Source organism: Tenacibaculum sp. FZY0031 (assembly GCF_036350695.1).
Lineage (GTDB): Bacteria > Bacteroidota > Bacteroidia > Flavobacteriales > Flavobacteriaceae > Polaribacter.
Window position 1 is genome coordinate 1 of record NZ_JAZDVY010000014.1, and the last position, 48800, is coordinate 48800.

Sequence of the window (48800 nt, forward strand, 5' to 3'; positions counted from 1 at the left end):
GCCTTAGAAGGCAAATAAAAGTGGAACCTACTAATATATTTATACTTTTTAATCGTTGTTATACGTCCCTTACATAGCTAAATGGTTTAAGAAGCATTTGCGTAAATAAGATTTGTAGATTGAAATTTGTTTTTTAATCTTTACGTTTTATATAAGCAAAAATGAGTTTAGGTAAGGCAGTTTTATTTTTCATATGTTCTTTGGGGGTTTTTAATGGTTTTCTGGTCAGTATGTATTTTTTATTGATAGAAAGAGTTAAAAGAGTCCCTAATTTTTTATTTGGATTGCTAGTTTTCTTTTTAACAGTTAGAATAGGGAAATCTGTCTACACAATATTCACACCAAGAGAAGAAAGAAGCTTACTGATTATTCAAATAGGTTTATCAGCCTGTTTTTTAATAGGAGTCTCACTGTATTTTTACCTCAAATCGTCTGTAAGAAAAACGAAGAAAATTCCATTGAGTTGGAAACTTCATTTCTTCTTCTTCTTCTTTATAATAATCATTGTTGGCATTATAAAGCCTTATGCAACAGATGCTCTTTTTTGGAACACTTATTTTGTAAAGTTTATTTATGTCGTTTGGGGTATTTACATACTTTTATCTGCTTTTATTTTAAAAAATACTTTTAAGAAATTGTTTTCAAAGAAAGATACTTGTAGTACTCCCGAAGTTTGGATAATGGCTGTTTATCTAAGTAATCTACTCATTTATCTAGCTTATATTATTGGTTACTTCTATTTTTATTTTGTGGGAACTGTTACTTTCTCTATTGTATTTTATGCATTAATACTACTATTTCTTTCTAAGAAAAATAGAGAGTCTATTTTCAAAGATTTGCCAGAAAAGTACTCCGCTAAGAAGATAGTGAACGAAGAAGCTGATTTGTTAAACAGACAATTAGATTTTTTAATGAAAGAAGAAGAACTATATAAAGCAACAGATATAAAATTGTCCGATGTTTCGTCTAAAATAGAAATATCTTCGCATAAATTATCGCAATTTTTAAACGATAACTTAGGAAAAAGCTTTGCAAGTTTTTTAAATGAATACAGAATAGAAGAAGCAAAGAAGTTGTTGCGAGAAAATCATAAAATTACTTTAGAAAGCATCGGTTTTGAAGCTGGTTTTTCTTCAAAATCAAATTTTTATGCTACGTTTAAGAAAATTGTGGGGTTAACACCAGCGCAGTACCAAAAACAGTTTTTAGAAGACTAACGAGTACACAATTATAATTTAGGACGCCTAAATTATAAGACTTCATCAAGAAAGAAAGTTGTTTTAGGAGATTTGAAGTAAAATTTAAATCTTTTAAATATGAAAATTATTACAACATTCATTTCAGTACTCTTTTCTTTATCGTGTTTTTCACAAGATAAAGAAGATATTAAACAAGAACTTCTAATTAATACCTATGGAAACAAACAACAAAAAGTAATTAATTACGATAAGAGCTTTGTCTCTGATGATAGATTGTTTTATGAAAGTTTAGATCGTCCAGATACTAATTTACCTCTTTCTGATAAAGAGCTTGTAGAAGAAACTCTTAAAAGTTATATAAACGGAAGTTCATATAATAGACTCCATATATTAAAAAACTCTTTTTCAAAAGATGCAACACTTTATTTAACCACAAAGAATGGCTTCAAGCGTTATTCTCCAGAACAGTATACAAATTTCTTCTCAGCGGATAAAAAAGGAGAGTTTAATGGCAGGATAGGAGAAATCATTTCAATTGATATCACTAATGATATTGCCACTGCTAAAGTTGAAATTTTAATACCTAACCGTAAATGGAGATTTATTGATCTTTTTTTATTAAAGAAGTTTACTAACGAATGGAAAATCATCAGTAAAACAGCAACGAGAGAATCATCTATAGAAACGGGAAATAAAATTTTATTTGTAGTTTCTAACACAGATTATTATTTAGGAACTGATATTCCTACGGGGAATAGTTTTGATGAGATTATAGTGGCTTATGAAATGTTTAAAGATGCTGGTTTTAACATAGATATTATAAGTCCACAAGGAGGTGCTATTCCTTTAAAATATTTGAATACTTCAGAGAAAAAGAAGAAGAAATATTTATACGATAATGATTTTATGTATGCTTTAAAATACACTAAAACACCCAAGCAAGTTCGTTCGCTTGATTATAAAGCTATTTACTATGTGGGAGGTGGTAGTGCGATGTTTAACGTGCCTAAGAATAAAGAAATTCAAAAGATAGCTATGGATATTTATGAAAGCCAAAATGGAGTTATCAGCGCAGTGTGTCATGGTACTGCTGGAATTGTTTTTTTAAAGAAAAGTAACGGAGAATATGTGGTGAAAAATAAACGTGTCAATGGTTTTCCTGAAGATCATGAAAAGAAAGATAGAGCGTATTTTAAAAGCTTTCCTTTTTTAATTCGAGAGACAATTGAAAAGCATGGTGGAAACTTCTTTTACTCAAGCTCTCCTCTTGATGCACATGTAGAAGTTGATGGAAGATTGGTAACAGGACAAAATCCTGCATCGGTTCCTCAATTGGTAAAAGAGGTAATCAAAATTATCAATTCAAAATAACACCTAATTTAATTAACAAAAAAAAGCTCGCAATTCGCGAGCTTTTTTATTTATAGTTTTATTGAAAACTAAGCCAACATAGTAACTGGATTTTCAATATAGGTTTTTAAAGTTTGTAAAAACTGAGCACCAACAGCACCGTCAACCGTTCTGTGGTCACATGCTAAGGTTAATTTCATTGTATTACCTACAACGATTTCTCCATTTTTAACTACTGGTTTTTGTACGATGGCACCTACTGATAAAATTGCAGAGTTTGGTTGGTTAATAATTGAAGTAAAACTCTCAATTCCAAACATTCCTAAGTTAGAAACGGTAAAGGTACTTCCTTGCATTTCTCCAGGAGTAATTTTCTTGTTTCTAGCTTTACCAGCCAAATCACGTACAGCAGCACCAATTTGTGTTAAACTTAAAGCATCTGTATGTTTTACTACAGGTACAACTAAGCCTTCATCAACCGCAACCGCAACACCTACGTGAATGTGACTGTGGAACAACGTATCGTTATCTGTCCAGCTAGTATTAACTTGTGGGTGCTTTTTCAAAGCCATTGCACATGCCTTTACAACCATATCGTTGAAAGATATTTTAGTATCAGGAATTGCGTTAATGGTTTTACGAGAAGCCATTGCATTGTCCATATCTACTTCTATATTTAAGTAGAAGTGAGGAGCAGAAAATTTAGAATTACTTAATGCCTTAGCAATCGCTTTACGCATTTGAGAGTTCTTAACTTCAGAAGTGTTTTCTTCTCCAGCAATTGCAAAATTAGTTACTGCTGATGGAGTTGTAGCTGCACTTGTAGCTACAGGAGCTTCAACTTTAGCAGCTGGAGTATAGTTTTCAACATCTTTTTTGATGATACGACCATTTTCTCCAGAACCTTTTACATCTGCCAAATTAATCCCTTTATCTTTAGCAATTTTCTTAGCTAAGGGAGAAGCGAAAATTCGACCTCCTTTATTATTAGATACTGTTTCAACTGGAGCAGCGACTGTTTCTGTTTTGTTTTCTACAGCCTTAGGAGCTTCTTCTTGTTTTTCAGAAGCGTCAGTATTTGCCAAAGTACCAGCATTATGAGCTTCTACCAATGATGAAACATCAGTACCAGCATCACCAATAATTGCTAATAAGCTATCTACGGGAGCACTTTCACCTTCTTGAACACCAATATGTAATAAAGTACCTTCGTTGAAAGATTCGAATTCCATAGTTGCTTTATCAGTTTCGATTTCAGCTAAAATGTCACCTTCTTCAACTTTATCACCTACTTTTTTTAACCAAGTAGCTACGGTACCTTCAGTCATCGTATCACTTAAACGAGGCATGGTTACCACTTTTACTCCTTCAGGAATAGAAGCATTGCTAGATGCTGTTTCAGGTTCTTCGGTTTTAGGTTCTTCTGATTTTGTTTCAGCAGGAGCAGAAGTATTTCCGTTTAATAATGCTGAAAAATCTTCTCCTTCTTCTCCAATAATAGCTAATAAACTATCAACAGGAGCTGTTTCACCTTCTTGAACACCGATATGTAATAAAGTACCTTCGTGGAAAGATTCAAATTCCATAGTTGCTTTATCAGTTTCGATTTCAGCTAAAATATCTCCTTCTTCAACTTTATCACCTACTTTTTTTAGCCAAGAAGCGACCACTCCTTCTTCCATCGTATCGCTCAAGCGAGGCATGTTTATAATTGTAGCCATTGTTTACTTAGATTTTATAAATGGATAATCTTCTTGTTCGTATACCATATCATATAATTGATTAAGCGCTGGATATGGAGAATCTTCTGCGAATTTTTCACATTCCTTAACCATATCTTTTACTTCCTTATCAATTGTTTTGATTTCCTCTTCTGTAGCGTATTCCTTTTCTTTAATAATCTCTAAAACCTGAGTAATAGGATCTATTTTTTTGTACTCTTCAACTTCTTCTTTGGTACGATAATGTTGAGCATCCGACATAGAGTGACCTCTATAACGATACGTTTTCATTTCTAAGAAGGTAGGACCGTCACCACGACGAGCTCTTTGAATAGCTTCATCTACAGCCTCAGCGACTTTAATAGGATTCATTCCATCAACAGGTCCACAAGGCATTTCATACCCTAAACCAAGTTTCCAAATATCAGTATGGTTTGCTGTTCTTTCAACAGAGGTTCCCATAGCGTACCCGTTATTTTCAACGATAAACACTACTGGTAACTTCCAGTTCATAGCCATGTTAAAAGTTTCATGTAAAGAACCTTGACGTGCCGCTCCATCACCGAAATAACATAGAGTAACAGCATCGCTACCTTTGTACTTATCTCCAAAAGCGATACCAGCACCTAAAGGAATTTGTCCTCCTACAATTCCGTGACCACCATAGAAACGGTATTCTTTAGAAAAGATATGCATTGAACCTCCCATACCATGAGAAGTACCTGTAGCTTTACCATACAACTCAGCCATAACACGTTTAGGGTCTTCTCCCATACCAATTGGTTGAACGTGATTACGGTATGCAGTAATCATTTTATCTTTTGTCAAATCCATTGCATGTAATGAACCTGCTAAAACAGCTTCTTGACCGTTATATAAGTGTAAAAAACCTCTAACTTTTTGTTGAATGTAAACTGCTGCTAGCTTGTCTTCAAACTTTCTCCAAAATAGCATATCTCTATACCAGTTGATATAGGTTTCTTTGGTGACTTTTTTCATTATATACTTTAGTTGTTTATTTAAATGTTTGTTTGTTTTACCTGTTGCAAAACGTAGCTACAAAAATAAGTAGTTTTTAGTAATTTAAAAAACGTTATTACTAAAAGTTAATCAAAGGTTTTAGATGAAAAAGAGAGGTGCAATTACTGCTCCTTAGCTACAATAATCGTGGCTTTAGCACCTGTGGCTAAATTCCATTCATTAGAAGAAATTAACATGCCTGCATCATTGTAAATTTTAAAAGCAGCGGTATTAGGGCCAGAAGTCCCTTGATTAAGGGCAATAATTTCTATAGTATTAATGCCTTCATCTAAAGGAAGGTTGAAAGATTGGTAACTTTGTCTTAAGGTAAGGTTGCTAACAACAGGTATACCATTTATGCTGATTGTAACTTTGTCCCCATCGGGATATTGATAGTCTCTACAGATTATATTAACACTTTTAGACTTAGTGCTAAAACTCCCTAAATCTTGATCAATAACAGGGTATTGGTACATTCCATTAATCTGTTTGAAATTTTTTAAGTATTGTTCTTCAGCTATTCTGGCCTTAGTTAAGATCCCTTTATTTTCTATATCTTTTTGAGCTTGCTTTTTTTGAAGTTCTTTTTGTTGTTTTTGATGTGCAGTCTTAAAACCATTAGTATTACCAAAATCCAATGATTCTGGTTTTTTTACTTCTTTGGCTGGCGCAGTAATCACTCCAAAAGTAGAGTTTCCCTTTTTTTTACCACTAACAGTGCCATCCATCTGTGCAAAAACATGTGATGGTATGCTACATAAAAAAACGATTAGAAGTGTTGGTATTATTTTCATCATTGGAAATAAATCTAAGCAAATATAATGCCGATTTTTAAGTGATTTTAAAATAAAGAGTTAAAACTAGTTATTTTACAGGAAAATCAAAAAAGGTTTTAGGGAAAGGCTCAGCTCTTAGGGTAAAATGCCACCATTCTTTGCTATAAGACCTAAAACCATGTTTACGCATTATTTTTTGTAGTAATTGTCTGTTCTTTTTTTGCTGTTTGGTAAGGTTTTCATAAGTAATATGAGAAGAAACTCCAAAAAAATCATAGGGACTTCCCATATCTAATTCTTTACCCGTTTCTAAGTGTATAATTGTTAAGTCGACAGTACTGCCTCTTGAGTGACCAGATTTAGAAGAAATATATCCCAGCTTAAACAAATGACGTTTGTTAACATCAGGATAATATTGTTGTTTCATTAGGGTATCGTTTATTACCCGAGCCCATTTTACAAAATGATTTACTGCTGTTTGTGGGCGATAAGCATCATAAACTTTTAAGCCTAATTTTTGACTTGCTAACTCATCTTGAACTTTTTTTAAAGCTTTAGCAGTGGGAGTAGTAGCTATAAGGGTATTTTCTTCATATCCATTAACTGGAACCCCCATAAAATTATTGGTATGACAATATCTTAATTCACCTTGTATAGTAGGAGATACCTCTTTTATATATGAAAAACCGTCAGGTAATTTTTGAGACTCAACAACTAAAGAAGTAAATAAAAATAACGTTAAAATCCATTTCATAGGGTAAAAGTAATGAAATGGATTTTAACGATTTATTTCTCAATCAAAGATTAACTTTTATTTATCTAAAAAATCTTGATAGGCGTTCTGACTAATAGCTCTTCCTAAAGAATCTAAAGCTTGATAATTACCTTCTTGTATAACGGATTTGTTGCTAACATAATCATAAACAAAAGTTCCGTTTTTAGAAACAGTACCAAATCCTTTATTAAAAACATAATGTGCATATTGATTTTCAGAAGTATTAAAAATATTTTTTCCAAACTGAAATTGTTCTGGTTTGCCTCCCAACATGTCTGTTAAAGTATACGCCAAATCACTTTGAGCGCTAAAATGATCAATGGTAATTCCTGTTTTGTTAAGAGCACCGCCCAACCAAACCATTGGGATTTGAAATCTTTTAGGAGCATTAAAATATCCTTTATGTTTAGGTAATGGGTGTCCGTGATCAGATAAAATAACAATTAATGTAGTATCCCACCAAGGTTGTTTTTTGGCTTCCTCAATAAACTTTCCTATGGCCTTGTCTGTATAAGCTTGAGCGCTTCTGTATAAATTTTCTACAGAATTTTTACCGAATTTATATTTTCCAGGAAATTCATAAGGTTCGTGACTGGTTAATGTCAGAGCTACTTCAAAAAAAGGTTCTTTAAGGCTTGGATCTGATAAATCTTTCATAAATCGATCTAAAAAAATGTGATCATGAGCTCCCCATTTTGAGTTCCAATTATCTTTGTCAAATTCCGTTCCATCTACAATTTTATCAATTTTACCGTTTCGTAAATAGGTAATCATATTTCCAAAATTGCTATCACCTCCGTAATAAAAACTAGTATTGTATCCTAGTTTTTTCATTTCTTTGGTAAGTATAGGTAACTTTCTTGCTTTGTACGGAATTTTCATGATGCTTTTTGTAGGCTGAGGATAATAACCGCTTAAAATAGCAGGAAGCCCTTTGTCTGTTCTGTCCCCATTTCCATAGAAATTAGTAAACAAAATACCTTCTTTTGCAAGTTGGTTTAGGTTTACGGTCACATCGGATTCACCTCCCAATACACCCACAGCTTTTGCTGAAAGACTTTCCCAAATAAGGATAATAACATTCGGCTTTTGAGTATTTAAGATAGCATCTGTATTAGCTGTTAAAAGTTGATTCTTAGTTTTATTGATGATGTCTTTAGCAACATCTTTTTTATAATGAATGTAGGGATTCTTACCATCAGTTTTATGACTAATTGTATTAGCGAAGTTCCAAATAAAGTTTACAGCAGCATGATTGGCAAACATATTTTTAGAGAAGTATACATTACTTTGGTTAATAGGAATATTAGCAAAACCACCTCGCATAGGAATAATTAAGCTACCAATTAACAGTAAAAATATAGGAGCTTCTAAAAAATGTCTTTTATTTAATTTCTTAAGGACTTTGTTCAACACCTTATTAAAACAGTAAATAGTAATTACCGAAAGTAATGCCCAAGCAAAAAGTCCGCCAATTAACTGTAAAGTACTTACAGAAGCTAGCATTGCTTTGGGGGTATTAATATAATTTAAAACTGTTACATCTATACGAACTCCCCAAAATTTATACAAAGATATATCCGTTAGCATAAACAGGTTAATTACTAAAAGAATAGGAAAAGTATAAGCTTTAATAATGTAACCAACCACTTTTTTAGGAATCCATATGGAAAGTAAGATGACTAAAAAAGGGATAGCAGCTAAGTAAGCCGCAAAAGAAAAATCTAATTGAATACCGTATACAAATGTTTTTAAAGCAGTAAAAAAACGTAATTCAAAAGTTTTATCAAAGTAATATATTAAAAACAAAAAGCGGGCGAGTAAAAAATATACTACCCATAAAAAGTAATAGGTAATACTAAATAAAAATCTGTTTTTAAAGTTAGTCATTGTAGTATGAAAGAGGTTTACTCTGTAACTTTTAATCTGGCCTTAGCTGTTACAGAAATATCAGAATAGTCGTTGTTTAAATACTTTAAATATCCAGCAATGGCAATCATAGCAGCATTATCTGTGGTATATTCAAATTTAGGAATATAGGTTGTCCAACCCCAATGTTTTTCAGCTAAAGTTAAACGCTTTCGTATTTCTGAATTGGCAGAAACGCCACCAGCAATTGCTATATGCTTAATACTGGTTTGTTTTACCGTATTTTTAAGTTTATCTATTAAAATTTCAATAATAGTATGTTGAATGGAGGCACAAATATCATTAAGATTTTCCTGAATGAAATTAGGATTTTCCTTTACATTTTTTTGAATAAAATATAAGATTCCAGTTTTTAATCCACTAAAACTAAACGCTAAATCACTTACTTTAGGTTTGGTAAATGTAAAGGCTTTTGGGTTGCCTAATTGAGCATATTTATCAATTAAAGGACCTCCAGGATAAGGCAGCCCTAGTATTTTAGCTGATTTATCAAAAGCTTCTCCAACTGCATCATCAATTGTTTCCCCTAAAATTTCCATTTCAAAATGATTGGTAATTTTTACAATTTGTGTATGTCCTCCGCTAATGGTTAAGCAAACAAAAGGAAAAGGAGGTATTTTACTTCCTTCCTCTTCAATAAAATGAGCTAAAATATGTGCTTGCATATGGTTAACATCTATCAAAGGAATGTTCAGCCCCAAAGCTAAAGATTTAGCAAATGAAGTTCCTACCAATAAAGATCCCATTAATCCAGGCCCACGAGTAAAAGCAATTGCATTTAAATCGTTTTTGGTTATGCCTGCTTGCTCAATAGCTTGCTGTACAACAGGAACGATATTTTGTTGATGCGCTCTTGATGCCAACTCAGGAACTACACCGCCATATTTGGCATGCACTTCTTGGTTTGCTACAACATTACTTAGCACTTTTCCGTTACAAATTACCGATGCACTTGTATCATCACAAGAGCTTTCAATACCTAAAATATAGATGTTTTCTGTACTCAAATCTTCTCTGATTTAGGGTACAAAAATATCGATATTACGTTAGATTTTCGTTAAAAATAACATTTCTTTAAAATAAGGCAGCATTTTTGCAGTTTGCTGATTACTTTTGTTAAATAGGATTATAAATAAGCGGGATTATTAAAAGATTAGGAAACATAATAGGTAGAATACTAAAGTATACAGTACTTTTTTTACTCTTGCTTTTTATTTTACTATCCTTACCTTTCGTACAAAGTCAACTTGCCAAGCAAGCAACGAATTGGGTAAATAAGGAATACAATACCAATATTGTTGTACGAAAAATTGACTTATCATGGTTTGGAAATATTCAATTAAAAGAAATTGAAATTCGAGATCATCATAAAGACACGTTAATATTTGTAAACAACTTAACAACTTCTATACAGAATGCGAAGCGTGTTTTAGAAAACCAAGTAGATTTAGAAGAGGCATCTTTAAGCGGTGTTCATTTTTATATGAAAACATACAAAGGTGAAAATAATGATAACATGTCTATTTTTATAGATAGTTTTGAAGATGGAAAGCCTAGAGACAGTATAGCTACTCCGTTTATTCTGAAAAGTAATAAAATTTCTTTAGAAGATTTAACTTTTAAGTTAATGGATGAGAACAAAGAGGCCCCTCTCGAGTTTGCTGCCTACCGTGCAGGAGCAGAATTAAACGATTTCTCTATTATAGGCCCTGATGTTTCTATGAAAATAAGAAATATGTATTTTACTGAAAATAGGGGGGTAAATGTATCAAATTTAGCTACCGATTTTACATATACAAAATCCTTTATGGATTTTAAGAATACAACTTTAACAACAGACAATAATACAAAGTTACAAGCTGAAGTTAGGTTTGCCTACAATCGAAAAGACTTTGTAAATTTTAATGATAAAGTTAGAATTAAGGCTAAGTTTCAAGAAAGTGTAGTTTCAGTAAGAGATTTAAACAAACTATACAATGAAATTGGTGGACACGATTTTCTGTATATAAGTGGAGATATTGACGGCGTCTTGAATAATTTTAGTGCCAATAATGTAAGAGTACACTCGAAGGGAGGAATGAGGATTATTGGAAATATGGGATTTGTAAACGCTATTAAAACAAGTAGAGGTTTTGTTTTTGATGCCGATTTAGATAATCTAACAGCTAATTATTATCAGTTACGAAGTGTACTGCCAAATTTATTGGGAAGAACGTTACCTACAGAATTTCAAAGATTAGGGAATTTTACTTTGAATGGAATCGTAAAAGTAACTCCGCAACAAATGGATGCTACGGTATCCGTAAAATCTGAAATTGGAACCGCAATCTCTGATCTTCAATTAACAAATATTGATAATATTGACAAAGCAGAGTACACAGGAGAGGTAGAGTTTAAAAATTTTGATCTTGGTGTTTTTGCAAATGATCCAGTTCTAGGAACTGTTTCACTAAAAGCGGATGTTAATGGAAGTGGATTTAATGTAGACAATATAAACACCATAATTATAGGTAAAATAAGTAGCCTGTATTTTAATGATTATGAATATAAAAATTTACAAGTAAACGGACAATTTCAAAATAAAAAGTTTGATGGTTTGTTAAATGCAGCTGATGATAATTTTAAACTGAAATTTGAAGGGTTAGCGGATTTTTCATCTGAGATTAACAAATTCGACTTCATTGCTGCTGTTGATAGAATAGACTTGAAAAAAACAAACTTATTTACCCGTGATAGTATTGCTGAACTTAAGGGGAACATCAATTTAAATATCTCTGGAAATACCTTTGATGATATTATTGGAAAAGCAACCTTTAAAAACTTAATTTATACCAACCAAAAACAAAGTTATCCATTTAAGAGTTTTGAAGTAAATTCATCAGTAAAAGATAGCATAAAAACTATTGAAGTAAATTCAGAAGATATTGTGAAAGGATATGTAAAAGGTAAGTTTTCTTTTGAAGAGCTGCTGCCTATCACTCAAAATGCCTTAGGTAGTGTATACACAAACTATCGCCCGCATGAAGTGGCGCCAAATCAGTTTTTAGATTTTGATTTCACAATTTATAACCAAATAATTGATGTTTTTTTACCAAATATTTCTATAGGAAAGAATACACGATTAAAAGGACGTATCAATTCAGACAAGAACTCGTTAAAACTTACGTTTGAATCTCCTGAAATAAATGCATATAAAAACATAATAGAAGGAGTGGTGTTAAGGTTGGATAATAAAAACCCTTTATACAGTACTCACTTAACCGCAAATAAAGTAAATACAAAGTACTATAACATTGAAAAATTGAACCTATTAAACCGTACAAAAAATGATACGCTATTTTTTAAATCGGTTTTTAAAGGAGGAAAGGATTATGAAGAAAGTTTTAGCTTAGATTTCTTTTATACAATAAATGAATTTCAAAAATCTGTTGTTGGAATTCAAAAGTCGAAGCTATATTACAAGGGGTTTGATTGGGAAGTAAATCCAAATGACGATAAAAATAACAAAGTAACATTTGATTTGCAAAAAGATGATTTTACCATTAGTCCTTTTGTTTTTAAATCTGGAGAGCAACGAATAGATTTTAAAGGCATTGTAAGAGATAGTACTTATAAAGATATAGAAGCAGATTTTAACAAAGTTAAACTAGCGAGCTTTTTACCTCCTATTGATAGTTTAAAACTAGATGGAAAATTAAACGGAAGGTTAGCGTTTAAGCAAGAAAACGAAACCTTGGCCCCAGAAGGGAATTTGTATGTAGAGAATTTTTATATAAATGATTACTCACAAGGGAATTTAGCATTGAATATTACAGGAGAGAATTCTTATGAGAAATACAATGTTAACGTATCTCTAGAAAATGAAAACGCAAAGCATATATCAGCTACAGGTGGGGTCGATTTTTCACAAGACAGGCCTGTTATAGATTTAGATATTTATCTGAAAGAGTATGATATTGCAGCTTTCAGTCCGCTTGGAGAAGACGTTTTGTCTAAACTTAGAGGAAAGGTAACAGGAGATTTTACAGCAAAAGGTTATTTGAGAAACCCCGACTTTAACGGAGTCTTAAATTTTGAAAATGCAGGATTAGCTTTTCCGTATTTGAATGTAGATTTTGATTTAAAAGGAAATACAAGTATTGTTTTAGACAAACAAGAATTTATTTTAAAAGACATTATTCTAGAAGATACAAAATACCTAACTCAGGGAGATTTGTCGGGAAGTATTGTACATCAAAACTTTAAAGATTGGTTTTTAAATTTTGATATTAATACCCGAAACTTATTGATTTTAGACACACAAGAAACGGAAGAATCTCAATATTACGGAACTGGATTTTTAGATGGTGAAGCTAAAATCAGAGGACTTACCAGTTATTTAGATATTGAAGTGAATGGAAAAACAAATAAAGGAACCTTGTTTGTAATTCCCTTAAGTGATGTTAAAACGATAGATAATTACAAGCTAATCCGATTTAAAACAGGAGAGGAAGAAGAGGGAACAAAAGGAAAAGTTATTGGAGATATCAAAGGTCTTGATTTAAGGCTTAATTTGGCAGTAACAAAAGATGCAGTCGCTCAGGTAGTAATAGACAAAGTTTCGGGAAGTGAATTAAAAGGAAGTGGTGAAGGAAATTTAAGAATAGATATTGATACACGAGGTAAGTTTAATATGTTTGGAGACTTTACTGTAGATAATGGTTTCTATAACTTTAAATATGCAGGGATAACCAAGCCCTTTATTGTACAAAAAGGAGGAACTATTTCTTGGAATGGAGACCCTTATGAAGCAGATTTAGATATTACAGCAGTATACAGAACCAAAGCAAATCCAGCACAATTGTTAGATAATATCAATTCAAATCGTAAAATTCCAATTGATTTATACACGAAAATTACAGGTGGGTTGTTTAGTTCAAAACAAGAGTTTGATATTAAAATTCCCAATGCAAATTCAACTGTAAGTTCTGAGTTAGAGTTTATTTTGAATGAGAATGATTTAAATACCAAAATGCAGCACTTCTCGTTCTTGTTAGCTTTTGGTACCTTTTATAATCCAGACGCCATTGGAAGTAGTGCAAGTTCAGGAATTACAGGAACCGCTTCAGAAATAGCTTCAGGAATTTTGACAAATATGTTAAATAGCGACGGAAATAAGTTTCAGTTAGGAGTAGGATATACCCAAGGAGATAGAGGGAATGTAAACAATCTTAATTCAGATGATCAAGTAGATGTGTCGGTTTCAACACAGTTAAGTGATCGCGTATTGGTTAATGGAAAAGTTGGAGTTCCAGTTGGGGCCAATACTCAAACCAGTGTGGTTGGAGAAGTAAAAGTGGAGGTTCTTTTAAATGAAGAAGGGAACCTGAGAGGTACGGTTTTTAACCGTCAAAATGAAGTACAGTACTCTACCGAAGAAGAAGGGTATACACAAGGAGTTGGTATTTCATATCAAGTTAATTTTAATAACTTGCGCGATTTAGGAAAAAAATTAGGTTTACATAAAAAAACAAAAAAGAAAGAAGTAAAAAAAGACACCTTAAAACCAAAGAAAAAGGGCTTGATACACTTTAAATCTAAAGAAGATAAATAACCAAACTATTTTATGAATAGAACAACTAAGGATTACTTTGTAATCATGTTAAAAGGTATGGCTATGGGAGCCGCCGATGTAGTTCCAGGTGTTTCAGGAGGTACTATTGCTTTTATTTCAGGAATTTATGAAGAGCTATTAGGTTCTATTAGCAATATTAATTTAAAGTTACTTAAAACTTTTAAAAATGAAGGTTTTAAATCAGCATGGAAACAGGTAAATGGTAATTTCTTAGCAGCTCTTTTTGTTGGAATTTTTATTAGCATTGTTTCATTGGCAAAAATGATTTCTTGGTTATTGGTACACCATCCAATTTTAGTATGGTCTTTTTTCTTTGGGCTGGTATTAGCAAGCGTTATTTATATAGCAAAACAAGTTACTCAATGGAATCTTGTTTCAGGAGTGCTGTTAATTTTAGGAGCTATATTGGCTTATTATATCACAACACTTAACCCGTTAGTTGCAGAACACTCTTCAATGTCGTTTATGTTTTTAGCTGGAGCCATAGCTATTTGTGCTATGATTTTACCGGGTATTTCAGGATCTTTTATATTGGTGTTATTAGGGGCTTATAAACCCGTTTTAGCAGCCGTAAACAACCGTGATTTTACAACCATAACATTTGTTGGCTTAGGGGCAATTGTAGGGCTGTTACTATTTTCAAGAGTTTTAAAATACCTATTTTTAAATTATAAAAACTATACCTTAGTTGTGTTGACAGGATTTATAATAGGTTCGTTAAATAAAATTTGGCCTTGGAAAAAAGTATTGACTTACAGAACGAATTCACATGGTGAGCAAGTCCCTTTTAATGAGCTGTCTATTTCTCCTTTTTCTTACGACGGAAATCCGCAGTTAATGTATGCAATGATCCTGGCTTTACTTGGTTTTGCACTTATTTTATTGCTAGAAAAATTAGCGGTAAAAAAGCACTAGAAAATAACTAACTTAGCGTTCTAATCAAACCGCATGTATAAAGAGCGCACGCTATCACAAAAAATAACCCTTTTTTTAAAAGGCTTGATAATGGGGGGAGCTAATAAAGTACCAGGAGTTTCAGGGGGTATGGTAGCTTTTGTAATGGGGTTCTATGAAGAACTTATTTATACTTTTCAAAGAATAAATGGCAAAGCATTTAAGTTGTTGTTTAACGGACGATTTAAAAGCTTTGGAAGCTATACCAATTTACAGTTTTTAGTATGGGTAATGGCAGGTAGTATGTTTAGCTATTTTAGTGTATCTCTTATTTTAGATTACTTCTTGAGAAACTACCAATTATATGTATGGTCATGGTTTTTTGGAATGATTATAGGCTCTATTTACTATATATCGAAAGATTTTGGAGATTGGAAACTTAAGACGGTTTTAGGGTTAGTTATTGGAGCTTCGGTGGGGATTTCTATTAGTTTTATGACACCTGCTACAGAAAATGATAACCTTTGGTTTGTGTTTTTATGTGGTATTATAGGGGTTTCTGGGATGACATTACCAGGGCTTTCGGGTTCATTCATTCTCATTTTATTAGGGAATTATGTACTGTTATTGGTAGATAGTGTAAATGTTTTAGGCAACGTAATTACAAATCTCTTATCGGGAAATTTTGAAGTACTGAATAACCAAGCAAAAGTTCGTTACTTAAAAATTATAGGAGTTTTTACAGCAGGTTCAGCTTTTGGACTTGTGTCTATTTCCCATGTTTTAGGATATGTTTTAAAAAGATGGCATCAAATTGTAACAGCAATTATCATCGGGTTTATTACAGGGTCATTAGGAGTTGTTTGGCCATGGAAAGAAACCATTTATAAAAAAGAAGAAGGAGTGTTTTTGCTAGATCAAAGTGGAAACAAAATTATAGAAAATTACCAGAGGTTTATTCCCAATTTTAATAATCAAGAAACATGGATATCAATTGGATTTATTATTATTGGAATCGCTTTAATATTAATAATTGATTTTTATGACCAAAAAAGAAAATAAGCAGTTATATGCTTTGGTAGGAAAGAACATTTCGTACTCATTTTCTCGTGGATACTTTACCGAAAAATTTGAAAAATTAGAATTGAAAAATCATGAGTATGTCAATTTTGATATTCAATCAATACATGAACTACCTCAAAAAATAAAAGAAAACAAAAAGCGCTTAAGAGGAATGAATGTAACCATTCCCTACAAACTCGATGTTTTTAATTTTTTAGATAGAATAGATAAGAAAGCCCTAAAAGTAGGAGCCGTTAATACTATTAAAATAACTAAAAAAGGAAGGTTAAAAGGATATAATACAGATGTGTATGGATTTAAGAAGTCGTTAAAACCTTTGCTAAAGAAATCCCATAAAAGAGCCTTGATATTGGGAACGGGAGGAGCATCAAAAGCAGTAGCCTATGTACTTGAAAGTTTAGGAGTGAAATATAAATATGTATCTAGAACCCCTGATGGAAAAAAGCAAATCTCATATCAAGATGTTACCAAAGAACTTATTGAATCTCATTCTGTAATTGTAAATTGTACACCGTTAGGTACACATCCGAATGTAGAGAATTGTCCCGATATTCCATACGAATTTTTGTCAGATAACCACCTATTATACGACTTAATATACAATCCGTCGGAGACCACTTTTTTAGGAAAGGGCAAGGAACGAGGAGCAACCATAAAAAACGGATTAGAAATGTTAGAGCTTCAAGCGGAAAAAGCTTGGAAAATATGGAACAATAGCTGAAATTTTAAAAACTAAAATAAAATTTGCTATTCTCTAAGAATCCTTATCTTTATAATCTAAATCAAAGGAACTTAAACATTGTAGATATGTTAGAAAATAACGAAGAGAAAGTAGAAAAGCCAATTACAGAAGAGCAATCGAAGGTTAGTAGGGAAACTGAAAATGCAGTTAATGAAGTTGAAAATGAAGTAGCCAATGAATCTGAAAAAGCAGATGAAAAGCACGAAATTCCTATGCTTGATTATGCTTCGATGGAGTTAGAAAAATTGGTAGATGAATTAAAAAAATTACTAAAAAGCCATCCAATTCAACAATTAAAATCTAACGTAGATGCGATTAAAATAGCATTTAATTCAAAGTTTGGAGCTTTATTGGCTAAGAAAAAAGAAGCTTTTCTAGCAGAAGGAGGAAATTCTATAGATTTTCAGTTTTCTAGCCCAGTAAAAACAGAGTACAATAAGTTATTAGGCGAATATAAAAGCAAACGTGATGCGTATTATTCTCAGTTAGAAAAACAATTAAAAGAAAACTTAGACAGAAGAAATAATTTAATTGAAGAATTAAAATCTTTAATCAAAGATGCTGACCCTAAAACGATGTATAATGATTTTCAAGAAATTCAAAATCGTTGGAAAAATGTTGGAGCTGTGCCTAAAACAAAGTACAATGATACTTGGAGAACTTACCACCATCATGTAGAACGTTTTTACGATTTATTACACTTAAATAAAGACTTTAGAGAGTTAGACTTTAAACATAATTTAGAAGAAAAATTACGATTAATTGAAAGAGCAGAGGCTTTGAGTGAGGTAGAAGATGTTAATGTGGCTTTTAAAGAACTGCAAGAATTACATCGTATGTGGAAAGAAGATGTAGGACCTGTATCAAGAGAGCATAGAGAAGATGTTTGGGGTAGGTTTAGTGAAGCAACTAAAAAAATTCATGATAGACGTCATCAGCATTATCGAGAGTTGAAGTCTAAACATCAAGAAATGATTGATGCTAAATTGGCAGTGGCAGCAGAAATTAAGGCTTATGATACCTCGAACAATAAAACGCACAACGATTGGCAAAAGAGTATTGTTGCGATAGAAAAATTGCGAAAAAAATACTTTGATATAGGGAAATTACCATACAGTAAAAGTGAAGCTGTTTGGCAAGAGTTTAAAGCGGCTACTAAAAAATTTAACTCCGCAAAAAATGCTTTTTACAAGCATGAAAAAAGCGCACAAAATGAGAATTTAAGAAAAAAAATGGAATTGGTAGAGCTTGCTGAGAGCTTAAAAGATAGTGACGATTGGAGCGAAACGACCAATACCATGAAGCGTATTCAAGCAGATTGGAAGAAAATAGGGCACGTGCCTAGAAAATTTTCTGACGATATATGGAAACGATTCAAAAACGCTTGTAACCACTATTTCGACAGGTTGCACACTCGCAAGAACGAGGAAAATAAAGAACAATTAGTAGTAGTAGAGGCTAAGAAAGAATTTGTAGAGCAAATTAAAACAGCCGAAATCTCAACCGAAGAAGATGTAGCAAAAGCCTTAGCAGATTGGAGAGCGTTAGGGGCATTGCCAAGAAATGCACGCTACTTAGATGAAAAATTCAATAAAGCAATGGATGCACATCTCGATAAATTAGATATGAGCAGAATTGATATTGAAATGATGAAATTTAAGGGGGTTATTGATACGTATTTAGCACAAGAAGATTTCAGGAAGTTAGATAGCGAGCAGTTCTTTATCAGAAAGAAAATAGATGAAACTGTGCGAGAAATGCAGCAGTTAGAAAATAATTTAAGCTTTATTTCTAATGCTACAGAAGATAACCCTTTGGTACAAAATGTACGTAAAGGAATTCAAGAGTTTAAAGACCAGTTAGACCTTTGGCAAGAAAAACTAGACTACTTAAAAAGATTAGATTATTAAAAAACACTCTACAATCATAAAAAAACTCGAACCTTGTAAGGTTCGAGTTTTTTATTTAATTCTGAGTAAGCTGTTTCGCTACCTTAAGTTCAAAAATAGACAGAGTGATCATGGTTAAAATTTCAACTAATATATAAGTCCAGCCCAAGCGAGTGAGGGTTTTCGAGTGATAGAATGCTACTCCAATAGCGAAGGAAGTATAGAACAGGTTTGCTATCGCAATCCCTTGTAAAAAAGACTTTAGTTTACGATGTGTTTTTGTGTAGCAGTAAAAATTATGGGCAAAACAGCTAGTAAGTAAAGAGAAGAAACTGGATGCCAATAATATTTTGAACGTTTACTAGTACAACACTCAATAAAAAAGCAGATAGAACTGCTCCTAATCCGTCAATTAAGAACAGTTTTTGGAGGTAAGTGTACAACTTTTTAAGAATCGTTTAATTAAGGATACAGCTATTTTAAACGGATTTAGAGTTAACGTAATAATTCTTGTCAACTTCAATAACATTCCCTTCAATAGTTTTTGTTTGCCAATTCTCAGTAGGATTCAGAAACTCCTCTTTTCCATCAATAGTTACTTTGATAGGCATATTGAATCCTTTAACAACATTATTCCAACGGTATTTTAAGGTGTTGTTTTTTAGTGTATACTCCAACTCTGGAATTTTCACTGTACGTAAATATTGGTCGAATATTTTACTTAAATCAATTTCAGACTTTTCAATTAAATACTTTTCAACCTCTTGAGTGCTTACCGTTTTGTGGTAAAAATCAGCATTCAAACCACGTAAAATTTGTCGCCATTTTTCATCATCGTTTATTAATTGGCGAATTGTATGAAGCATATTTGCTCCTTTGTAATACATATCTCCAGAACCTTCGTTGTTTACATCGTAATGACCAATAATTGGTTTGTCATTTTGAATAGAACTTCGTGTTCCAATAACATATTCGGCAGCAGCTTTTTTACCATAGTAATAATCTAAAAATAAGTTTTCAGAATAGGCTGTAAAGCTTTCGTGAATCCACATATCGGCAATATCTACATTCGTAATATTGTTAGCAAACCATTCGTGACCTGCTTCGTGAATAATAATAAAGTCAAATTTCAATCCCCAACCAGTTCCAGATAAATCTCTACCCAAGTACCCATTTTGGTATTGATTTCCATACGTAACAGAGCTTTGATGCTCCATTCCTAAATAGGGAACTTCCACCAGTTTAAATCCGTCTTCATAAAAAGGGTATTTACCAAACCAATGCTCAAAAGCTTTCATCATTTTAGGAGCATCTTTAAATTGCTTTTTGGCTTTTTTAAGATTGTCACGCAACACGTAATAGTTCATATCCAACAGCCCGTCTTCACCCTCATATTTTTCAGAAAAATGTACGTAATCTCCAATATTAACATTTACTCCGTAGTTGTTAATAGGATTGTCTACGAACCAATGGTAAGTAGTTGTATCGTCATGGTGTTGTTCGATATTACGCAAACGTCCATTAGAAACATCCATTAAGTTTTTAGGTACGCGAACACTAATAGCCATACTATCTACTTCGTCATACATATGATCTTTATTAGGCCACCAAACACTGGCTCCTAATCCTTGGCAAGAAGTGGCAATAAAATGATTGCCATTACTGTCTTTCTTCCATGAAAAACCACCGTCCCAAGGAGCTCTGATGGCCTCTTTAGGTTTTCCTTCATAATATACATCAACAGCATTTATTGCACCTTTCTTTTGAGGAGATTGTAGTTGAATAAAGTGTGCATTGCCTTCAGAAATAACATGTAGCTCTTTATTGTTTTGAATAGCCTTGGTTATTTTTAAAGGAGGTTGTAAATCTATTTGTAAAATCTGATGAGGTTTTAAGACCGTATATTGTACGGTGTTTTTTCCCTTAATAAACTTTTTGTCAGGATTAACGGTTATATTAAGATGGTAATAAGTTAAATCCCACCACGATCTTTCAGGAGTAATAGAACCACGCAAAGAATCTTGGCGTGTAAACGTTTCGCTTTTTGAAAATAACGAGGAACTTTTTTGAGCAGTTAAAGAAGAGCATCCAGCAATTAAAATTGCTAAAGATGTTATAAAAACAGATAAAGAAAATGTTTTTTTATGCATAGTATTTGTTCTTGAGAGATAAAACGCTAAGATAAGTTTTAAAGTTTTTTTATTGAAGCTAACTTTAAGATATTTGCTTAAAATAAGAACAATGTCAAAAACAGTTTTCATTACAGGAGCTTCTTCAGGAATAGGAAAATCAATAGCTACCTATTTACATGATAGCGGGTTTAAAGTCTACGGAACAAGTAGGAATCCACAAAAAGTAACGACTCCATTTCAAATGGTAGCATTAGATGTAACCAATCAAGAGTCTATTAAGAAAGCTGTAGAAGAAGTAATCGCTGCTGAAGGAAAGATTGATGTGTTGATAAATAATGCAGGAAAAGGAATTACAGGTCCTATTGAAGATACTCCAACAGAAGAAATGAAAGAAAATTTTAATACAAACTTTTTTGGAGTAATTGACGTGGTTAAAGAAGTGCTGCCTTATATGAGAGAACAGCAGTCGGGAACAATTATCAATACAACTTCAATTGCTGGGTATATGGGATTGCCTTTTAGAGGGATTTACTCGGCCAGTAAAGGAGCGTTAGAGCTGGTAACAGAAGCGTTGAGTATGGAAGTAAAAAAATTTGGGATTAAAGTAGTAAATGTGGCTCCAGGAGATTTTGCTACAAATATTGCAGCTGGAAGATACCATACCCCTGTTTTTGAAAACTCGGCTTACAAAGAAAAATATGCTGAAAATTTAGCATTGATGGATGCTCATGTCAATTCTGGAGCAGACCCAATACTAATGGCAGAAGCAATCTATAAAATTATTGAAAGCAAGAACCCTAAAATACATTATAAAATAGGTGGATTTATGGAGAAATTTTCAATTGTGTTAAAAAGAATACTGCCTGATAAAGTTTATGAAAAACTACTAATGAATCATTATAAATTGTAAATTCGCAAACGATTTGTAATGAAATGAAATTAGGCATAAAATATTGTTTTATGCGTTGTTTTGTAGAGAGTTGAACTCTCTCGGAAATCAAGAATAAGAACACAACTACATAATAAATATACAAATGAAATTTTTTATAGATACTGCTAACTTAGACCAAATTAGAGAAGCACAAGCTTTAGGTATTTTAGATGGGGTAACAACAAACCCATCGTTAATGGCTAAAGAAGGAATAACAGGACAAGGTAATATTATCAATCACTACAAAGCAATTTGTGAAATCGTAGAAGGAGATGTTTCTGCTGAGGTAATCTCTACTGATTTTGACGGAATGGTGAAAGAAGGAGAAGCCTTAGCTGCTTTAAATCCTCAAATCGTAGTGAAATTACCTATGATTAAAGACGGTATAAAGGCATGTAAATATTTTTCTGATAAAGGAATTAAAACGAATGTGACTTTAGTGTTCTCAGCAGGACAAGCATTGTTGGCTGCAAAAGCAGGAGCAACGTATGTATCTCCGTTTATTGGTCGTTTGGATGATATTTCTACAGACGGTTTAAACCTAATTGCTGAAATCCGTCAGATATTTGATAATTATGCATTTGAAACTGAGATTTTAGCAGCATCTGTACGTCACACAATGCATATTATTGATTGTGCTAAGATTGGTGCTGATGTTATGACTGGACCTTTAAGTGCTATTGAAGGATTATTAAAACACCCTTTAACTGATATTGGTTTAGCTAAATTCTTAGCAGATTATAAAAAAGGAAACTAACCAACGAAGTTGGCTTTAGTATTTTGTCATTCCCGCGAAAGCGGGAATCTCATTTTTTAAAAGATATGTACCCAAAAAAAGAACTCGCACAATTAGTAGTTTCAGCCTGTAATCAATTTAATATTGATACCGTCGTGATTTCTCCAGGCTCTCGTAATGCTCCACTTACTGTTGGATTTTCAAATCATCCAGCAATTAATGCATTAAGCGTGGTAGACGAGCGTTGTGCAGCCTTTTTTGCAATGGGAATAGCACAACAAAAACAACAACCTGTAGCTATTGTATGTTCTTCTGGTTCGGCTTTATTGAATTATTATCCTGCGATAGCAGAAGCTTTTTATAGCAACATTCCACTAGTTGTAATTTCAGCAGACAGACCTAAACATTTAATAGATATTGGTGACGGACAAACCATTCGTCAAGAGAATGTGTTTGAAAATCACATTTTGTTTTCGGCCAATTTGATAGAAGAAGAAAGTCAGTTAAAAAATAATATCAGTTTATTAATTGAAGCATTACAGACTTCAATCACTCAAAAAGGGCCAGTTCATATCAACGTTCCGTTTGATGAGCCTTTATATGAAACAGTAGAAGAACTGACATTTTTTGACTTTTCAAGTGTTATTGCAAGTAAAAAGAAACAGTTTGTTGATTTAGATAAGTTGCTTCCTATTTGGAATTCTACAACTAAAAAAATGATTTTGGTAGGAAGTCATTTTCCAGATACTGAACTTCAAAAAATATTGAATGTATATGCAGAAGATACTTCTGTTTTGGTATTAACAGAAACGACTTCAAACATATACCACCCTAAATTTATCAATAGCATAGATAAATTAATTTCTAAGTTAACTGAAGAAGAATATAAAGAGTTACAACCTGAAGTATTAGTTACCTTAGGAGGAATGGTGATTTCTAAAAGAATTAAACAGTTTTTACGAAAATTACAGCCCAAACATCATTGGCATGTCGATGAGTTAAAGGCAATGGATACGTATCACTGTTTGTCAGAGTTTTTACAAGTAAAACCTGTAACCTTGTTAACAAGTCTTTCTAAGGGAAAGAAAAATGTTGAAAGTAGTTATCAACATGCATGGTTACAAGAAAAAGAACTCAGAGCTGTAAAACACGAAGAGTATTTGAAAGATTGTGAATATTCAGATTTAAAATCTTTTGAAATTATTTTAGAAAGCATTCCTAATGCTTCACAAGTACAAATTAGCAATAGTTCAATTATTCGATACTCGCAATTGTTTGATGTAAACCCTACGCTAAGAGTATTTTGTAATCGAGGAACAAGCGGAATTGATGGAAGTACGAGTACAGCAGTAGGAGCAGCCCATGCTTCAAAAAATCAAACAGTATTTATAACAGGAGATTTAAGTTTCTTTTACGATAGCAATGCATTGTGGAATACCAATATTCCGAAAAATTTTAGAATTATTATTTTAAACAATGCAGGCGGGGGGATATTTAGATATATCCCAGGACCATTAACAACAAATGCGGCAAGGTACTTTGAAACACCTCACGATTTAACAGCAGAACATTTGTCAAAAACGTACGGGTTTGAATATGTTCAAATAAAAGATTTAAAGAACTTACAAAGTAGTTTGACTTCGTTTTATGCTGAGTCGAATCAACCAAAAATAATGGAGGTTTTTACTCCAAAAGAAATAAATGATGTAGTTTTAAAGAACTATTTTAAAAACGTATAAGATGGAATTAAAAGAAGGTGACAAGGTCGATTTAGTAATTGGTGTTCAAACCGCTTTAGGGTATTCAGTATTAATTAATGAAGCATATGAAGGCTTGTTGTATAACAATGAAGTTTTTAGTGATGTAGAGGAAGGAATGCGAACAGTAGGGTATATTAAAAAGATGCGTGAAGACGAAAAAATAGATGTTTCGCTACGTCCGCAAGGTTTTAAAAACGTAATTGATTCAGACGTCGATATTATCCTAAAAAAACTAGAAGAAAAAGGCTTTTTGTTGTTGACAGATAAAAGCTCTCCTGAATCAATCAAATTTCACTTACAAATGAGTAAAAAAGCATTCAAGAGAGCTATTGGCAGTTTGTATAAGAGTAAAAAAATAGCATTACAAGAAGACAGAATAGTGTTAAAATAACCTATTCTTGTCCTTCTTCGTCTATAAGTTCTTCATCTGTATTAATTTTTTCTTTCTTTTTACTACCCATTAAATCGTTGACTCGTTTAATATTTTCATAAAAAGCATTGGCATTAGGGTCCGAAGGATCCATTTTACCATACGCAGCTTTGTAGTAAAAGTCTGCTTTTTCGTAGTCTTTTCCAAGCTCATGGTATTTACCTATGTAAAAGTCACCCATGTGAGAATCAGGGTATTTAATCATCACAAAATCACCTAAAACTCGTAAGTAATCACCATCTTGTCTGTCAATTACAATATCTTCAATAACAAAAATGTCCTCCAAACGAACATTTAAGTTAGAACCGTATAGATACTGAATGTCTAAATATTTTTTCTCCACATACTTAATTGCATCTAAAGGAGCTAAATCTTTAACATTTGCTTCGTATTCTTCCTTAGTAATTTTAGAATATAAGCTAAACATTTGTGTAAAAGCTCTAGGAATAGTTTCTCCAATCATAGCTAAATAGCTTGGAGAAGAATCAAACTCATCAAAAACAACATTAAAGTTCTTAGCTTCATAGGACGTCAACAACGTTCTAATATCACTAAATCGATTGTATTGATTAGTGTCGATGTATTTTTTATTATTACTAGTATACAAAAAGTAAGTGTTATCGATGGCACCTAGTCTGTTAAGAGAGTACGACTCCATTATTGCAGGAGCAAACTGTGGAAAATCAGGAGTAATACAGATGTATGAGTTAAAAACAGGCTTTTCGTCTTTTAAATAATGAGTGATGAAATTAGCAGCTTTCCCTTCACCTACAATTGTCATAAAAGGAGAAGTCCTAAAGTTTCCTTCCATAAAAGGAATCAATTCATGTTTAATAAAATTAAAAAAATGCACCCCTGAAGTGGTTAAGGAATTATTGGAAGGGATGATAGAAATATCTTTTCCGTAAGTGTTCTTCATATCAATTCCCACAACAATTTGCCTTGGCGCCTTATCAACATTAGCATAAAGCTTGGCATTACCTACATATAAATCGAAAAGGTACTCATCACCTAAAACAATAGCTAGCGGATAATTAGTGGTTTCATCTAGATCATATCCTTTAGGAAGGTAGACTTTTATGTTTCTATCTTTTCCTAATTCTTTTGAATTGACTTTCTGAGTAATAACTTCTTGAGAAAAAAGACTAGTGCTAATTAATAAGGCAAATAATAAATATACTTGTTTCATATTCGGGGTAAATTATATCGTTCAAATATAGAAAAGAAAAATAAAGTTATTATGTTATTTTTGTACAACTAAATAACGACAATATTTTAAAATTATGATACAACCAGACTGGAAAGTTGCCAAAGAGTACGAAGATATTACCTATAAAAAGTCACACAACGTTGCGAGAATAGCATTTAACAGACCAAATGTACGTAATGCGTTTCGACCAAAAACTACTTCAGAATTATTGGATGCGTTTCATGACGCACACGAAGATACCAATATTGGAGTTGTATTATTATCAGCAGAAGGCCCATCTACTAAAGATGGAGTTTGGAGTTTTTGCTCTGGAGGAGATCAAAATGCACGTGGACACCAAGGATATGTGGGAGAAGACGGGTATCACCGATTAAATATTTTAGAAGTACAACGTTTAATTCGCTTTATGCCAAAAGCAGTAATATGCGTGGTTCCAGGTTGGGCAGTAGGAGGTGGACACAGTTTGCATGTAACTTGTGACTTAACCTTGGCGAGTAAAGAACATGCTATTTTTAAGCAAACTGATGCCGATGTTACGTCGTTTGACGCAGGGTATGGTTCAGCATATTTAGCGAAAATGGTGGGGCAAAAAAAAGCTCGTGAAATCTTTTTCTTAGGAAGAAATTACTCGGCACAAGAAGCGTATGAAATGGGAATGGTAAATGCCGTAATTCCTCATGATGAATTAGAGCAAACAGCTTTTGATTGGGCACAGGAAATCTTAGCAAAATCACCAACTTCAATAAAAATGTTGAAGTTTGCAATGAACTTAACGGATGATGGAATGGTTGGTCAGCAAGTATTTGCAGGTGAGGTAACTCGTTTAGCATATATGACAGATGAAGCGAAAGAAGGACGTGATGCGTTTTTAGAAAAACGTAAGCCAAACTTCCCTAAAACGTGGATACCTTAAAAGCCCATCCTAACCCTCCCAAAGGGAGGGGATTAGTTTGAGTAAATTATAAAAATAAATAGAGTATGATTTTTCCCCTTTGGGGAAATTAAAAGGGGCTTATGAAAATAATTTGTATAGGGCGTAATTACGCAAAACATATAGAAGAATTAGCAAACGAAAGACCAGAAAACCCCGTAGTTTTCTTAAAGCCAGATTCGGCTATTCTTCCTAAAAAAATGCCATTTTTTATTCCTCCGTTTTCAAATGATATTCATTATGAGGTAGAGGTATTGGTGAAAATTAATAAGGTGGGAAAGCACATTTCTCCAAAATTTGCACATAAGTATTACGATACTGTAGGGTTGGGAATCGATTTTACAGCACGTGATGTACAAGCACAATGTAAAGAAAAAGGATTGCCTTGGGAAAAAGCGAAAGCTTTTGACGGTAGTGCTATTGTTGGGGAGTTTTATCCGAAAGAAGAGTTTGACTTAGCAAACGTATCTTTTCAATTACAAAAGAATGACGAGGTGGTTCAAGATGGAAATACTTCTAGTATGTTGTGGAAAATTGATGAGTTGATTAGTTACGTATCACAATATTTTACGTTGAAAAAAGGAGACATTATTTTTACAGGCACACCAGCAGGTGTTGGTAAGGTGGTTGAGAATGACATTTTAACAGGAATTATAGAAGGAAAGCAAGCTTTTCAAATAAAAGTAAAATAAAATATCCCGCTTTGGCGGGATTCTTTTTTTAGATATATACATGAATGCAGAGATCATTACGATAGGAGATGAAATTCTTATCGGTCAAATTGTAGATACCAATTCACAATGGATTGGTCAAGAACTTAATAAAATAGGCGTTTCAGTCTATCAAATATCATCAGTACAAGACGAAAGGCAACATATTTTACAAGCCTTGAAAGAAGCAGAAAGTAGGGCAGATATTGTTATTGTTACAGGGGGATTAGGACCTACTAAAGACGATATCACCAAAAAAACAATAGCTGAATATTTCAAAGATGAAAAGATTGTTGAATATCCCGAAGTAATTGATAATATCAAACACCTGTTTAAAAAAGTCAATCATCCGTTCAACGAAATCCAAAAGTATCAAGCACAGCTTCCTTCCAAAGCAACCTTGTTAATGAATCGCTTAGGAACAGCACCTGGAATGTGGTTTTATGAAAATAATACGGTTTTTGTATCCCTACCAGGAGTCCCATACGAAATGAAAGGGTTGATGAAGTATGATGTATTGCCTAAGCTCCAATCTACTTTTAAATTACCATTCATATTGCATAGAACCATTATGACGGTAGGTACGGGGGAAACAATTATTGCAGAAAGGATTTCTGATTGGGAAGAGAACTTGCCTAACTTTATAAAACTAGCCTATTTACCGTCTTACGGAAGTGTTCGTCTACGATTATCAGCTAAAGGAAATGATGAAGAATTGTTAGCAAAAGAGATGGAAAAGCAAGTTGCAGCACTGTATGAGTTAATTCCAGAGATTATCGTTGGAGACGATAATGAAACATCCTTAGAAAAAGAAGTAGGAAAACTGTTAAAAGAGCATGGAAAAACTGTTGCCACAGCAGAAAGCCTGACAGGAGGAAAAATAGCATCAACCATGGTGTCCGTTCCAGGAGCATCATCCTATTTTATGGGAGGATTTGTTACGTACACAGCAGCTTTAAAAGAACAACTACTAGGGGTTTCTAAAGAAACAATAGATAAGTTTACGGTAGTAAGCAAAGAAGTAGCTTTGGCAATGGCAAAAGGATGTTTAGAGAAGTTACAAACAGATTATGCCATCGCTGTAACTGGAAATGCAGGACCAACTACCGATCATAACGATAAAAGTGTAGGCTTAGTGTATATTGGTATAGCAACTAAAAGTGGAGTAGAGGTTCACGAGTTTAATTTTGGGCAACCGAGAGAAAAGGTAATTAATAGAACGGTAACCAAATCTTTAGAACTTTTACAAGCTGCCATATTAAAATAAATTAGTATTTTTGCCGCCGTTACGCTTCCAAATAGGTTAGATGCTGAACCTAGTTTTGAAAAGATTAAAATTAATTAAAAATTTAATCGAGAATATTTTTGTGCAGTAAATTAAAATGCATAAATTTGCACCTCGTTTAGAAATAACACTAAAAACTGTCAAGAAGATGTCTAGAGTTTGTGAATTAACAGGAAAAAAAGCGATGGTAGGTAACAATGTATCTCACGCTTTAAATAGAACTAAAAGAAGATTTAACGCTAATTTAATGACGAAGCGTTTTTATATTCCAGAAGAAGATAAATGGGTAACGTTAAAAGTATCTGCTTCTGCATTAAAAAATATTAATAAAAAAGGAATCTCTGCGGTTATTAAAGAAGCTAGAGAAAAAGGTTTCTTAACTAAATAATTCCTTACTAGATAAAATTTTAGAGAGATGGCAAAAAAAGGAAACAGAGTTCAAGTAATTTTAGAGTGTACTGAGCACAAAGCTTCTGGTCAACCAGGAACTTCTCGTTATATTACAACAAAGAACAAAAAGAATACTCCTGATAGAATGGAATTAAAGAAATTTAATCCAATCTTAAAGAAGATGACAGTTCATAAAGAAATTAAATAATAAGCTACGGCGTAAACTTTAATATAAAATGGCAAAGAAATCAGTAGCATCGTTACAAACAGGTTCGAAAAGATTAACCAAAGCTATCAAAATGGTAAAGTCTCCAAAATCAGGAGCGTATACTTTTGTTGAGGCTATTATGGATCCAGAAAGCGTGAATGACTTTTTAGCAAAAAAGTAATTCTTGTATACAGTTTAAAGAAAAGCTACTTTCATTAGAGAGTAGCTTTTTTTATATTTGACAGTCTCAAGTTTTTAGGGCAATTTAAAAATTTGGGCGTTACCCTAGTGGGTCGGGCTTTCGGCAGTCGCTTCCCGAAGAATCGGGAGTGCTTCAACAAACGCCTCAATCCCTAACGCAAGGGTAATGACAATTTGACCGTATTAACAAAACGGTATAGTTTTTAACCTATGTAAGCGATTATAATATTTAAAAATGAGTTTTTTTAAGAACATCTTCTCGAAAGAGAAAAAGGAAACCCTAGACAAAGGGTTGGAAAAAACCAAATCAAGTTTTTTCTCTAAATTATCAAAAGCAGTTGCTGGTAAAGCAAAGGTTGATGATGATGTGTTAGATAATTTAGAAGAAGTATTGGTATCGTCTGATGTAGGAGTAGAAACTACCCTGAAAATCATAGATAGAATAGAAGAACGCGTATCTCGTGATAAGTATTTAGGAACTGAAGAACTAAACCAAATTTTACGCGAAGAAATAGCAGGTTTATTATCAGAAACGAATACTGGTGATGACACCGATTTTACCATTCCAGCCAACACGAAACCTTATGTATTAATGGTGGTAGGGGTTAACGGAGTAGGAAAGACAACTACGATAGGTAAACTAGCATCACAATTTAAAAAGAAAGGGTTAAAAGTTGTTTTAGGAGCCGCCGATACTTTCAGAGCAGCAGCAATTGATCAATTACAAGTTTGGGCAGATAGAACAGAGGTACCTATTGTACGTCAAGAAATGGGATCAGATCCAGCCTCAGTAGCTTTTGATACAGTCCAATCTGGAGTTAATCAAGAGGCCGATGTCATTATCATTGATACGGCAGGACGTTTGCACAACAAGGTTAATTTAATGAATGAGTTGACAAAAATCAAACGAGTAATGCAAAAAGTAGTGCCAGATGCACCACACGATGTATTGCTAGTGTTAGACGGTTCTACAGGTCAAAATGCTTTTGAACAAGCAAAACAGTTTACCAAAGCAACCGAGGTAACTTCGTTAGCAGTAACCAAACTAGACGGTACCGCAAAAGGAGGCGTTGTTATCGGAATTTCAGATCAATTTAAAATACCAGTAAAATACATAGGAGTAGGTGAAGGTATTGATGACTTACAAGTATTTAACAAACACGAATTTGTAGATTCGTTTTTTAAATAAAAAAATAAAAACTCCCAATTTGGGAGTTTTTTTACTTTAAACGGTTTCAATAACCTTATCAAAAGCCAATCTCGATTTAGGTTTTCTATCTGGTTGATTAAAATCTTCGTCATCCCTATAGCCAATAGCCACAGCAACAAGGGTTGCATATTCTTTGTTGTTTAAAATTGCGTCGTAATTTGCAGGTTCAATACCTTCCATTGGAGTAGCATCAATTCCCATTTCAGCACAAGCACTTAAAAAAATTCCTAAAGCCAAATATACCTGCTTACCAAACCAAGCTTTAATCTCTTCTTCAGTTTTTGGTTTTATAAACTCTTTATAATAATTTACAGCACCTTCTGGTAGTTCTTCCTCAATTTGTTTTTCAAATAATGTTATGTCATTAATTCTGTTAAACACCACAACAGTATCGCTTTCAAGAACCTTGCTAGTATTTAACCAAGATACTTTTGAAAGTTGTTCTTTAGTATCGGTGTCAGAAACAAAAGTAAATTTCCAAGGTTGGCTATTGATAGAAGACGGACTTAATTGTAAAACCTGTTGTAATTCTCTAATTTTTTCAGATTCAATTTTTTTTGAAGCATCGTATTTTTTAGTTGTATAGCGTTGCTGCATAGATGTTATAAAGCTCATATTTTATTTTTTTAAATTAAACTATAAAAATTATAGTAGCAAAAGTAAGTATAGTGTTTTATCTTTGCAATAACGGTCAAAAAGGATAGTATAAGTTATGGACGCACAAACATCTAAAACACTTACATTTAAAGGAAGAGAATTTCCTTGCTGTACAAGTCTTACTATGGGAGTTATTGGAGGGAAATGGAAGACAGTCATTCTTTTTCATTTAATAAAAGGAACGCTTCGTTACAGTGAGCTAAGAAAAGAGATTCCAATGGTTACAGAACGAACTTTAAGCTTACAGTTAAAGGCCTTAGAAGAAGACGGGGTAATTAAAAGAAAGGTGTATACATCAAAACCGCCTTTAAAAGTAGAGTACTCTTTAACTGATTTAGGACAAAGTTTAATTCCGATAATTCAGTCTATCGCCGACTGGGGAGATTTTGTAGTAAACAACTACTCTAAGTAAAAGTTAGTAAACCGCAAGTTATTTGAATTCACATAAGAGAAAGCTTCTTTTGAAAGTAAATGAAACTTTTCGTTTTTTATAATTACATTTGAGTATCAAATACTTGACTCCATGAGAAAAATACTACTACTACTATTAATTGTTTTATTCATTAATTCATGCAAGCAAACATCCAGTAAATTGTACTTTAAAAAGTACGATGAATCTTCAGAAATAGAAGCACAGCAAAAGCATGAAAAGAAGAGAATGCAGTTTAAACTACTACAGTCTCATTTTTTAGATTTAAATAAAGAATTCAAACCTTTTGAAAAGGAATTGTCAGATTTTTCTGAAGAAGAATATCAACAATTAAAACCATTAATTTTAGAAAAAGAGATTCCAATCCTTCAAAAAAGCATTGCAGAAAAGAAACTCACCTACGAAAAACTAACATTATTCTATTTATATAGAATTCGAAAATATGAAAGTGATAGTACCAAGTATTTGAATGCAATCATATCACTAAACCCAAAGGTTTTAGAAGAAGCGAGAGCAAAAGATAAAGAAGCTAAAGAGGTTGATGAATATTCGCTTAGTGGAATTCCTATTTTGATAAAGGATAATATTGATGCCGCAGGAATGACAACGACTGCTGGAGCCGTAGCTTTACAAGATAACTCAACGGGTAAAGATGCTTTTATCGTCAAAAAATTAAAAAAAGCAGGAGCATTAATTTTAGGAAAAGTAAACTTAAGTGAATGGGCGTATTTCTTTTGTGAAGATTGCCCGTTAGGGTATAGTGCTACTGGAGGACAAACCTTGAATCCTTATGGGAGAAAAATTTTTGAAACAGGAGGCTCAAGCTCAGGAAGTGGAGTTTCTGTTGCAGCAAACTATGCCGTAGCTGCTGTAGGTACAGAAACAGCAGGGTCTATAACTTCACCATCAAGTCAAAACTCAGTAGTTGGGTTAAAACCGACAATTGGTGTTTTAAGTCGCTCAGGAATTGTTCCGATTTCAAGTACGTTAGATACTCCAGGTCCGATGACTAAAAGTGTCGTAGACAATGTTATTTTATTTGAAGCAATGCTAGGGAAAGATAATGAAGATGCTGCTTCTTTAGAAATAGAAGATTTTAAACCTAAAGAATTACTTAATGAAAGCTACACAATCCAAGGAAAAAGAATAGGAGTATTAAAATCGATTTTAACAGATTCTATTTATAAAGCAAGTGTAGAAAAGTTACAAGAAGCTGGGGCTGAAATTATAGAGATAACACCACCAGAAATTTCGTTTGATGGATTTATTACGCTGCTAAATATAGATATGAAACATGATTTACCGAAATACTTAACTACTTACGGAAACAAAAAGCTAACAGTGAAAAATATACAAGATGTGGTTGAGTTTAATAAAAAAGATACTACAAAAAGAGCTCCTTACGGACAACAGCTATTTGAAGGAATAATAAAAGATACGACTAGTTTAGCTCAGTTAGAGGTAGTAAAAGATAGTCTAAGTTATAATGGAAAGAAATTTTTACTAGCTTTAAAAGCCCAAAATTTAGATGGTATTCTATCAATTAATAATTATCATTCTGGTATAGCAGCAGTAGCGAAGTATCCGACATTAACAGTTCCTATGGGATATAAAAACTCTGGAGAACCTGTTAGTTTAACGTTTATAGGGAAGCCTTTTACTGAAAAAGAATTATTGCAGCTAGGGTATGCTTTTGAACAACTAACGAAAGCAAGAAAGACTCCAGTTAATTATCATTAATAGGACTACATATAAAATAAAAACTCCCAATTCGGGAGTTTTTATTTTAATTCTCTAATTTGTATTTTCCAATATAACCAGACACATCTCCGCCGAGATAAAGATATCCATCATGCTCTTCAACAGAACTAGCTTCTGACACAACTTTACCAGTCGTGTCATAATAAGTTTTTAACATCTCTCCATCAGCACTCACATGCATAATCATTCCATAGCGAGCTACTTTAGGTTGTAAAAATAGAGGAAGACCATATACTAACTTTTTTACAAGGGGTTTAGAATGTATTGCATCTAAAGAAGGATCTCTTTTAGTTGAAAAACCAAGCCAAAAACTACCATCGGTTCTTCTAGAGACTCCATTAGGAAAACCAGGTAGGTTGTCAAGAAAAATATCTGTTGTTCCTTTATTACTACCTTTTAACCAGTATCTAAGAATTCTATATTTAGCTAAATCTACCATTAACACAAAGTCATCCTTTTGAGAAACCGCAACACCGTTTCCAAAATAAGTACCCTCTATAAGTGTTTTTACTTCTTTAGTTTTCGGATTGTAACGATAAAGACCTCCATCGGGTTTCGCTTCCATTAAAAGTTTCCAAATATGTGTTCTGCTAAAAGGAATTTTAGAAGAAGTATTGGTAAAGTAAATAGTTCCATCAGAAGCAATGTCTACATCATTGGGGATAAGAAACTTGTTCCCGTTTTCATCTTCACTTGCTAAAGTGGTAATTTTTCCTTTTTTATCTACACTAATCAACCCTCTTTCTAAGTCACAAGCAATTAGATTTTGATTGCTGTCAAAATGTAAACCAGCAACCCAAGATTCCGTATTACAAAAGACAGAAACTTTTCCCGATGTGTCAATTTTTAAAATTCGACCATTTGAAAAATCTGTTTCAGAAATATGAACTCCGCAATATAGATTTCCTTGATTATCTACTGCAATGTCCTCAGGGCCATACCAACCGTCTAAGTTGATGTGTTTGGTAGAACTGAGTAGTTCATTTTCAAGGAGTACACCTTCTAATTTTGGAGGAGGTGCTGGAGACCAAGCTTCAGGGCTAATTGAACAAGATTTAAAAGCAACACTAGCAATAAAAATAGCCAAGCACAAGAGAATAGCATATTTTGCTATCGATACGATTTTCATTGTATTTATTTTATGGTTTATAAAAACAAAGAAAATGAGAGGAAACTATTTTTATCTTGACAAATGTTAGGAAATAACAACTTCTTTTCGAATTCTACTGAGTGACTCAGCAGCTATACCAAGAAAACTTGCGATTTGGTATTGAGGAGCTCTTAACACAATTTTTTTATCGTAGGTCTTTATAAAATCTAAATACTTTTTCTTAGCCGATTTTGTTTGCATAGTTAACGCTCTTTGTTGTGCACAAAGATGATTTCTCTCGGCTAAGACCCTTCCAAACTTCTCAAAATTGGGAGATTCTTTATATAAGTGAGATAAACTCTCAAAAGAGATTTTATATGCAATACTATCTTCAAGAACTTCTAAAAATTCGTGAGAAGGGGTTTGGTATATAAAACTATCAAAAATCGTTATAAACTGTTTATCACAGGCAAAATAAGTAGTAAACTCTTTGTCTTCTATATACTTAAATGTTCTAAAGAGTCCAGATGCTATAAAGTATAAATCCTTAGCACATTTTCCTTCTTTAATAACTAATGTTTTTGCTTTGTATTCTTTTTTTTCTAATTGATTATAAAATGTTTGAAACTCATTTTCCGTAAGTCCGATTAAGTCGTATAGTAATCTTTTGAGTTCAGTCATTAGTGTTTGATAGCGATTAATTTAGTTTTTAAAGGTATGTTCTCTAATAACGAAGTTACCGAAAACAAGGATAAGAATCAAACTAATTTTTAAGGACATAAACTAGCTAAAAAGCTGAATTAAAGCGTATATTTGCACTCCGAATTTTTCAAGAATATGCGTACTAAAACAACAAAACAGAACAAAATCAATGTAGTTACTTTAGGTTGCTCAAAAAACGTTTACGATAGTGAAGTGTTAATGGGGCAGTTAAAAGCCAATGGTAAAGAAGTGGTTCATGAAGATGAAAATGACGATGGAAATATTGTAGTTATCAACACCTGTGGCTTTATTGGCAAAGCCAAAGAAGAAAGTGTAGAGACTATTTTACACTACGCACAAAAGAAAGAAGAAGGTGAAGTAGACAAAGTGTTTGTTACGGGTTGTTTAAGCGAGCGTTATAAGCCAGATTTAGAGGCTGAAATTACCAATGTAGATCAGTATTTTGGGACACATGATTTACCAAATTTGTTAAAAGTTTTAGAAGCAGATTATAAGCATGAGTTAATCGGTGAGCGTTTAACCACGACTCCAGAGCATTATGCCTATTTAAAGATTGCAGAAGGATGTGATCGTCCGTGCTCATTTTGTGCCATTCCGTTAATGCGTGGAAAGCATCAATCGACACCAATTGAAAATTTGGTTACTGAAGCAACGAAATTGGCAGAAAAAGGGATTAAAGAAATCATGTTAATCGCGCAAGACTTAACTTATTACGGATTAGATATCTATAAAAAACGTGCGTTAGCCGATTTATTAAAGGAATTGGCAAAAGTTGATGGTATAGAGTGGATTCGTTTGCATTATGCTTTTCCAACAGGTTTTCCGATGGATGTATTGGAAGTGATGAAAAACGAACCAAAGGTTTGTAATTATTTAGACATTCCGTTACAGCATATCAATACCGAGATTTTAAAATCGATGAAGCGTGGTACAACACATGAAAAAACGACGGCATTGATTCATAAATTCCGCGAGGCAGTGCCAAATATGGCAATCCGCACAACATTAATTGTTGGGTATCCCGGAGAAACTGAAGAGCAATTCCAAGAAATGAAAGATTGGGTAGAGGAGATGCGTTTTGAACGTTTAGGAGCTTTTGAATATTCGCATGAAGAGAATACAGGAGCTTATGCTTTAGAAGATGATGTGCCAGCGGATGTAAAATTCAGACGTGTAAACGAAATAATGGAAGTGCAGTCGCAAATTTCTTGGGAATTGAATCAAGAGAAAATAGGAAAGACGTTCAAATGTTTATTCGATAGAAAAGATGGAGAGTACTATTACGGACGTACCGAATTTGATTCACCAGATGTAGATAACGATGTCATTGTAGATGCTCGTGAGTATTATATCAAACTAGGAGAGTTTATCGATATTGAGATTTTTGATGCAGGTGATTTTGATTTGCATGGAAAACCAGTAGTAAAACAAGAAAGACCAGTTCCTTTAAATCAAAAGAGGAAATAAAATCAAACCTGCAAAATGCAGGTTTTTTTATGCATATTTGCCACATGAAAAAAGCCTATTTTAATTGGAGTTCAGGAAAAGACTCATCGTTAGCATTGTATAAAATACAGCAAGAAAAAGAGTACGATGTACAAAAATTGATTACGAATGTAAATCAAGATTACCAGCGTGTTTCAATGCATGGCTTGCATGAGGATTTGCTAGATGCACAGGCTAAAAGCATAGGTATTCCATTAGAAAAAATATACTTTCCGGCTGAGGTTACGATGGACTTGTATAACCAAAGAATGAAAGAGAAAACAGCTGAGTTAAAAGAAGCAGGACTTGTAAATGGTATTTTTGGAGATATTTTCTTGGAAGACTTGAGAGCATATCGCGATTCGAAGCTACAAGAGGTTGGGATTACAGGTGTGTATCCGTTATGGAAACAAGATACAAAGGAATTACTTCGTGAGTTTTTAGCTTTAGGTTTTAAAACCATTACCGTTTGTGTGAATGCAAAATTGTTAGGAAAAGAGTTTGTAGGGAGGGTGATTGATGAAGACTTTATTAATGAACTTCCTGATGGAATTGATGTTTGTGGAGAAAATGGAGAGTTCCATACGTTTTGTTATGACGGACCTATTTTTAAGAAACCTGTGGAGTTTGACATAGGAGAGAAGGTGTTGAAATCGTATACTTTGCATAAAAATGATGATGACAATTGTTATCAAGATTCAAAGAAAACCAAGAAAACAGAGGAAGGTACCACTAAAAACTATGATAGAAGTTTTTGGTATTGTGATTTACAGTTAAAAAAATAATTTGCTTATTGCTTCTAATAGTTTTCTAGCGGGAGCATTTTCTAGGCAAGAATTACATGCGTTGTACATAAATAAACAGTCGATAAAATCGGTTAGCATGTGAAGTAATAGTCCTAAACCTATGATGTTATAAGGTCTTTTTAAAAAGAGCAAAAGAGCATACACTATTATTGCGTAGTAGGAGTGGAGTACATGAAAACCAAAACTGCATCGATTTGGGTCAAATATAGGGGTCACTAATAAATGGTCTACATCCACTAACATGGTAGCGAGTAGTAATAGCGCAACTTTTTTCCAATTTTTTCTAAAAAATAAATAGGCTATAATTATTGGAAAGCCAAAATGTAAAAAGTAGTGAATAAATAGTTGCATTTATCGAACGGTTAAACGACTTCTTTTTCTAAAGCTAAAAAATGTGTGATTTTCAGACTTTCGTTATTATATAGCGGAATAATGTACAACGCACATTTGTAGGTAGATTTGTCTTTTCTGTAATTGATAATTACATCTTTAAATGGTTTTCCTTTTAAAAGTTTTGATTGAATTCTTTTTTTAGTAGTATCCTTGGTTTTTTCTCCTTGTAAAAAATGTGGGGTTTTGTTCAGTGCAAATTCTTTTTGATAGCCTGTCATTTTTGTAAAACCGTCGCTTACCCACATTATCTTTTTTTGAACATCAGTAAGAACTAAAGATTCATAATTGTTTTCTTTTACTATAGTTGCGATATTGTTTTTCCAGTTGAAATTTTGAGAAAATGTTTTTATGAGTTTTAAATCATTGTATAGTTCTTTTTCTGTAACCAAATCGTGGACTCCCCAGCTTAAAAGGTTGACACTTTTTTGGGGCATAGGTTTAAGGTCATCAGTAATTTTGGTATATTCTTCTTTGTCTAAACTTGATATATAAATATCTAGAGACATCATATTAGCAAGGTCATTTTTCATGAAAGTAAAAAAATAAAAGTATTATAGTTGGTATTATTCGTATTTTGCAGAACCTATATTTTTTGAGCTATTTTTAATAAATTCACGTAGATCGTCATTAGCTTTTTCTAAATCTTCTTTTCTAAGGTACATCATGTGCCCACTTCTATAGCCTTTAAAAGAAAACCTGTTTTTAAATTTACCACTGGGGTCTATCTTTCCTATAGTATATTTGGCAGCAGAATAGGTAGTTGCTCCATCATAATAACCCGATTGAACTAACACTTTTAAATAAGGGTTTTGAGCCATTGCTTTTCGTAAATTTTCACGAGCATTATTATTACTAAAGTCCCATGGTTGAACAGAGCCGAACATATTGTATTTTACATCGGTCTTAAAGTTTAATACATTTTGGATATAGTAATTAATTGCAGGGGTAAAAGAATGAAGCCAAGAAACTAATTCAGGACTATAATCTGGAGAGTTTCCAGTTTCTCTTTTATCAATACCAAGATATCTACTGTCTAAACGTCCGATGGTTTTTCCAGAAGTATCTCTTAATAATTCTTTCCAAAAATAGCTATTAGGAACCTCTAAATTATGTTTTAAAATCACCTCTTTTTTTATCCCTGAGTAATAAGACATTTTCTCAGCAACACTGTTTTTTTCTGGTTCACTAATATACCCTCCTTTAGCTAATGCAGGGAGCAGAGTGTTAATAGCAAATTGTTCGGTTTCAGGTAAAATATCTAATAAATCTTTTTGTTGTAGTTTTAGAGGAAGCATTTTATGGTACCAAGCAGCTGCAGTAAAGTAAGGGAAATTAATAGCATAGTCTTCCGAACTTTTAGTTCTTAGCAATTGATAATCGGCTGGAGAAACCATAATTACTCCATTAAGATACATCCATTGATTGTTTTGCAGCTCGTATGCAAGTTGCATAACACGAGTACCACCATAGCTTTCACCAATAATGTATTTAGGAGAATTCCACCTGTTATTACGGGAGACAAATACACTTAACCAGTCCGCTAAATATTTTGCATCAGCATTCACTCCGAAGAAATAATCTTTGTCTACTTTCTTTTTAGGTGCTACTATTGGCCTTGAATAAGCTGTGTTTACAGGATTGATAAAAATTATATCAGCTATATCTAAAATAGAGTAGGGGTTGTCTTTTATTCCGTAAGGTTGTATAGGATTACCTTCTTCATCAATTTTTAAAATTTTAGGACCCGTATAAGCAATATGCATCCAAACAGAAGCTGAACCAGGCCCACCGTTAAAAGACATAATTAAAGGTCTTTTCTCTCTATCGGTATTATCTGTCCTGTAATAATAAGTATAAAAAAGGGTTGCTTTAGTTACTCCGTTAGCATCAAACACAGGTTGGGTTCCTGTTTGTGCTTTATATTGTATTTTTCTACCATTTATAGTAACAGAATTAGAAGTAGTAACGATAGTGTCTAAAGGAATTCTACTGTCTTGAGAAGTGCTTTTAATTGCATATAAAAAAGTTATTAATATTATAATTTTTTTCATCGTGATAGGTTGCTTAGAAAGTTAAAAATATCAAAACTTTTCAAAAACACCTAGGCCAAATAAAGCAAAATCATATTTAACAGGGTCTTTTTTATCAAATTTTCTTAAAGTTAGGTCAAGTTCCTGAATCGCTTTCCAATCATTTTGTTTTCGAGTGAGTATTTTTAGTTTTCTAGCAATATTTCCTGTATGAACATCTAGCGGACAATGTAAATGTGCTGGTGAGTGTGTTTTCCATATACCTAAATCGACTCCAGTAGTATTATTACGCACCATCCAACGTAAAAACATATTAATTCTTTTAGATGCAGAACCTTTTAGTGGATCAGAAACATGTTTTAAGGTTCTTGGTTGGTGTGGAACTTCAAAAAAAACTTGTTTAAAATGATGAATAGCATGCTGATAATTATCGGCATTACCCTTTGGCTGTAAAACAACTTCTAAGCCACCATGATTTTGGTAGATGTTTTTTAACGATTGAACAAAGAGTTTAAAATCATCTGCATTAAATGTTCGATGTACAAACCCGTCAAAAGTAGCCAAGTCTTCTTCAGAATGATTGAGAACAAAATCGTACGGAGCGTTCCCCATTAAATCCATCATTTTATGGGAGTTGTTAATAATCATTTTACGATTTCCCCAGGCAATGGTTGCAGCTAAAAAACCAGCGATTTCAATATCTTCTTTGACCGAAAATTGGTGTGGAATTTGAATAGGGTCACTATCAATAAAACCTGGATGATTGTATTGTATTACTTTTTCGTCTAAAAATTCTTTAAGCTCCTTTTTGTTCATTTTATGCTAAATCTCCTGCAAAACTAAGCAAAACAAAGAAAGCATTGTAACAAGCGTGTAATAAGATGCTCCATTGTAAACCAAAACGAACTCTGATAAACCCTAAATAACCACCTAATATAGTTTGTGGAGCTACTAATATTGGAGCCAATAATAGTACATTGGTGGTAATAGTAAAGTTAGTTAAATGTACCAAACCAAAAAGTAGCGCAAATACATAAAAGGCTATTTTAAAAGTTTTTTTACCATGAAATAAGGTGATTGGTGCTCTAAAAAATAACTCTTCAAACAAAGGAGCTAAAATAATGGTAAGAAACGCGATAAACCATTTGCTATGCGTTTTTAGTAATTCTTCCATAGCATGTTCATTCATATTGATCAAACCTAATTCCTGAATAAGAAGAAAAAGAGATGATAATATTGCACCTGTAATAATGCTTATAAAAAGGAGGTGAAAGAATTTTTGAAAACGATACTAAATATCTTGGTTGGTATCTTCTTCTAAAACAGGATTTCTTAAATAAGTAACAAGTTCTTGAAAAGTTTCTTTCATGGGAGTGATTTATTAATTAGTAGCAAGAAACTTTAAATAGTTACATTATTCAACAATAATTCCGTCTTTCATTGTAAGCGTTCTATCAGCCATTTTTGCTAATTCTTTGTTGTGTGTAACTAATACAAACGTTTGTCCAAACTCATCACGTAGCTTAAAAAACAACTCATGTAAGTTTTTAGCAGAAGTAGAATCTAGGTTTCCTGAAGGTTCATCAGCAAAAATAACAGAAGGTTCGTTAATTAAAGCTCTGGCAACAGCAACACGTTGTTGCTCTCCTCCAGAAAGCTCGTTAGGTTTATGATTTTCTCTATGCGATAATCCTAAAAAGGCTAGTAATTCTTTGGCTCTTTTTTCGGTTTCTACTTTTCCTTTTCCTCCGATAAAGGCAGGAATACAAACGTTTTCTAAGGCTGTAAATTCTGGTAATAATTGATGAAATTGAAAAATGAATCCGATGTGTTTATTTCGGAAAGCAGAAACTTTGGTGTCGTTTAAATCTTTGATAGAAACACCATCGACCAATAATTCGTAGCTCTGATCTTTTAATGGTTTATCTAAGGTTCCTAAAATTTGCAGTAAGGTTGTTTTTCCTGCTCCTGAAGGACCAACAATAGCGACGATTTCTCCTTTTTTTATATGAAGGTCAACGCCTTTTAAAATTTCTACCTCTCCGTAATGTTTGTGGATGTTTTTAGCAACAATCATAGTGTTATTTTCTAAGTAACGAATGTATAAAAAAGAAATCAGATACGCTTTAATGCTTACCTGATTTCAAACAATACATAAACGTGTATTTAAATTATGTTTTTAATGTTGTTGTAATCGATAAAGTAAACCAATCGAACAGAAAACCTATGTTGCATACTTTGATCAAAAAGTTTTGAGATGTTGTTTTTAAAATTAATTGTTGCAGGGGCAAAATCGTGATCTGGTCTTATAGAGTTTCTGTAGAAAAAAATCAATTGACTCCCTGGAGCAAATTGCCATTGGTAGTTCATATCTAAATTCCAACTATTAAAGTTTTTATCGTGGTCACCTTGGTAGTTGTTCTTCGTAAGTTCTCCGTTTTCTTCATTTAAGCTAAAATACTTTCCTTGGTACGGAACTTTACTCCAATTATGCCTGAATGATAATGATACTGCCGATTTTGTACTAAAGGTATATTTTCCGGTTAAAGAATTGTCGTAGGTAGCCCAATCTCGTTGTCCGAAAATAATATGATCTTTTAACGGGGCTAATGAAGGTTTTTCTTGCACATCATCTTCATCCACTTTTGTAACATAGCCTTGACCATTATTAGTTTTACCATACCTAAAACCATAAATTAAAGAAAACTTGTTGGTAAAACGGTATCTAGGTGAAAACCTAAAGCCATAGTCTTCTTTAGGGTTGTTGTTATAAAAGGTATAGTACCAATCATAGTCTATTGCAAACTTTTTTCTATAATCAGTCGATCCCCAATGATTAATGTTTAATCTTTCTGGTCTGTTAAAGTAAATACCGCTAGTAGTTCCTTGTCTTGGTTCAAAAAAGTCCTTTCTTTCGGTACTGTAATTTAAGTTACCTCCAAAGCTAAATCGGTTTTTGGTATCGGCCCAAAAAGACAAACCAGTATTGGTACCTACATAGGTTCCTGGATTGTGTAAGAAGTTAAAATTATAATATATATTAGCTCCGTAGTTGTTGAATATACCTTTAGGTTTTAACAATCGATAACCAACAAAACCGTAAATAGTTTGTTCATTGTTACTAAAAAGAATCCCCATATCATTAGGGTTATAGTCTTTGTTTTCAAAATTGTACCCAATTTCTCCTCGCCAATTTCCTGATTGTTTACCAATACTGGTATCAAAAGCATATCCTGTATTTGGGTCATCTTCGTCGTCAGAAATGTTACTCATTTTAAAACTTCCGTCGATATTATACCGGCTTTTTTTATCTTCAACATGCCATAGCAATCCAGTAACATTTGCGTCTCTAAATCGTCCGTCACGAGTTACGTTGGTGTTAATTAAGGTAATAGATGAGTTTTTGTTAAACTGTTGATCTAGTACCATAATATTATAGTTAGAAAATGGATTAACCGTGGTTTTGTATGTACTCACATTGCTAAGGGTATCTAAACCATTAATTGTTTGCTCAGTTCTCTCAACCGTAGCTTCTGTTTTTTCGGTAATGGCATTAAAGAAACCTACTCCTAAACCTCCTTTGGTTCTTCCTGAAATTTTTATAGCGTTTAACATTTGAACTTTATCAGGAACATCTATAACTTCATCATTTACTTTTTTACCATCAACAAACTCATCATCGTCTTTTCGTTCACCAGAAAATTGATCTATTGGCCTACCACCAATTCTTCTGGAGTAAAATAAACGTCCCTTACTAAATAGCTCAGTTCCTTCAGTAAAAAACTGACGTTGTTCTGTAAATTGCTGTTCAAAAGGGCCCAAGTTTAAGGTAACATTGTCAAAACCTACTTGACTGAAATCAGGAATTAAAGTAGCGTCTAAGGTAAAGTTCTCGGTGATTCCATATTTTACATCCATACCTACACTCCAGTCAAAGTCAGTATTACCATCTTTAGTGGTAGTAGTTGCCGATGCGTACGGATAAAAGTTTAATCGGGTAGGAGGTTTTATATTGGTGAAGTTTTCATACAAACCATCATATTGCGTCCAGTTTCCTTGTTGATTATCAATATGATTCCACGTGAATTGAGCATTTAAGTTTAGTACTTTTCTGTGATAATTGATTCCCCACGATTGAACCGGAACATTCGCAAAACGCAAAGCCCTATAAGGAATTTTCATTTCTACAATCCAAGAGTCTTCATTAATACTAAAATCGCTGTCCCATACAGCACTCCAGTTAAAATCTTCATTTCCGTTAGATACTTTTGAGTCTGCTTGGGCTCCTGAACTGGTTACTATAAACTCAAAAGGGTTTTGTCCGTCATCATTAGGGTTAATAGTTATTAAAAAGAAATCACTGTTACCAATATTGTCTCTGTTGGTAAACTCCGCAGGTATTTTAGATGGTTCTGGGTCGTACATTTTAGCGCTGATGTAAATAGCATTATCATCGTATACTAATTTAACTACTGTTTTATGAGTGTTGGGTTCTGCTTTTCCATTGTCGGGACGCATCATTACAAAGTCTTTTGCAGCAGGAACATTTTTCCAAGCAGCATCGTCTAATTTTCCGTCAATTTTTGGAGGAATATCTACGCGTGTTACGTTTAGTTTTTTTCTGTGTTGATTTATAGTTTGGGCAGTTGAAACTCCAATAAAGAAGAAACAGGTTGTAATAAATGCTAAAACTTTAAGCATAGTTGATTGAGATATAGTATTAGTTGTTGGGCTAAATTATTATGATTTGGATTAATAAATCACAAAATCATGTTAATTACGGTAAAGACCTGTTAAAAAAAAGAATGTGACACGTTTAAATGTTAAAAAAATGTAAAATTGGAAATTAAATAAAATTGATTTTAATCATAAATTAAAGTACAATTTATAAGGTATTATAAATTGAATTTGTATTTTTGTTCGACTTTAAAAATTCATATCTAATGAACTTACACGAATATCAAGGTAAAGAAATATTAAGCAGTTTTGGCGTTCGTATTCAACGTGGAATTGTTGCAAATACTCCAGAAGAGGCTGTGGAAGCAGCGAAGAAATTAACAGAAGAAACAGGTACTGGTTGGCACGTAATTAAGGCTCAAGTACACGCAGGTGGTCGTGGAAAAGGTGGTGGTGTTAAGTTAGCTAAAAACTTAGATGAGGTAAAAAGTATTGCTGATGACATTTTAGGAATGATGTTAATAACTCCTCAAACTTCAGCAGAAGGTAAGTTAGTTAACCAAGTGTTAATTGCTGAGGATGTATATTATCCTGGTGACAGTGAGCCAGATGAATTTTATATGTCAGTTTTATTAAACCGTGCTACGGGTAGAAACATGATCATGTACTCTACTGAAGGAGGTATGGATATTGAAACTGTGGCAGAAGAAACTCCACATTTAATTTTTACAGAAGAAATTGATCCAGGAACAGGATTATTACCTTTCCAAGCTCGTAAAATTGCTTTTAACTTAGGTTTAAGCGGTGGGGCTTTAAAAGAAATGGTAAAGTTTGTTACTGCTTTATATACTGCATACATCAAGTCTGATTCTTCGATGTTTGAAATTAACCCAGTATTAAAAACATCTGATGATAAAATTATGGCTGTAGATGCTAAAGTATCGTTAGATGAGAATGCATTATACCGTCATAAAGATTATGCAGCAATGCGTGATTTACGTGAAGAAAACCCTATTGAGGTAGAGGCTAAAGCTGCAGGATTAAACTATGTAGATTTAGATGGTAACGTTGGGTGTATGGTTAACGGAGCTGGTTTAGCAATGGGAACTATGGATTTAATTAAGCAAGCAGGTGGTGATCCAGCTAACTTCTTAGATGTTGGAGGTACTGCAGATGCACAACGTGTTGAAACAGCTTTCGGAATCATTTTAAAAGATCCTAATGTAAAAGCTATTTTGGTAAACATTTTTGGAGGAATCGTTCGTTGTGATCGTGTTGCTCAAGGTGTTGTAGATGCTTATAAAAATATGGGAGACAAAATTAATGTACCTATTATTTGTCGTTTGCAAGGAACAAACGCTAAAGAAGCAAAAGAATTAATTGACAACAGCGGAATGGAAATTATCTCAGCTACTGAGTTCCAAGAGGCTGCTGATAAAGTAGGAGAAGTTTTAAATGCTTAAAACTTTTTTTAATTAATTCTTAGTAATATATTTAAAAAAACCTCACTGTAACAGTGAGGTTTTTTTGTAGGTAATTAATTACAGGAACAGAGTTGATATTTTGAGTTAATACGTTTTTTAAAAAAACGTCTTGATGTTTTACTGAAAAGGCCTTGACGTTTTTACAAAAATATCAGGGTCTTTTCTTATAAATGTTTTCTTTTATTAGTTTACCTTTTTTGTCATACATTTTGTGTTTTATAAGTTCACCTAAGTCATTCCATTCTTTTTCCGATAGTCCTTTACCTTAAGCTGTTATTAATTCTGACTTAAGTTTACCTTTTGAATCGTAATACTTATTTATTTTCTGTTTTGACTTTTCAAATATTGTATTTTCATAATTAGTTAGGGTAAGTTTTTTGTTAAACTATGAAAGTAAGTATTTGAGGTATTGGTTAACTCTGTGCCTTTACAATTTACAATACATTTTTTTCTTATTCTTCACTGTTAAGATCCAAAAGATAAACTTCTTTTACAAGAATCAAATTGTTTTCTATCTCGCTTTTATCTATCAAAAAAACTTTTTGTTTATCTAAAATTATGTCATAGAGCCCTTTCAGTCCTATTTTTTTAATTGTCTCGTTATTAATAATAATATCTTTGTTGTTTTTTAAAAAACTCTTACATAATTTAAAACTCAGCATCTCTTCTTTATTGTCAAAACTATCAAAATCTTTGTATTTATTATGTATAAAGCTAATTTCTATATGTTTCTTATATCGATTCAAAAAGAGATAGTTATACTTTTCTCCATATTCTTTAATTTTTCCGACAATAAAAACATCTTTTGTTTTCTTAAAATTATCATCTTCTTTATCGAAATAAATAAAAGCAATATTATTATTGTTTATTTTTTCAATATTCTGACTAAAAATATTGCTGTAATTTAATAGGAAAACAATTACATAGATTATTTTTTTCATAATTCTAGTTGTTACAGTTTTTTGTGAAGTTTCTACTTATAGAATTATACTGCTGGTATATAAAATACTTCACATCATTATTTTTTACTTCTTTTAAAAAAGATTCTGTATCATGTAATCCCATTAAGGAAATATTATTAAAAAATTCAATCCAGCTCCAAGGATGGTCACTGCTCAAAGGACCATTTAAGGTTTGAGAAATATTATAAAAATTATAATCAGATACATAATCAATATTACTTTGTGGTATTAAATCGTCTCTAACCTCAGTAAAAATTTTTGATAATGTTGGCACCATATAATCAAACATAAATTCATGTTGTTCTTGTTTGGTAGCGCAAGTACCGTCATAATATTCTTCTATAAGTTCTTTGAACTCTAAATTATTTAAATAATCAATTGTTATGCCAGCATTACAATCTTTTCTTTTAACACTTAAAAAAGCATGGATACCTTCGTGTACAATGGTTTTAGCCATTAAAATATTAGAGAGTTGCATGCTTGTAGCAGTAAGTTTATTTTTGTTTATCTTAATTTTTGCATTAGCTCTTTTAAGAGAACCATCTGTATTTAATAAATAGTTTTCTAATATACAATTTCCGTTTGTTTGTGTTCCGTCTGGTTTTGTTACAAAATCATCTGCAATTTCAAATGTTATATTAATATCTTTATTTGTTCCAAAAAGGTCAATAAATAAGTCTTTAAACTTAGGTGATTTTGTTACTTTATCATAAATACATTTGAACTTTTCGGCAGCGATTTTATTTTCTGGGGTTACTGTAGGTAGTATTATGGAGTCGAGCACCTGAGTCATATTTACATTGAAAGGAGATTTTAGAGTAAGATTAAAATTTTCTTTAATATATTTTATAGACTTATTTTTAATAGCTCCCATGGCAAAAACTTTAGCTTCTGGAGAGGTATTTTCAAATAAAAAGGACTCTACCTCTATAGTAAGGGTTGAATTATTACTGTCTGATAAATAGTGCAAATCTGAAGGTGATAAGGTATTATCTAAAGCTCTATTAATATTATTCGCTCTAATTTGTGCTTCTGTATAAGTATTTCCATCAGCATCTTCTACAGGGCTTGTTACTATAAGGGTTCCTGAGGTATCATTTTCTGCAATATCACCGCCACCTCCGGTAACATCACCTCCTACCATACCATCTTCTGGTTCTGGTAAGTCGTTACTTG

The 48800-nt window shown here is 32.8% G+C and carries 43 protein-coding genes; 23 read left to right on the top strand and 20 right to left on the bottom strand.

Going from position 1 to position 48800, the window contains the following annotated elements:
• The first annotated feature begins 230 nt into the window (after positions 1 to 230).
• On the top strand, positions 231 to 1217 hold the full coding sequence (locus V1T75_RS16095) for a helix-turn-helix domain-containing protein (protein ID WP_330489519.1): 987 nt from the start codon (positions 231 to 233) through the stop codon (positions 1215 to 1217).
• 99 nt (positions 1218 to 1316) lie between these two features.
• Positions 1317 to 2570: a nuclear transport factor 2 family protein gene (locus V1T75_RS16100; protein ID WP_330489520.1), complete on the top strand. Its 1254-nt coding sequence runs from the start codon at positions 1317 to 1319 to the stop codon at positions 2568 to 2570.
• 68 nt (positions 2571 to 2638) lie between these two features.
• On the opposite strand, the gene V1T75_RS16105 is transcribed toward V1T75_RS16100, so the two are convergent.
• From V1T75_RS16105 to tsaD, 6 genes are all read right to left on the bottom strand, one after another.
• Complete coding sequence (locus V1T75_RS16105; protein ID WP_330489521.1) at positions 2639 to 4270, bottom strand: pyruvate dehydrogenase complex dihydrolipoamide acetyltransferase; 1632 nt, start codon at positions 4268 to 4270, stop codon at positions 2639 to 2641.
• A gap of 3 nt (positions 4271 to 4273) precedes the next feature.
• The gene (pdhA, locus tag V1T75_RS16110) at positions 4274 to 5269 is read right to left on the bottom strand and encodes a pyruvate dehydrogenase (acetyl-transferring) E1 component subunit alpha (protein ID WP_330489522.1); all 996 of its coding nucleotides are present in this window, start codon (positions 5267 to 5269) and stop codon (positions 4274 to 4276) included.
• 143 nt (positions 5270 to 5412) lie between these two features.
• On the bottom strand, positions 5413 to 6087 hold the full coding sequence (locus tag V1T75_RS16115; RefSeq protein ID WP_330489523.1) for a hypothetical protein: 675 nt from the start codon (positions 6085 to 6087) through the stop codon (positions 5413 to 5415).
• Between the two features lie 67 nt (positions 6088 to 6154).
• Complete coding sequence (locus V1T75_RS16120) at positions 6155 to 6820, bottom strand: M15 family metallopeptidase (protein ID WP_330489524.1); 666 nt, start codon at positions 6818 to 6820, stop codon at positions 6155 to 6157.
• 57 nt (positions 6821 to 6877) lie between these two features.
• Complete coding sequence (locus tag V1T75_RS16125) at positions 6878 to 8731, bottom strand: LTA synthase family protein (RefSeq protein ID WP_330489525.1); 1854 nt, start codon at positions 8729 to 8731, stop codon at positions 6878 to 6880.
• Between the two features lie 17 nt (positions 8732 to 8748).
• A complete protein-coding gene (gene tsaD / locus V1T75_RS16130; protein WP_330489526.1) occupies positions 8749 to 9777 on the bottom strand; it encodes a tRNA (adenosine(37)-N6)-threonylcarbamoyltransferase complex transferase subunit TsaD in 1029 nt (342 codons plus the stop codon).
• 197 nt (positions 9778 to 9974) lie between these two features.
• On the opposite strand from tsaD, the gene V1T75_RS16135 reads away from it, so the two are divergent.
• From V1T75_RS16135 to V1T75_RS16155, 5 genes are all read left to right on the top strand, one after another.
• Positions 9975 to 14363 (top strand): translocation/assembly module TamB domain-containing protein, encoded by a 4389-nt coding sequence (locus tag V1T75_RS16135; RefSeq protein ID WP_330489527.1) that lies wholly within the window; start codon positions 9975 to 9977, stop codon positions 14361 to 14363.
• Positions 14364 to 14375: 12 nt separating this feature from the next.
• Positions 14376 to 15299 (top strand): DUF368 domain-containing protein, encoded by a 924-nt coding sequence (locus V1T75_RS16140; protein ID WP_330489528.1) that lies wholly within the window; start codon positions 14376 to 14378, stop codon positions 15297 to 15299.
• Positions 15300 to 15332: 33 nt separating this feature from the next.
• Positions 15333 to 16340, top strand: coding sequence for a DUF368 domain-containing protein (locus V1T75_RS16145; RefSeq protein WP_330489529.1), 1008 nt, complete (start codon positions 15333 to 15335; stop codon positions 16338 to 16340).
• Positions 16321 to 17082: a shikimate dehydrogenase family protein gene (locus V1T75_RS16150; protein ID WP_330489530.1), complete on the top strand. Its 762-nt coding sequence runs from the start codon at positions 16321 to 16323 to the stop codon at positions 17080 to 17082. Before V1T75_RS16145 ends, V1T75_RS16150 begins: the two co-directional genes overlap by 20 nt.
• 86 nt (positions 17083 to 17168) lie before the next feature.
• Entirely contained in the window at positions 17169 to 19013 is a 1845-nt protein-coding gene (locus tag V1T75_RS16155) for a DUF349 domain-containing protein (RefSeq protein ID WP_330489531.1), read from the top strand.
• 458 nt (positions 19014 to 19471) lie between these two features.
• Here the strand turns inward: V1T75_RS16155 and V1T75_RS16160 are convergent, their stop codons facing one another.
• Complete coding sequence (locus tag V1T75_RS16160) at positions 19472 to 21142, bottom strand: M1 family metallopeptidase (protein WP_330489532.1); 1671 nt, start codon at positions 21140 to 21142, stop codon at positions 19472 to 19474.
• Positions 21143 to 21233: 91 nt separating this feature from the next.
• Between V1T75_RS16160 and V1T75_RS16165 the strand changes: the two genes are divergently transcribed.
• From V1T75_RS16165 to V1T75_RS16180, 4 genes are all read left to right on the top strand, one after another.
• Positions 21234 to 22034, top strand: a complete 801-nt coding sequence (locus V1T75_RS16165) for an SDR family oxidoreductase (RefSeq protein WP_330489533.1) — start codon at positions 21234 to 21236, stop codon at positions 22032 to 22034.
• A gap of 124 nt (positions 22035 to 22158) precedes the next feature.
• Entirely contained in the window at positions 22159 to 22812 is a 654-nt protein-coding gene (gene fsa / locus V1T75_RS16170; protein WP_330489534.1) for a fructose-6-phosphate aldolase, read from the top strand.
• 65 nt (positions 22813 to 22877) lie between these two features.
• Positions 22878 to 24530, top strand: a complete 1653-nt coding sequence (gene menD, locus V1T75_RS16175; RefSeq protein WP_330489535.1) for a 2-succinyl-5-enolpyruvyl-6-hydroxy-3-cyclohexene-1-carboxylic-acid synthase — start codon at positions 22878 to 22880, stop codon at positions 24528 to 24530.
• 1 nt (position 24531) lies between these two features.
• Entirely contained in the window at positions 24532 to 24942 is a 411-nt protein-coding gene (locus V1T75_RS16180; RefSeq protein WP_330489536.1) for a DNA-binding protein, read from the top strand.
• Position 24943: 1 nt separating this feature from the next.
• Here V1T75_RS16180 and V1T75_RS16185 read toward each other — a convergent pair whose 3' ends face one another.
• Entirely contained in the window at positions 24944 to 26170 is a 1227-nt protein-coding gene (locus V1T75_RS16185; protein ID WP_330489537.1) for an alpha/beta hydrolase-fold protein, read from the bottom strand.
• A 94-nt stretch (positions 26171 to 26264) separates the two neighbouring features.
• On the opposite strand from V1T75_RS16185, the gene V1T75_RS16190 reads away from it, so the two are divergent.
• The 7 genes from V1T75_RS16190 (at position 26265) to ftsY (ending at position 31105) form a co-directional block, all read left to right on the top strand.
• Positions 26265 to 27104 (top strand): 1,4-dihydroxy-2-naphthoyl-CoA synthase, encoded by an 840-nt coding sequence (locus V1T75_RS16190; protein WP_125068180.1) that lies wholly within the window; start codon positions 26265 to 26267, stop codon positions 27102 to 27104.
• 101 nt (positions 27105 to 27205) lie between these two features.
• Positions 27206 to 27814, top strand: coding sequence for a fumarylacetoacetate hydrolase family protein (locus V1T75_RS16195; RefSeq protein ID WP_330489538.1), 609 nt, complete (start codon positions 27206 to 27208; stop codon positions 27812 to 27814).
• A gap of 40 nt (positions 27815 to 27854) precedes the next feature.
• Positions 27855 to 29099 (top strand): competence/damage-inducible protein A, encoded by a 1245-nt coding sequence (locus V1T75_RS16200; protein ID WP_330489539.1) that lies wholly within the window; start codon positions 27855 to 27857, stop codon positions 29097 to 29099.
• A 166-nt stretch (positions 29100 to 29265) separates the two neighbouring features.
• Positions 29266 to 29505 carry a 50S ribosomal protein L28 gene (gene rpmB, locus V1T75_RS16205; RefSeq protein WP_047790661.1) on the top strand — a complete coding sequence of 80 codons (240 nt, stop codon included), beginning with the start codon at positions 29266 to 29268 and terminating at the stop codon, positions 29503 to 29505.
• 27 nt (positions 29506 to 29532) lie between these two features.
• A complete protein-coding gene (gene rpmG / locus V1T75_RS16210; RefSeq protein ID WP_013070733.1) occupies positions 29533 to 29715 on the top strand; it encodes a 50S ribosomal protein L33 in 183 nt (60 codons plus the stop codon).
• 28 nt (positions 29716 to 29743) lie between these two features.
• Complete coding sequence (locus V1T75_RS16215) at positions 29744 to 29896, top strand: DUF4295 domain-containing protein (RefSeq protein ID WP_073183390.1); 153 nt, start codon at positions 29744 to 29746, stop codon at positions 29894 to 29896.
• Positions 29897 to 30151: 255 nt separating this feature from the next.
• On the top strand, positions 30152 to 31105 hold the full coding sequence (gene ftsY / locus V1T75_RS16220) for a signal recognition particle-docking protein FtsY (RefSeq protein ID WP_330489540.1): 954 nt from the start codon (positions 30152 to 30154) through the stop codon (positions 31103 to 31105).
• A gap of 36 nt (positions 31106 to 31141) precedes the next feature.
• On the opposite strand, the gene V1T75_RS16225 is transcribed toward ftsY, so the two are convergent.
• The gene (locus tag V1T75_RS16225) at positions 31142 to 31741 is read right to left on the bottom strand and encodes a nitroreductase family protein (RefSeq protein ID WP_330489541.1); all 600 of its coding nucleotides are present in this window, start codon (positions 31739 to 31741) and stop codon (positions 31142 to 31144) included.
• A 97-nt stretch (positions 31742 to 31838) separates the two neighbouring features.
• On the opposite strand from V1T75_RS16225, the gene V1T75_RS16230 reads away from it, so the two are divergent.
• Entirely contained in the window at positions 31839 to 32195 is a 357-nt protein-coding gene (locus tag V1T75_RS16230) for a winged helix-turn-helix transcriptional regulator (protein ID WP_330489542.1), read from the top strand.
• Positions 32196 to 32306: 111 nt separating this feature from the next.
• Positions 32307 to 33953 carry an amidase family protein gene (locus V1T75_RS16235; protein ID WP_330489543.1) on the top strand — a complete coding sequence of 549 codons (1647 nt, stop codon included), beginning with the start codon at positions 32307 to 32309 and terminating at the stop codon, positions 33951 to 33953.
• Between the two features lie 46 nt (positions 33954 to 33999).
• On the opposite strand, the gene V1T75_RS16240 is transcribed toward V1T75_RS16235, so the two are convergent.
• Both V1T75_RS16240 and V1T75_RS16245 read right to left on the bottom strand, forming a co-directional pair.
• Positions 34000 to 35103: an SMP-30/gluconolactonase/LRE family protein gene (locus V1T75_RS16240; RefSeq protein WP_330489544.1), complete on the bottom strand. Its 1104-nt coding sequence runs from the start codon at positions 35101 to 35103 to the stop codon at positions 34000 to 34002.
• A 66-nt stretch (positions 35104 to 35169) separates the two neighbouring features.
• On the bottom strand, positions 35170 to 35745 hold the full coding sequence (locus tag V1T75_RS16245) for a Crp/Fnr family transcriptional regulator (protein ID WP_330489545.1): 576 nt from the start codon (positions 35743 to 35745) through the stop codon (positions 35170 to 35172).
• Between the two features lie 156 nt (positions 35746 to 35901).
• On the opposite strand from V1T75_RS16245, the gene rimO reads away from it, so the two are divergent.
• Positions 35902 to 37254 (top strand): 30S ribosomal protein S12 methylthiotransferase RimO, encoded by a 1353-nt coding sequence (gene rimO, locus V1T75_RS16250; protein WP_330489546.1) that lies wholly within the window; start codon positions 35902 to 35904, stop codon positions 37252 to 37254.
• Between the two features lie 44 nt (positions 37255 to 37298).
• A complete protein-coding gene (locus tag V1T75_RS16255; RefSeq protein ID WP_330489547.1) occupies positions 37299 to 38057 on the top strand; it encodes a diphthine--ammonia ligase in 759 nt (252 codons plus the stop codon).
• On the opposite strand, the gene V1T75_RS16260 is transcribed toward V1T75_RS16255, so the two are convergent.
• The 7 genes from V1T75_RS16260 to V1T75_RS16290 all read right to left on the bottom strand — a co-directional run bounded on the left by V1T75_RS16260 (position 38046) and on the right by V1T75_RS16290 (position 45202).
• Positions 38046 to 38429: a DUF6122 family protein gene (locus V1T75_RS16260; protein ID WP_330489548.1), complete on the bottom strand. Its 384-nt coding sequence runs from the start codon at positions 38427 to 38429 to the stop codon at positions 38046 to 38048. The genes V1T75_RS16255 and V1T75_RS16260 overlap by 12 nt on opposite strands.
• An 11-nt stretch (positions 38430 to 38440) precedes the next feature.
• Positions 38441 to 39001: a PAS domain-containing protein gene (locus V1T75_RS16265; protein ID WP_330489549.1), complete on the bottom strand. Its 561-nt coding sequence runs from the start codon at positions 38999 to 39001 to the stop codon at positions 38441 to 38443.
• A gap of 33 nt (positions 39002 to 39034) precedes the next feature.
• Entirely contained in the window at positions 39035 to 40522 is a 1488-nt protein-coding gene (locus V1T75_RS16270) for a S10 family peptidase (protein ID WP_330489550.1), read from the bottom strand.
• Between the two features lie 30 nt (positions 40523 to 40552).
• Complete coding sequence (locus V1T75_RS16275; protein ID WP_330489551.1) at positions 40553 to 41317, bottom strand: TIGR02757 family protein; 765 nt, start codon at positions 41315 to 41317, stop codon at positions 40553 to 40555.
• A 1-nt stretch (position 41318) separates the two neighbouring features.
• Positions 41319 to 41675 (bottom strand): CPBP family intramembrane glutamic endopeptidase, encoded by a 357-nt coding sequence (locus V1T75_RS16280; RefSeq protein ID WP_330489552.1) that lies wholly within the window; start codon positions 41673 to 41675, stop codon positions 41319 to 41321.
• Positions 41676 to 41915: 240 nt separating this feature from the next.
• Positions 41916 to 42578 (bottom strand): ABC transporter ATP-binding protein, encoded by a 663-nt coding sequence (locus V1T75_RS16285; protein ID WP_121147041.1) that lies wholly within the window; start codon positions 42576 to 42578, stop codon positions 41916 to 41918.
• Positions 42579 to 42667: 89 nt separating this feature from the next.
• Positions 42668 to 45202: a DUF5916 domain-containing protein gene (locus V1T75_RS16290; RefSeq protein WP_330489553.1), complete on the bottom strand. Its 2535-nt coding sequence runs from the start codon at positions 45200 to 45202 to the stop codon at positions 42668 to 42670.
• A 242-nt stretch (positions 45203 to 45444) separates the two neighbouring features.
• Between V1T75_RS16290 and sucC the strand changes: the two genes are divergently transcribed.
• On the top strand, positions 45445 to 46641 hold the full coding sequence (gene sucC, locus V1T75_RS16295; RefSeq protein ID WP_330489554.1) for an ADP-forming succinate--CoA ligase subunit beta: 1197 nt from the start codon (positions 45445 to 45447) through the stop codon (positions 46639 to 46641).
• Positions 46642 to 47114: 473 nt separating this feature from the next.
• On the opposite strand, the gene V1T75_RS16300 is transcribed toward sucC, so the two are convergent.
• Together V1T75_RS16300 and V1T75_RS16305 are read right to left on the bottom strand one after the other, a co-directional pair.
• Positions 47115 to 47603, bottom strand: coding sequence for a hypothetical protein (locus tag V1T75_RS16300; protein WP_330489555.1), 489 nt, complete (start codon positions 47601 to 47603; stop codon positions 47115 to 47117).
• Positions 47604 to 47607: 4 nt separating this feature from the next.
• Positions 47608 to 48800 (bottom strand): hypothetical protein (locus V1T75_RS16305; protein WP_330489556.1); only part of this gene is annotated, 1193 nt, incomplete at its 5' end.

Coding starts and splice junctions, on each gene's coding strand:
- V1T75_RS16095 (WP_330489519.1), top strand. CDS start 231: ATGTATTTTTTATTGATAGAAAGAGTTAAAAGAGTCCCTAATTTTTTA.
- V1T75_RS16100 (WP_330489520.1), top strand. CDS start 1,317: ATGAAAATTATTACAACATTCATTTCAGTACTCTTTTCTTTATCGTGT.
- V1T75_RS16105 (WP_330489521.1), bottom strand. CDS start 4,270: ATGGCTACAATTATAAACATGCCTCGCTTGAGCGATACGATGGAAGAA.
- pdhA (WP_330489522.1), bottom strand. CDS start 5,269: ATGAAAAAAGTCACCAAAGAAACCTATATCAACTGGTATAGAGATATG.
- V1T75_RS16115 (WP_330489523.1), bottom strand. CDS start 6,087: ATGATGAAAATAATACCAACACTTCTAATCGTTTTTTTATGTAGCATA.
- V1T75_RS16120 (WP_330489524.1), bottom strand. CDS start 6,820: ATGAAATGGATTTTAACGTTATTTTTATTTACTTCTTTAGTTGTTGAG.
- V1T75_RS16125 (WP_330489525.1), bottom strand. CDS start 8,731: ATGACTAACTTTAAAAACAGATTTTTATTTAGTATTACCTATTACTTT.
- V1T75_RS16140 (WP_330489528.1), top strand. CDS start 14,376: ATGAATAGAACAACTAAGGATTACTTTGTAATCATGTTAAAAGGTATG.
- V1T75_RS16145 (WP_330489529.1), top strand. CDS start 15,333: ATGTATAAAGAGCGCACGCTATCACAAAAAATAACCCTTTTTTTAAAA.
- V1T75_RS16150 (WP_330489530.1), top strand. CDS start 16,321: ATGACCAAAAAAGAAAATAAGCAGTTATATGCTTTGGTAGGAAAGAAC.
- V1T75_RS16155 (WP_330489531.1), top strand. CDS start 17,169: ATGTTAGAAAATAACGAAGAGAAAGTAGAAAAGCCAATTACAGAAGAG.
- V1T75_RS16160 (WP_330489532.1), bottom strand. CDS start 21,142: ATGCATAAAAAAACATTTTCTTTATCTGTTTTTATAACATCTTTAGCA.
- V1T75_RS16165 (WP_330489533.1), top strand. CDS start 21,234: ATGTCAAAAACAGTTTTCATTACAGGAGCTTCTTCAGGAATAGGAAAA.
- fsa (WP_330489534.1), top strand. CDS start 22,159: ATGAAATTTTTTATAGATACTGCTAACTTAGACCAAATTAGAGAAGCA.
- menD (WP_330489535.1), top strand. CDS start 22,878: ATGTACCCAAAAAAAGAACTCGCACAATTAGTAGTTTCAGCCTGTAAT.
- V1T75_RS16180 (WP_330489536.1), top strand. CDS start 24,532: ATGGAATTAAAAGAAGGTGACAAGGTCGATTTAGTAATTGGTGTTCAA.
- V1T75_RS16185 (WP_330489537.1), bottom strand. CDS start 26,170: ATGAAACAAGTATATTTATTATTTGCCTTATTAATTAGCACTAGTCTT.
- V1T75_RS16190 (WP_125068180.1), top strand. CDS start 26,265: ATGATACAACCAGACTGGAAAGTTGCCAAAGAGTACGAAGATATTACC.
- V1T75_RS16195 (WP_330489538.1), top strand. CDS start 27,206: ATGAAAATAATTTGTATAGGGCGTAATTACGCAAAACATATAGAAGAA.
- V1T75_RS16200 (WP_330489539.1), top strand. CDS start 27,855: ATGAATGCAGAGATCATTACGATAGGAGATGAAATTCTTATCGGTCAA.
- rpmB (WP_047790661.1), top strand. CDS start 29,266: ATGTCTAGAGTTTGTGAATTAACAGGAAAAAAAGCGATGGTAGGTAAC.
- rpmG (WP_013070733.1), top strand. CDS start 29,533: ATGGCAAAAAAAGGAAACAGAGTTCAAGTAATTTTAGAGTGTACTGAG.
- V1T75_RS16215 (WP_073183390.1), top strand. CDS start 29,744: ATGGCAAAGAAATCAGTAGCATCGTTACAAACAGGTTCGAAAAGATTA.
- ftsY (WP_330489540.1), top strand. CDS start 30,152: ATGAGTTTTTTTAAGAACATCTTCTCGAAAGAGAAAAAGGAAACCCTA.
- V1T75_RS16225 (WP_330489541.1), bottom strand. CDS start 31,741: ATGAGCTTTATAACATCTATGCAGCAACGCTATACAACTAAAAAATAC.
- V1T75_RS16230 (WP_330489542.1), top strand. CDS start 31,839: ATGGACGCACAAACATCTAAAACACTTACATTTAAAGGAAGAGAATTT.
- V1T75_RS16235 (WP_330489543.1), top strand. CDS start 32,307: ATGAGAAAAATACTACTACTACTATTAATTGTTTTATTCATTAATTCA.
- V1T75_RS16240 (WP_330489544.1), bottom strand. CDS start 35,103: ATGAAAATCGTATCGATAGCAAAATATGCTATTCTCTTGTGCTTGGCT.
- V1T75_RS16245 (WP_330489545.1), bottom strand. CDS start 35,745: ATGACTGAACTCAAAAGATTACTATACGACTTAATCGGACTTACGGAA.
- rimO (WP_330489546.1), top strand. CDS start 35,902: ATGCGTACTAAAACAACAAAACAGAACAAAATCAATGTAGTTACTTTA.
- V1T75_RS16255 (WP_330489547.1), top strand. CDS start 37,299: ATGAAAAAAGCCTATTTTAATTGGAGTTCAGGAAAAGACTCATCGTTA.
- V1T75_RS16260 (WP_330489548.1), bottom strand. CDS start 38,429: ATGCAACTATTTATTCACTACTTTTTACATTTTGGCTTTCCAATAATT.
- V1T75_RS16265 (WP_330489549.1), bottom strand. CDS start 39,001: ATGAAAAATGACCTTGCTAATATGATGTCTCTAGATATTTATATATCA.
- V1T75_RS16270 (WP_330489550.1), bottom strand. CDS start 40,522: ATGAAAAAAATTATAATATTAATAACTTTTTTATATGCAATTAAAAGC.
- V1T75_RS16275 (WP_330489551.1), bottom strand. CDS start 41,317: ATGAACAAAAAGGAGCTTAAAGAATTTTTAGACGAAAAAGTAATACAA.
- V1T75_RS16280 (WP_330489552.1), bottom strand. CDS start 41,675: ATGGAAGAATTACTAAAAACGCATAGCAAATGGTTTATCGCGTTTCTT.
- V1T75_RS16285 (WP_121147041.1), bottom strand. CDS start 42,578: ATGATTGTTGCTAAAAACATCCACAAACATTACGGAGAGGTAGAAATT.
- V1T75_RS16290 (WP_330489553.1), bottom strand. CDS start 45,202: ATGCTTAAAGTTTTAGCATTTATTACAACCTGTTTCTTCTTTATTGGA.
- sucC (WP_330489554.1), top strand. CDS start 45,445: ATGAACTTACACGAATATCAAGGTAAAGAAATATTAAGCAGTTTTGGC.
- V1T75_RS16300 (WP_330489555.1), bottom strand. CDS start 47,603: ATGAAAAAAATAATCTATGTAATTGTTTTCCTATTAAATTACAGCAAT.